Annotated in this window: 50 protein-coding genes and 3 tRNA genes; 29 read left to right on the top strand and 24 right to left on the bottom strand. The window is 43.0% G+C overall.

All coding sequences use genetic code 11. The annotated features are described in order from the left end of the window. The first annotated feature begins 298 nt into the window (after positions 1-298). From PR761_RS10960 to PR761_RS10945, 4 genes are all read left to right on the top strand, one after another. Positions 299-1,213, top strand: coding sequence for a restriction endonuclease (locus PR761_RS10960; RefSeq protein ID WP_154610776.1), 915 nt, complete (start codon positions 299-301; stop codon positions 1,211-1,213). Positions 1,214-1,423: 210 nt separating this feature from the next. Continuing rightward, a complete protein-coding gene (locus PR761_RS10955) occupies positions 1,424-4,015 on the top strand; it encodes a type I restriction-modification system subunit M (RefSeq protein ID WP_154610775.1) in 2,592 nt (863 codons plus the stop codon). A gap of 1 nt (position 4,016) precedes the next feature. Continuing rightward, positions 4,017-5,204 carry a restriction endonuclease subunit S gene (locus PR761_RS10950; RefSeq protein WP_154610774.1) on the top strand — a complete coding sequence of 396 codons (1,188 nt, stop codon included), beginning with the start codon at positions 4,017-4,019 and terminating at the stop codon, positions 5,202-5,204. A gap of 9 nt (positions 5,205-5,213) precedes the next feature. After that, positions 5,214-8,411 carry a type I restriction endonuclease subunit R, EcoR124 family gene (locus PR761_RS10945; protein ID WP_115164745.1) on the top strand — a complete coding sequence of 1,066 codons (3,198 nt, stop codon included), beginning with the start codon at positions 5,214-5,216 and terminating at the stop codon, positions 8,409-8,411. A 271-nt stretch (positions 8,412-8,682) separates the two neighbouring features. On the opposite strand, the gene PR761_RS10940 is transcribed toward PR761_RS10945, so the two are convergent. Both PR761_RS10940 and PR761_RS10935 read right to left on the bottom strand, forming a co-directional pair. Further along, positions 8,683-8,767 (bottom strand) — tRNA-Leu (locus PR761_RS10940). Positions 8,768-8,971: 204 nt separating this feature from the next. Next, positions 8,972-9,121, bottom strand: a complete 150-nt coding sequence (locus tag PR761_RS10935) for a hypothetical protein (RefSeq protein ID WP_154600595.1) — start codon at positions 9,119-9,121, stop codon at positions 8,972-8,974. A gap of 78 nt (positions 9,122-9,199) precedes the next feature. Between PR761_RS10935 and ampH the strand changes: the two genes are divergently transcribed. Then, positions 9,200-10,426 carry a D-alanyl-D-alanine-carboxypeptidase/endopeptidase AmpH gene (ampH, locus tag PR761_RS10930; protein ID WP_039854982.1) on the top strand — a complete coding sequence of 409 codons (1,227 nt, stop codon included), beginning with the start codon at positions 9,200-9,202 and terminating at the stop codon, positions 10,424-10,426. A gap of 174 nt (positions 10,427-10,600) precedes the next feature. Here ampH and lptG read toward each other — a convergent pair whose 3' ends face one another. Continuing rightward, complete coding sequence (gene lptG, locus PR761_RS10925) at positions 10,601-11,677, bottom strand: LPS export ABC transporter permease LptG (protein WP_006814459.1); 1,077 nt, start codon at positions 11,675-11,677, stop codon at positions 10,601-10,603. Beyond that, the gene (gene lptF / locus PR761_RS10920; protein WP_006814461.1) at positions 11,677-12,774 is read right to left on the bottom strand and encodes an LPS export ABC transporter permease LptF; all 1,098 of its coding nucleotides are present in this window, start codon (positions 12,772-12,774) and stop codon (positions 11,677-11,679) included. Before lptF ends, lptG begins: the two co-directional genes overlap by 1 nt. 275 nt (positions 12,775-13,049) lie before the next feature. On the opposite strand from lptF, the gene pepA reads away from it, so the two are divergent. From pepA to PR761_RS10900, 4 genes are all read left to right on the top strand, one after another. Further along, complete coding sequence (gene pepA, locus PR761_RS10915; protein ID WP_006814462.1) at positions 13,050-14,561, top strand: leucyl aminopeptidase; 1,512 nt, start codon at positions 13,050-13,052, stop codon at positions 14,559-14,561. Positions 14,562-14,922: 361 nt separating this feature from the next. Beyond that, positions 14,923-15,372, top strand: a complete 450-nt coding sequence (locus PR761_RS10910) for a DNA polymerase III subunit chi (protein WP_154610773.1) — start codon at positions 14,923-14,925, stop codon at positions 15,370-15,372. A gap of 37 nt (positions 15,373-15,409) precedes the next feature. Next, positions 15,410-18,280 (top strand): valine--tRNA ligase, encoded by a 2,871-nt coding sequence (locus tag PR761_RS10905; RefSeq protein ID WP_172597558.1) that lies wholly within the window; start codon positions 15,410-15,412, stop codon positions 18,278-18,280. Between the two features lie 164 nt (positions 18,281-18,444). Next, positions 18,445-18,948 carry a GNAT family N-acetyltransferase gene (locus PR761_RS10900; protein WP_006814467.1) on the top strand — a complete coding sequence of 168 codons (504 nt, stop codon included), beginning with the start codon at positions 18,445-18,447 and terminating at the stop codon, positions 18,946-18,948. Between the two features lie 62 nt (positions 18,949-19,010). Here PR761_RS10900 and rraB read toward each other — a convergent pair whose 3' ends face one another. Further along, complete coding sequence (gene rraB, locus PR761_RS10895) at positions 19,011-19,445, bottom strand: ribonuclease E inhibitor RraB (protein ID WP_039854835.1); 435 nt, start codon at positions 19,443-19,445, stop codon at positions 19,011-19,013. Positions 19,446-19,608: 163 nt separating this feature from the next. On the opposite strand from rraB, the gene argF reads away from it, so the two are divergent. From argF to nrdG, 8 genes are all read left to right on the top strand, one after another. Further along, positions 19,609-20,634 carry an ornithine carbamoyltransferase gene (gene argF / locus PR761_RS10890; protein WP_154610772.1) on the top strand — a complete coding sequence of 342 codons (1,026 nt, stop codon included), beginning with the start codon at positions 19,609-19,611 and terminating at the stop codon, positions 20,632-20,634. A gap of 295 nt (positions 20,635-20,929) precedes the next feature. Further along, the gene (locus tag PR761_RS10885) at positions 20,930-23,554 is read left to right on the top strand and encodes a T6SS effector BTH_I2691 family protein (protein ID WP_154610771.1); all 2,625 of its coding nucleotides are present in this window, start codon (positions 20,930-20,932) and stop codon (positions 23,552-23,554) included. Then, positions 23,554-24,582 carry a DUF6708 domain-containing protein gene (locus tag PR761_RS10880; protein WP_154610770.1) on the top strand — a complete coding sequence of 343 codons (1,029 nt, stop codon included), beginning with the start codon at positions 23,554-23,556 and terminating at the stop codon, positions 24,580-24,582. Before PR761_RS10885 ends, PR761_RS10880 begins: the two co-directional genes overlap by 1 nt. A 251-nt stretch (positions 24,583-24,833) precedes the next feature. After that, the gene (gene pyrB, locus PR761_RS10875) at positions 24,834-25,769 is read left to right on the top strand and encodes an aspartate carbamoyltransferase (protein ID WP_006814474.1); all 936 of its coding nucleotides are present in this window, start codon (positions 24,834-24,836) and stop codon (positions 25,767-25,769) included. 10 nt (positions 25,770-25,779) lie between these two features. Then, positions 25,780-26,244, top strand: a complete 465-nt coding sequence (pyrI, locus tag PR761_RS10870) for an aspartate carbamoyltransferase regulatory subunit (protein ID WP_006814475.1) — start codon at positions 25,780-25,782, stop codon at positions 26,242-26,244. A gap of 94 nt (positions 26,245-26,338) precedes the next feature. Continuing rightward, positions 26,339-26,725 (top strand): 2-iminobutanoate/2-iminopropanoate deaminase, encoded by a 387-nt coding sequence (ridA, locus tag PR761_RS10865; protein WP_006814476.1) that lies wholly within the window; start codon positions 26,339-26,341, stop codon positions 26,723-26,725. 327 nt (positions 26,726-27,052) lie between these two features. Beyond that, positions 27,053-29,191, top strand: a complete 2,139-nt coding sequence (gene nrdD, locus PR761_RS10860) for an anaerobic ribonucleoside-triphosphate reductase (RefSeq protein ID WP_272519356.1) — start codon at positions 27,053-27,055, stop codon at positions 29,189-29,191. A 4-nt stretch (positions 29,192-29,195) separates the two neighbouring features. Next, positions 29,196-29,660, top strand: coding sequence for an anaerobic ribonucleoside-triphosphate reductase-activating protein (nrdG, locus tag PR761_RS10855; RefSeq protein ID WP_006814478.1), 465 nt, complete (start codon positions 29,196-29,198; stop codon positions 29,658-29,660). Here nrdG and PR761_RS10850 read toward each other — a convergent pair. Continuing rightward, a complete protein-coding gene (locus PR761_RS10850; RefSeq protein ID WP_154610768.1) occupies positions 29,657-30,094 on the bottom strand; it encodes a YhbP family protein in 438 nt (145 codons plus the stop codon). The genes nrdG and PR761_RS10850 overlap by 4 nt on opposite strands. Before the next feature lie 311 nt (positions 30,095-30,405). After that, the gene (locus PR761_RS10845) at positions 30,406-30,657 is read right to left on the bottom strand and encodes a DUF1471 domain-containing protein (protein WP_039854843.1); all 252 of its coding nucleotides are present in this window, start codon (positions 30,655-30,657) and stop codon (positions 30,406-30,408) included. Between the two features lie 297 nt (positions 30,658-30,954). On the opposite strand from PR761_RS10845, the gene PR761_RS10840 reads away from it, so the two are divergent. Beyond that, positions 30,955-31,263: a GIY-YIG nuclease family protein gene (locus PR761_RS10840; protein ID WP_006814482.1), complete on the top strand. Its 309-nt coding sequence runs from the start codon at positions 30,955-30,957 to the stop codon at positions 31,261-31,263. Here the strand turns inward: PR761_RS10840 and PR761_RS10835 are convergent. Further along, positions 31,236-31,739 (bottom strand): GNAT family N-acetyltransferase, encoded by a 504-nt coding sequence (locus PR761_RS10835; protein ID WP_006814483.1) that lies wholly within the window; start codon positions 31,737-31,739, stop codon positions 31,236-31,238. The two genes, PR761_RS10840 and PR761_RS10835, sit on opposite strands and share 28 nt — an antisense overlap. Continuing rightward, on the bottom strand, positions 31,733-32,257 hold the full coding sequence (ubiT, locus tag PR761_RS10830; protein WP_006814484.1) for a ubiquinone anaerobic biosynthesis accessory factor UbiT: 525 nt from the start codon (positions 32,255-32,257) through the stop codon (positions 31,733-31,735). Before ubiT ends, PR761_RS10835 begins: the two co-directional genes overlap by 7 nt. A gap of 379 nt (positions 32,258-32,636) precedes the next feature. Between ubiT and ubiU the strand changes: the two genes are divergently transcribed. The 9 genes from ubiU to PR761_RS10785 all read left to right on the top strand — a co-directional run bounded on the left by ubiU (position 32,637) and on the right by PR761_RS10785 (position 38,235). Continuing rightward, a complete protein-coding gene (gene ubiU / locus PR761_RS10825; protein WP_006814485.1) occupies positions 32,637-33,632 on the top strand; it encodes a ubiquinone anaerobic biosynthesis protein UbiU in 996 nt (331 codons plus the stop codon). Between the two features lie 16 nt (positions 33,633-33,648). Further along, the gene (locus PR761_RS10820) at positions 33,649-34,524 is read left to right on the top strand and encodes a U32 family peptidase (RefSeq protein WP_006814486.1); all 876 of its coding nucleotides are present in this window, start codon (positions 33,649-33,651) and stop codon (positions 34,522-34,524) included. Between the two features lie 261 nt (positions 34,525-34,785). After that, positions 34,786-35,184, top strand: coding sequence for a PAAR domain-containing protein (locus PR761_RS10815; protein ID WP_039854846.1), 399 nt, complete (start codon positions 34,786-34,788; stop codon positions 35,182-35,184). A gap of 6 nt (positions 35,185-35,190) precedes the next feature. Next, entirely contained in the window at positions 35,191-35,691 is a 501-nt protein-coding gene (locus tag PR761_RS10810) for a DUF4123 domain-containing protein (protein ID WP_006814488.1), read from the top strand. Then, positions 35,681-36,019 (top strand): hypothetical protein, encoded by a 339-nt coding sequence (locus PR761_RS10805; RefSeq protein ID WP_006814489.1) that lies wholly within the window; start codon positions 35,681-35,683, stop codon positions 36,017-36,019. The genes PR761_RS10810 and PR761_RS10805 overlap by 11 nt, the downstream gene beginning before the upstream one ends. Position 36,020: 1 nt before the next feature. Next, positions 36,021-36,509 carry a hypothetical protein gene (locus PR761_RS10800; RefSeq protein ID WP_230083554.1) on the top strand — a complete coding sequence of 163 codons (489 nt, stop codon included), beginning with the start codon at positions 36,021-36,023 and terminating at the stop codon, positions 36,507-36,509. Beyond that, positions 36,401-36,781: a Tox-REase-5 domain-containing protein gene (locus PR761_RS10795; protein ID WP_412033760.1), complete on the top strand. Its 381-nt coding sequence runs from the start codon at positions 36,401-36,403 to the stop codon at positions 36,779-36,781. The genes PR761_RS10800 and PR761_RS10795 overlap by 109 nt, the downstream gene beginning before the upstream one ends. Positions 36,782-36,797: 16 nt before the next feature. Beyond that, the gene (locus PR761_RS10790; protein ID WP_115164758.1) at positions 36,798-37,472 is read left to right on the top strand and encodes an Imm52 family immunity protein; all 675 of its coding nucleotides are present in this window, start codon (positions 36,798-36,800) and stop codon (positions 37,470-37,472) included. Positions 37,473-37,755: 283 nt separating this feature from the next. Beyond that, positions 37,756-38,235 carry a hypothetical protein gene (locus PR761_RS10785; RefSeq protein WP_223844732.1) on the top strand — a complete coding sequence of 160 codons (480 nt, stop codon included), beginning with the start codon at positions 37,756-37,758 and terminating at the stop codon, positions 38,233-38,235. 66 nt (positions 38,236-38,301) lie between these two features. Here PR761_RS10785 and PR761_RS10780 read toward each other — a convergent pair whose 3' ends face one another. From PR761_RS10780 to PR761_RS10770, 3 genes are read right to left on the bottom strand one after another with little or no spacing between them, the layout of a single operon-like run. Next, positions 38,302-39,462, bottom strand: coding sequence for an ABC transporter permease (locus tag PR761_RS10780; protein ID WP_039854988.1), 1,161 nt, complete (start codon positions 39,460-39,462; stop codon positions 38,302-38,304). Next, positions 39,462-40,607, bottom strand: a complete 1,146-nt coding sequence (locus PR761_RS10775) for an ABC transporter permease (RefSeq protein ID WP_006814494.1) — start codon at positions 40,605-40,607, stop codon at positions 39,462-39,464. Before PR761_RS10775 ends, PR761_RS10780 begins: the two co-directional genes overlap by 1 nt. An 11-nt stretch (positions 40,608-40,618) precedes the next feature. Next, the gene (locus tag PR761_RS10770; protein WP_154610767.1) at positions 40,619-41,590 is read right to left on the bottom strand and encodes an HlyD family secretion protein; all 972 of its coding nucleotides are present in this window, start codon (positions 41,588-41,590) and stop codon (positions 40,619-40,621) included. Between the two features lie 420 nt (positions 41,591-42,010). On the opposite strand from PR761_RS10770, the gene PR761_RS10765 reads away from it, so the two are divergent. Continuing rightward, on the top strand, positions 42,011-43,696 hold the full coding sequence (locus PR761_RS10765; protein ID WP_039854850.1) for a sensor histidine kinase: 1,686 nt from the start codon (positions 42,011-42,013) through the stop codon (positions 43,694-43,696). Positions 43,697-43,710: 14 nt separating this feature from the next. Then, a complete protein-coding gene (btsR, locus tag PR761_RS10760) occupies positions 43,711-44,427 on the top strand; it encodes a two-component system response regulator BtsR (RefSeq protein ID WP_006814497.1) in 717 nt (238 codons plus the stop codon). 73 nt (positions 44,428-44,500) lie between these two features. Here btsR and PR761_RS10755 read toward each other — a convergent pair whose 3' ends face one another. The 12 genes from PR761_RS10755 to secG form a co-directional block, all read right to left on the bottom strand. Next, positions 44,501-46,483, bottom strand: coding sequence for a DEAD/DEAH family ATP-dependent RNA helicase (locus tag PR761_RS10755; RefSeq protein ID WP_006814498.1), 1,983 nt, complete (start codon positions 46,481-46,483; stop codon positions 44,501-44,503). Between the two features lie 168 nt (positions 46,484-46,651). After that, positions 46,652-47,569 carry a lipoprotein NlpI gene (nlpI, locus tag PR761_RS10750; RefSeq protein WP_006814500.1) on the bottom strand — a complete coding sequence of 306 codons (918 nt, stop codon included), beginning with the start codon at positions 47,567-47,569 and terminating at the stop codon, positions 46,652-46,654. 81 nt (positions 47,570-47,650) lie between these two features. Beyond that, complete coding sequence (gene pnp, locus PR761_RS10745; protein ID WP_039854852.1) at positions 47,651-49,771, bottom strand: polyribonucleotide nucleotidyltransferase; 2,121 nt, start codon at positions 49,769-49,771, stop codon at positions 47,651-47,653. A gap of 278 nt (positions 49,772-50,049) precedes the next feature. Next, on the bottom strand, positions 50,050-50,319 hold the full coding sequence (gene rpsO, locus PR761_RS10740; protein WP_006814502.1) for a 30S ribosomal protein S15: 270 nt from the start codon (positions 50,317-50,319) through the stop codon (positions 50,050-50,052). Positions 50,320-50,431: 112 nt separating this feature from the next. Continuing rightward, complete coding sequence (gene truB / locus PR761_RS10735) at positions 50,432-51,385, bottom strand: tRNA pseudouridine(55) synthase TruB (RefSeq protein WP_126462320.1); 954 nt, start codon at positions 51,383-51,385, stop codon at positions 50,432-50,434. Continuing rightward, complete coding sequence (gene rbfA, locus PR761_RS10730) at positions 51,385-51,798, bottom strand: 30S ribosome-binding factor RbfA (RefSeq protein WP_006814504.1); 414 nt, start codon at positions 51,796-51,798, stop codon at positions 51,385-51,387. The genes truB and rbfA overlap by 1 nt, the downstream gene beginning before the upstream one ends. An 86-nt stretch (positions 51,799-51,884) precedes the next feature. Then, positions 51,885-54,605 (bottom strand): translation initiation factor IF-2, encoded by a 2,721-nt coding sequence (gene infB, locus PR761_RS10725; protein ID WP_006814505.1) that lies wholly within the window; start codon positions 54,603-54,605, stop codon positions 51,885-51,887. A gap of 23 nt (positions 54,606-54,628) precedes the next feature. Beyond that, positions 54,629-56,137 carry a transcription termination factor NusA gene (gene nusA, locus PR761_RS10720; RefSeq protein WP_006814506.1) on the bottom strand — a complete coding sequence of 503 codons (1,509 nt, stop codon included), beginning with the start codon at positions 56,135-56,137 and terminating at the stop codon, positions 54,629-54,631. A 23-nt stretch (positions 56,138-56,160) separates the two neighbouring features. Beyond that, on the bottom strand, positions 56,161-56,613 hold the full coding sequence (rimP, locus tag PR761_RS10715; RefSeq protein WP_039854991.1) for a ribosome maturation factor RimP: 453 nt from the start codon (positions 56,611-56,613) through the stop codon (positions 56,161-56,163). A gap of 208 nt (positions 56,614-56,821) precedes the next feature. Continuing rightward, a tRNA-Met gene (locus tag PR761_RS10710) sits at positions 56,822-56,898 on the bottom strand. Between the two features lie 57 nt (positions 56,899-56,955). Further along, a tRNA-Leu gene (locus PR761_RS10705) sits at positions 56,956-57,045 on the bottom strand. A gap of 105 nt (positions 57,046-57,150) precedes the next feature. Continuing rightward, positions 57,151-57,495 carry a preprotein translocase subunit SecG gene (gene secG, locus PR761_RS10700; RefSeq protein WP_006814508.1) on the bottom strand — a complete coding sequence of 115 codons (345 nt, stop codon included), beginning with the start codon at positions 57,493-57,495 and terminating at the stop codon, positions 57,151-57,153. Positions 57,496-57,671: the final 176 nt, after the last annotated feature.

Below are 57,671 nucleotides of genomic sequence, written 5' to 3'. Positions count from 1 at the left end.
AGCATTTTTTGTGCCAGAAATAATATTGTTGATTATCAGTTGGTTGGGGTTTTATGGGGTGGGGGTTCGACAGTAATGACGAAGGGGGGTGGGATTGTTATTGGTTCGCTGTGATGTTTTTTTGAGCGACATTTAAATACCCCGAAAATACTCGCAACATGCACAAATGGAATACGCGTACAGCTAAATAACGCTAAAAAGCCATAGTAATTCAATGCCAAAAATCAAACTTAACATTAGAGAGGTTAGGTGACATAGTATAGAAATTCATGTTAAGCATCTCTCATAGAGGATCTCCATGGCAGTTCCAACCTACGATAAATTTATTGAGCCTGTATTACGTTTTTTAAAACATTACCCTGAAGGTATTGCTGCCAAAGATGTTCATGAAGGCGCTGCAGACATTCTAGAGTTAGATGACAACCAACGCTCCGAACTGATTTCAAGTGGCCAATTAGTCTATAAAAATCGTGCTGGTTGGGCTCATGATAGGTTAAAACGAGCTGGGTTTTCACAAAGCCTATCTCGAGGAAAGTGGTGCCTAACGGAGAGTGGTTTCGAGTGGATTAAAAATAACCCATTTCCACTGACCCAAGAACAAGTTGCTCACTTAGCTTTTGACTTTATGAACATAAAACTTAAAACGAATCCTGATATAGTTCCACTAGATGAAGATACACAGATAGATTCTGATAATCATCAACAAGTTCGTAGCCCAGATGACCGCCTAAACGATGCACTGAAAGAAATCCGTGAGTCTGTCGCCATTGATTTATTAGCAAACTTACTTCAAGTATCCCCTACCCGCTTCGAATTCATTGTATTAGATGTACTACATAAACTGGGATATGGTAGCCATCGTGATGATTTACAACGTGTTGGCGGTACAGGCGACGGAGGGATTGATGGGATCATTTCGTTAGATAAGCTAGGATTAGAGCGAATTTATGTACAAGCAAAACGCTGGCAAGGTACAGTCGGACGCCCTGATTTGCAAGCATTCTATGGCGCTCTTGCGGGGCAAAAAGCCAAACGTGGCATTTTTATTACTACCTCTGGCTATACCGCTCATGCAATTGATTTTGCTAAGTCAGTTGAAGGGCTAGTACTTATTGATGGTAACCGCTTAGTTAACCTAATGATGGATAATGAGATTGGTGTTAGCTCCCAAACTATTAAGTTACCGAAGTTGGATATGGATTATTTTGAGTAGAGATATTAAGCATGTAAAATTTACTGCTAACCTTATTCAAGAATAACAACTAAATTACAATGGATAGCGTCTAACCTTATGTTTCATTACAGGTTTGCAGACTTTGCTATTCCAATGGTGTTTAATATATAAATACCCCAATTTCGATATCTGCTTTGCCTCATTTAAGCGCATAGCATAATCACAGATGAATAATAATCAGAGTAGAATATGAATAAACAACAATTGGCTGCGAAAATTTGGGAATCGGCCAACCAGATGCGTTCTAAAATTGAAGCTAACGAATACAAAGATTACATACTCGGCTTTATCTTTTACAAGTATCTAAGCGATCAGCTAGTACAGTTTGTCACCAAAGAGGGAATGAGCGCTAAAGATATCGAAGCACTCGATGAAAAAGATGCAGAAACAGTTGAATATATACAAAGCAATCTAGGCTACTTTATCGCCTACAATAACCTGTTTTCCACATGGATTGACCCAGCATCCGAATTTAATGAATCTAACGTGCGCGATGCACTCTCTGCCTTTAGCCGTCTGATTTCACCAACCTACAAAAAGCTGTTTGAGGGTATTTTTACTACCTTAGAAACCGGTTTAAGTAAGCTAGGAGAAAGTGCGGGCAAACGTACCAAAGCCATCAGTGATTTACTGCACTTGATCAAAAGTATCCCCATGAATAGTAATCAGGGATATGACGTACTGGGGTATATTTACGAATACCTAATTGAAAAATTTGCCGCCAATGCAGGTAAAAAAGCGGGGGAGTTTTATACGCCCCACGAAGTCTCTGTGCTGATGTCGAATATTATCGCTCACGAGTTAAAACACAAAGATACCATTGAGATTTATGACCCGACTTCCGGCTCGGGTTCATTGCTAATCAATATCGGTGAAGCGGTCGAAAAATATGCTAAAAGCAAAGACAGCATCACCTATTACGCCCAAGAGTTAAAAGCTAATACCTACAACTTAACCCGTATGAACCTTATCATGCGCGGTATTAAAGCCAGCAACATTAAAACCCGGAATGGCGATACCTTAGAAGATGATTGGCCGTATTTTGATGAAAACGACCCGCAAGGTTCATACCAAATGTTGCATGTCGATGCGGTAGTTTCCAACCCGCCTTACTCACAAGTCTGGGACCCAAGCTTTAAAGACAACGACCCACGCTATTCTCGTTTCGGTCTAGCCCCGAAAACCAAAGCTGATTTTGCATTTCTACTTCATGATCTATACCACCTAAAACCCGACGGTATAATGGCTATTGTACTGCCCCATGGAGTATTATTCCGTGGTGGTGAAGAAGGTGAAATTCGTAAACAACTGATTGAGCAAAATCACATTGACACCATTATTGGCTTACCGGCCAATATCTTTTTTGGCACGGGTATTCCTACGGTGATTTTAGTACTCAAGCAAAAACGCCAAAACACCGATGTATTGGTAGTCGATGCTTCTAAGCATTTTCTAAAAGAAGGCAAAAACAATAAACTGCAAGCCAGTGACATCAAGCGCATTACTGATGCAGTGATTAACCGCGAAAATATCGATAAATTTTCGAAACTGGTGAGCAAGCAAACCTTGTGCGACAACGGGTATAACCTCAATATACCGCGCTATGTGGATTCATCTGACGCGCCACAAAACTGGGATTTACACGCCACCATGCTTGGTGGCATCCCTAACAGCGAAATTGCAGAGCTACACCATTATTGGCAAGCTTTCCCGCAACTGCATGATACGCTGTTTACCCCAAAATCTGCCGCTTACAGTAAGCTTGCTATTGCCAAGCAAGATGTCAACGCCAGCATTAGTGGGCACCCTCAAGTGTTAGCATTTATCAATACCTATCACCAAGCCTTTAATGGCTTCGATGACCATCTCAGCACCCAGTTAATCCAAAACTGGGAAACCTTACAGCGCAACCAGCAAGAGGCTGCATTAACTGTCGAGTTATTTACCCGCTTAGCCCCTATTGCCTTAATTGACAAATACCAAGCCTACCAACTTCTAAACAACCAGTGGCAAATTATCAGCACCGATTTAGAAATGATGCAAACCGAGGGCTTCGCTGCTACCAAACAAGTGGATCCTAACTTGGTTATTAAGAAGAAAAACGGCCAAGATACCGAGGTGCAAGAGGGTTGGAAAGGCCATATACTGCCGTTTGATTTAGTGCAAAAAACGTATTTAAGTGATGACTTGGCCGCATTAGAAAAACAAGAAAAGCGACTAGCTGAAATCGCCAGCACGCTGGAAGAAATTTTCGAGTCCCTCAGCGAAGAAGATAAAGAGCAAGAGACAGTAAAAGAAAACAAAGACGGTTTTGCTAATGCCGAAGTCGGTAAAGCCGCCAAAGTTTTCTTAAAAGAGCAAAAAGATTCCAAAACTAAATTTGCCGAAGACAGCTATGAGGCAAAAATTATTTGCGCGAATAAACTTATCGACGAAGAAAAAGCCCTGAAAAAAACCGTCAAAGACGCCACTACCGCGCTGCACTCTGAAACCAAAAAAACCATAGAATCCTTAACTGATGAGCAAGTGAACAACCTACTGCGCCTAAAATGGATTACACCATTAAGCACAGAACTTGCCACCATGCCAAATACAGTGATTACCCAGCTGACGGCTCAAGTACAAGCCCTTGCCGATAAATACGCTGTGACCTATTCGCAAGTCGCCAATGACATCAAAACTACCGAGCAGGAACTAGCAGAGATGATGGACGAGCTCACTGGTAATGAGTTTGATATGCAGGGCTTGGCTGAACTCACCCGTTTGTTGAAAGGTGAATAAGATGAGTGTGAATAACAAAGTGCCGGAGATTCGGTTTAAGGGTTTTAGTGAAGAGTGGATTGAAAATAACGTGGGGCAGTTGTGTGATTTTATAGTCCCAGGAAGAACCAAACCTCAAATATTTGATGGTGATATTCCATGGGTTACAACACCAGATATAACATCCAACAGTGTCTCAAAGTCGAAAATTGGTTTGGCAATATCTATGGATGAAGCTAAGCGTATAGGCTCTAAAATAGTCCCAAAAAATTCAATAATAATTTCTTGTGTCGGAGATTTAGGTCTTGTCGCGAAAGTTGATAATGAGCTAATAATTAATCAGCAACTACATGCATTTACACCAAAAGAAAATATCAGTGAATGGTTCTTATTGTATGAACTACTTACAAGAAAAAAACACATGGAAAATGTTGCGACAAAAACATCTGTTCCGTATATGAATAAGGATAATTGCAATTCTATTCCTATCATTTTTCCCTATTTTGAAGAACAAATCCAAGTCGGTAACTTTTTCCAAAAGCTTGACAACCTAATCAACCAGCACCAACAAAAGTATGACAAGCTCAGCAATATTAAAAAAGCCATGCTGGAAAAGATGTTCCCTAAACAAGGCGAAACCGTGCCAGAAATTCGTTTTAAAGGGTTTAATGGTGAGTGGAAAGAAATTGAGTTAGGTGATGAAGTCACTTTTATTAATGGGCGAGCTTACAGCCAAGAAGAACTCAAAGATAAAGGTAAATACACAGTTTTAAGAGTTGGTAATTTTTATACCAACTTATCGTGGTACTACTCAGATATGGAACTTGGTGATAAATATTATGCTGATTATGGAGACTTACTTTATACGTGGTCTGCAAGTTTTGGCCCTCATATCTGGAACGGAGGTAAAGTCATTTATCATTACCATATTTGGAAGTTGGAGCTTTCTGAAAATATCGAGAAGTTGTTTCTATTACACCTTCTTGATTATGACAGGGCAAAAATATTATCAGGCTCTAATGGTTCTACAATGATCCACATAACTAAGTCAGCTATGGAAGCTAAAAAAGTATTTATTCCAAAAAAAGACGAACAAGCCGCAATTGGTAACTATTTCCAAAAACTCGACACGCTGATAAACCAGCACCAGCAGCAAATCACCAAACTCAATAACATCAAGCAGGCCTGCTTGAGCAAAATGTTTGTCTAGGGAGTAAGCATGACCACCTTTAAAACTGAAGCACAATTTGAGCAGGCATTTATTGAGGTACTCATCCAAAAGGGTTGGGAGCCGCAGATCCTCAAAAACAAAACGGAAGCGGAATTACTGCAAAATTGGGCGAACATTTTATTTGAAAACAACCGCCAGCAAGACCGTTTAAATGATGTGCCGTTAACCGATACCGAAATGCAGCAAATTATTGAGCAAATTAAAGAACTGAAAACACCACTCAAACTCAACGGATTAATTAACGGTAAAACTGTCTCCATTAAACGAGATAACCCAGCTGATACCTTACATCTAGGCAAAGAAATCAGCTTAAAAATATACGACCGCCAAGAAATAGCCGCTGGCCAAAGCCGCTACCAAATTGCTCAACAACCTAAATTTGAACGCAGCAGCCCCTTACGTAATGACCGACGTGGGGATGTGCTATTACTGATTAACGGTATGCCGGTGATCCATGTCGAACTAAAACGCAGCGGTATCCCCGTTAGCCAAGCCGTCAACCAAATTGAAAAGTACAGCGCAGAAGGCATCTTTAGCGGGTTATTTTCACTGATCCAAGTTTTTGTGGCGATGGAGCCAAACGAAACCAAATACTTTGCTAACCCAGGGTTAGACGGCAAGTTTAACCCTGACTATCAATTTAATTGGGCTGATTTTAATAACGAGCCTATGAATAATTGGAAAGATATTGCTTCTACCTTGCTTTCTATCCCGATGGCGCACCAGTTAATTGGTTTTTATACCGTTGCTGACGATACCGACGGCATACTCAAAGTGATGCGCAGCTACCAGTATTACGCTGCCAATGCGATATCCGACAAAGTGGCTAAAACTAATTGGCAGCAATTAGGTAGTGCCACCAACAACCCCGATCGCCTCGGCGGCTATGTTTGGCATACCACGGGTTCAGGGAAAACCATGACTAGCTTTAAATCGGCTCAGTTGATTGCCCAATCCAAAGATGCCGATAAAGTCATTTTTTTAATGGACAGAATTGAGCTGGGTACCCAATCACTTTCAGAATATCGTAACTTTGCTGGTGATGGGGAAGACGTACAAGCCACTGAAAATACTCACGTACTGATCACCAAATTAAAAAGTACCGCCCCAGCCGACACCTTAATTGTTAGCTCTATTCAAAAAATGAGTAATATTTTTGAGGAAGTTAACGATGAAGGCACCGCCACAAACTCAGCAGATATTGAAAAAATACGCTCCAAACGCTTGGTGTTTATTATCGATGAAGCGCACCGTTCGACGATGAGTGGCGGTAAAGAAAACAAAGAAGGCATGTTGGTCAGAATTAAAAAAACATTCCCCAAGGCACTCTTTTTTGGTTTTACTGGCACGCCGATTCATGATGAAAATCAAGTCAATAGCAATACTACCGCCGATGTGTTTGGCAACGAACTACACCGCTATAGCATTGCTGATGGCATACGCGATGGCAACGTACTGGGCTTTGACCCTTATAAAGTTCCGACTTTTAAAGACAGTGACTTAAAAAAATCGGTCGCCTTAGAACAAGCCAAGGCTGACTCCGTGCAAGATGCCATGGATGACCCCGCAAAAAAGAAAAAATTTAACAACTTTATGAATGAAGTCCCGATGGTGGGTTATAAAGACGCCACGGGAAAATACCATAAAGGCATCGAAGACTATGTGCCTAAAAGTCAATATTTAACGGACTCCCACCAAGAACAAGTTGTGAATGACATCTTAGATAAATGGGATGTACTCAGCCAAGGCAATAAGTTCCACGCTATTTTAGCTACCAACAGCATTGCTGAAGCTATTGATTATTACCGCCGTTTAAAGGCAGCTAAGCCCGAACTTAAAATATCTGCTTTATTTGATCCGCATATTGATAACGACGGCTGTGGTGACCGAGGCCCCACTTTTAAAGGCGATGGTCTAGAAGAAATTATGGCCGATTACAATGCGCGATATGGTCACGATTTTGATTTTGCCCGTCACGCCGCCTTTAAAAAAGATTTAGCGGCACGCCTTGCTCATAAAAAACCCTATGAACGCATTCACACCGAGCCTTCAAAACAATTGGATTTACTGATTGTGGTCGATCAAATGCTTACTGGCTTTGACTCGAAATGGCTCAATACCTTGTATTTAGATAAAGTCATTAAATACCAAAATATTATTCAAGCTTTCTCGCGTACCAACCGCTTGTTTGGACCTGATAAACCTCATGGCATCATCCGTTATTACCGCTACCCACACACCATGGAACAGCATATTAACGATGCAGTAGAACTCTATTCTGGCAACAAACCTATTGGCCTATTCGTTGATAAATTAGAAAGCAACCTTGAAGCCATGAATGCACTTATGACTGATATTAGCGAGTTGTTCGTGAATGCTGGCGTCGCCGACTTTGAAAAGCTACCCGATGACATCGAAGCCTGTGGCAAATTTGCAAAATTGTTTAATGCATTTAATCAGCATTTCGAAGCTGCCAAAGTACAAGGTATGAGTTGGGAGCAGTCCGTCTACTCTTCTACAGAAGATAATACCGGATATGAGGTGACGCTAGATATTAACGAGCAAACCTATTTGAGCCTAGCTCTGCGTTATAAAGAATTAGTAGGCAAAGGTGAAAGCGTTGGTGCAAGTGGCGGCGATGTCCCTTTTGATATCAGTGGTTATTTAACAGAAATAGATACGGGTAAAATAGATGCCGACTATATGAACAGCCGCTTTGATAAATATTTAAAAGAACTCAAAGTACACCAAGACTCAGCCAATCTTGAGGTCACTTTAAATGAACTTCATAAGTCGTTTGCATCACTCACACAAAGTGAACAAAAATACGCCAAACTATTCTTACATGATTTACAACGGGGCGATGCAAAATTGATAGAAGGCCATACATTTAGAGACTACATCAATACTTACAAAGATAACGCTGAAAATGCATTACTAAACACGGTTGTCGATGCACTTGGTTTAGATAAAGGACTACTTATTGCATTAATGTCTGATAACGTAAGCGAGAAAAATCTCAACAATTTTGGGCGTTTCGATGCATTAAAGGACACTATAAATAAAGAAAAAGCCAAGACTTATTTTGAAAAACTAGACGGTGTAACTATCGCTCCATTTAAGCTGAATATGCGTATTGACCAATATTTGAAACAATTTATTTTTGCACCAGCAGATGAGTTTTAAATATATTGAGATGTTCTAATTAGCTTACGGTTCAGTCGACAATCATGCAAAAGCCATTCATCATAAGAACAGTGGCTTTTAATTATCGTGATCATGGCAATTCTACTCCCCTTTAATTGAGACACACCAACTACAGCTTAGCTACTCTCAAAATATCCGTGCATCTATCATCATTAATAATTACTGAGGTTTTCACAAATCAAAAATAATGAAAAAAACCAACAACTCACAAATTCCAGGCATAAAAAAAGACGCCCTAAGCGTCTAATTTTGGTGCCGAAGGCCGGACTCGAACCGGCACACCCGAAGGCGGTTGATTTTGAATCAACTGCGTCTACCAATTCCGCCACTCCGGCACGAAGTGATGTGTTTTTTGGAAAACGCTGTCATTATACTTGCCTGATGACGACTAGCAACAGTTATCTTGAAGAATCAGAGCGTTCGATTAAAAAAAAAGCATATCCACAATCATCGCTGCCACTATTTTCTCAATAAAATACAAAATCCCCTGTTATGTTCAGCAGCCTTTGCATATCTATGCTAATTTTCCTATAACTATTTTAATCGCCTTCCCCCTTGGGTGACTGGCGGCTCGCGGTTATTTTTGTTAGTTTATCCGCTTTCTTATCTGAAATTAAAAAGGCACTAAATATGGGTTTTGTCGGATGGATCGCCACAGGTGTGGTTATTGGCATCTTAATTGGTGTCATTATGAAAATATTCTCAAAGAAAAAATAATTTTTGGCTGGAAAGCCCTTTATAAACAACCATATCGGCTGGCTTCTAATATGAAGAAATCGTTTTTAAAAATTTTGTCGGTAACCGCACTTTCCGCGGCTTTAATGGCATGTTCGTCAACGACAGATAGACAACCTCAAAACTCACAAAGTGGAATGCTAGCTAGCAACTCCGAGTGGCAAATCTTTGAAGGTGATAAAAGGACTTATGAACGCGTCGCAAAAATTGTCGATATGTATGCCAATCGAATTTATAAAGAAAGTGATGCACGGGGAATGGCCATTATTGTTATCGATAATAACCAAACCTTATCCCGTTACTATGGGGAAACCGCGCCGGGTAATGGCCAAAAACCGGGGCCGAACTCGTTAATTCGTATCGCATCGGTGAGCAAATTAATGACGAGCGAAATCTTGATTAAGTTGGAACAAGATAAGAAATTAGCCATCACCGATACACTTCAGCAATATAGCTATAATGGCGTTAAAGTCCCCGATAATAATAGTGGTCAAGCTATCCGCCTATATCATTTAGCGAGTCATACCAGTGGGTTACCTCGCGAACAACCGGGAGGAAAATGGGGGCGCCCCGTCTTTATTTGGCCAACCCAAGACAACCGCTGGGCATGGCTGAAAACCGGCAAGCTGGATGCGACTCCAGGTACTGAAGCCGCTTACTCTAACTTAGCTTACGACCTACTGGCTGATGCGATGGTGAAAGCCACGGGGCAGTCATATCCCCAGTTGTTCAGCAAGTATGTCACGTCTCCGGCTAAAATGACCGAGACCACCTACACACCGAGTAAAGCCCAATGTGCTCGCTTGATGGAAGGCACTAAACCAAGCCCATGCCATAATACTCTTGCAGCTGCAGGAAGTGGCGGCGTCTATTCCACACCAGCGGATATGCAAAAATGGATGCAACAATTTTTATCTACGGATAATAATCTGCGCAAAGCTACCGCTGCCCGTGAGCAAGGGATCTTTTTCCCACGTGAAAAATTGTTAGACGTCAAAGGGATGGATGTGGCTGGCTATGCCGATGGAATCGGACTTGGCTGGGTGTATATGAAACCGAAAAATGGCATTCCGGGGATCTACCAAAAAACCGGTGGCGGCGGCGGATTTAATACCTATATGGCGATGATCCCACAACAAAATATCGCGGTGTTTGTGGTGATGACTCGTAAAGAAAGCAGTAAATTTAGTAAGTTAACTGCCGGTGTTAATGATATGGTCGCTTCGTTATCCTCTAATCATGCGTATGGAAAAAATTGAAAGGGTACCGCCGACGCGATTAACGCACTGGCGAACTATACTCCGACAATAAAAACAGGATTCATACACTTAGTAACGCTGTTTGTGACCGTTTCAGCTTAAGCTGAACGTATACAAACAAAAAAGCCATTGTGCTTTCACACAATGGCTTTCTTTATTCCTGAGATTAAACTTTTATTTGCGCTTAACCAGCAAGAAGATACTCACACCAAGGAATAATACGCTCGGCAATGCGGCTGCAATGACTGGCGGGATGGAATACACTAAACTCCAATTACCAAACCCTTGGTTTAGGATATAGAACAAGAATCCGCCTACAATCCCAGAAACCACACGAACCCCCATAGGTACTGTGCGCAATGGGCCAAAGATAAAGGAAACCGCCATCAGCATCATGACTGCCGCAGACAGTGGTGCCAAGATTTTTTGCCACATACTCAGTTGGTATACGGAGGCCAGCTGTCCGCTCTCTTTCAAATACGTAATGTATTGATAAAGCCCACGAATAGACAGTGAATCTGCATGCAATGAAACAATACCGAGTTTCTCTGGCGTCAGATTAGTTTGCCACTCATAAGTTAAACGCTGAGAACCGGTAATTTTTTGCTGACTACTTAAAATCGATTCGTCAACTTGGGATAACACCCACAGCTTTTTGTTCGCATCATAGGTACCCCGAGCAGCAAACATAACTGATTTTAATTTACGTTGATCATCAAAGCGGTAGATTGAAACATCTTGAATATTGTTCGCGTCTTTAATGCTCTGAATGTAGATAAAATCATGTGCATCTTTCGCCCACATACCGGAATCAGTCGCAACTAACGAGTTACCAACAATTTTTTCAGCGCGGTAATTTCGCGCCCATTGGTCGCCGGCTGGTGCAACCCATTCACCGATAAGCATCGCAACAATCACTAACGGAATTGCCGTTTTCATCACGGACATGGCAATTTGCAAACGGGTAAATCCTGAAGCTTGCATTACCACCAGTTCACTACGGGATGCGAGCGCTCCTAGCCCCAACAAAGAGCCAAGTAATGCCGCCATTGGGAAAAAGATATCAATATCCTTTGGCACTGTTAGTAAGGTGAAAACTCCCGCACTCATTGCGGTGTAGTCACCATCCCCGACCTTGCGAAGCTGCTCAACAAACTTGATGATCCCTGACAAAGAAACCAGCAAAAATAGCGCCATTAAAATCGAATTGAGGATAGTTCGACCAATATACCTATCTAAAACACCAAACATTAGGCAATCCCTCTCGTCAATTTAGCTCGCACTCGACGCATGGGTACTGTGTCCCAGATATTCAGCACAATGGCTAGCGCCAAATAGCCGAGGTTGACCGCCCACATAGCATATTTAGGGTCGATATCGCCCTTATCGGCACTATTTCGTAACGTACTTTGTAATAAGAAGAAAATGAGATATAGCAACATGGCTGGGATCATGCTCAATACACGCCCTTGACGCGGGTTCACTTCACTGAGAGGAACCACCATCAACGCCATCACCACAACTGAGAACACAATCGTTAAACGCCAATGGAATTCCGCGTTTATCTCTGGATCATTACCATTCCAGAGCTGCATCATGGTTTTTTGTTCCACTTTATCTGTGCGCACTTCCGTGGTTCGATGATCGACGACGGCTTGGTAATTCATGAAATCAGTAATACGGAAGTCCCGCAGCAGCGCAGTACCTTCATAACGTGTTCCCTGATCTAGAACGACAACTTGGCGACCATTGGCATCTTCTTTCATGTAGCCACTATCGGCGACCACTACCGATGGACGCTGCTCATTCGCTGTGCGTAATTGAGCCAAAAATACATTTTTAAAATCGTTGCCTTTCACTTCGCCGATATACAACACAAAGTTGTTATCTTTAGTGGTTTTAAATTGCCCTTCCACCATCGCAGCCAATCCTGGATTGGCTTTCGCATCACCTAATACTTGCTCTTTGTATTGGGACGACCACGGTAACATCCACGTAATGTTGGCGATAGCAACCAATGCGGTTAATACAGCGAGTACCAATGCCGCTTTGACGAGGACATTTTTGCCGAGACCACAAGCATGCATCACGGTAATTTCACTTTCAGTGTACAGCTTGCTGTAAGTCATCAGTAGCCCAAGAAATAGGCTCAACGGCAGGATGAGCTGCGCCATTTCAGGCACACCCAATCCCAACAAAGGGAGGACTAAATTTGAAGGAATATTTCCCTGAACAGCAGCACCTAAAATGTCGATGGACATCTGACTAAAAAAGATCAGCAATAGGACAAAAAGTATCGCTAACTGACTTTTCAGGGTTTCCCGTACCAAATATCGAATAATGATCACGCTTATTACGCCTGTGAAAACTTGTCTTTTGGGAAGAAAATGGCTAAGTTCGTTCTATGACAGCCATTTACTAACATATACTCTGGTTTATTGTTTGGCTAGAATGATATAAAAGCATTATCTATACTGATTACAATATCAGAACATGCTTAATATAAGCGAACTAGATATTCGCTCAGTTTAACACAAAGAGTTCATTCTCTATGAGCCAGATCATGCGAAAAGCTAATTTTAGCCGGAGCATCGACCTTTGTCTTTAAGATTCAGGAGAACGCATGGAGTTTAGTGTAAAAAGTGGTAGCCCGGAAAAACAACGCAGTGCATGCATTGTTGTCGGAGTCTTTGAACCACGCCGTCTGTCCCCAATTGCTGAACAGTTGGACAAAATCAGTGACGGATATATCAGCGCCCTGCTGCGCCGCGGAGAACTTGAAGGTAAAGTAGGACAGTCCCTGCTACTCCATCATGTACCGAATGTTCTTTCTGAACGCATCTTACTCATCGGCTGCGGTAAAGAACGTGAGCTGGATGAGCGTCAATTTAAACAAATCATTCAGAAAACCATCAGTACTCTGAATGAAACTGGCTCAATGGAAGCCGTTTGTTTCTTGACTGAGCTGCATGTTAAAGGTCGCAATAACTACTGGAAAGTTCGTCAAGCTGTTGAGACAGCAAAAGAATCTTTATATGTCTTTGACCAACTGAAAAGTAACAAAACCGAACACCGTCGCCCACTGCGTAAATTGGTCTTTAATGTACCAACACGCCGTGAACTGACTAGCGGTGAGCGTGCGATTGCCCACGGTCTCGCTATTGCTTCTGGCGTAAAAGCGGCTAAAGATTTGGGTAATATGCCACCTAATATCTGTAATGCAGGCTATTTAGCGTCCCAAGCTCGCCAATTAGCCGATTTCCCAGATAGCCGACTCACCACCCGTGTCATTGGTGAAGAGCAAATGAAAGAGCTGGGAATGAACGCTTACTTAGCGGTTGGTCAAGGTTCTCAAAACGAATCTCTGATGTCTATCATGGAATACAAAGGCAACCCAGATCCAGAATCCAAGCCAATTGTGCTGGTCGGGAAAGGGTTAACTTTCGATTCCGGTGGTATTTCAATCAAACCTGCTGATGGCATGGATGAGATGAAATATGACATGTGTGGCGCGGCAACCGTGTATGGTGTGATGCGTTTTATCACTGAATTACAGCTGCCAATTAATGTGGTGGGTGTATTAGCTGGCTGTGAAAACATGCCGGGTGGGCACGCTTATCGCCCTGGTGATATCCTCACTACCATGTCAGGACAAACCGTTGAAGTACTTAATACTGATGCGGAAGGTCGTTTAGTTCTGTGTGATGCGCTAACTTATGTGGAGCGTTTTGAACCAGAGCTGGTCATTGACATTGCCACCTTAACAGGCGCATGTGTGATTGCATTAGGTAGTCATTACACTGGGTTGATGTCAAACCATAACCCATTGGCCCATGAGTTATTAAATGCTTCTGAGCAAGCGGGTGACCGCGCATGGCGTTTACCACTGGCTGATGAGTATTTTGACCAAATCACGCCTAATTTTGCTGATTTAGCCAATACGGGTGGCCGCCCAGCGGGTGCAATTACCGCAGGCTGCTTCCTTTCTCGCTTTGCGACGAAATATAACTGGGCACACCTTGATATCGCAGGAACAGCTTGGCGTTCTGGTGCAGCAAAAGGTGCAACAGGCCGTCCAGTTTCTATGCTAGCGCAGTTCTTATTGAACCGTGCTGGTTTAAATGGCGACGAGTAATTTCGATTACGATTGAATAATCGCTATTGCGTAAGTTGTTATTATAATATCCCGATGAGCACACTCTGCGATTCGGGATATTGTTTTTAAGCAACAAGCAGTTAGGTATCACTCACCACTCCATTTTGAGGCTGTAGTAAAAACGAGTATAATTCAGCGCAGATTTAATGTTGCTTTAGGCCAGCGAAAGAACACAACCAACACCCCTGCAAATTGAAGTATGACAATTTACGGTTATACCCTAAATAATTCAGTTTGTAGGTAGGCGGCAAGTAATTGAGACCTTGGGAGCATACATAAGTATGTGACCGAGGCGAAAGAGCGTAGCCAACACCCCTGCAAATTGAAGTATGACGGGTATATGAAAAAAGGTACATTTTACCAACTACAACAGCCCTCCCCACACGCTGAATATGAAGCCCACGAATGGCTGGCTTGTGAGCTTGCGGCACAAATGTGGCGTAATGGGAAGCGAGTTTTAATTGCGTGCGAAACTCAGCAACAAGCTGAAAAAATTGATGAGGCGCTTTGGCAGCGGGATCCTCATCAATTTGTACCCCACAATTTGGCGGGGGAAGGTCCCCGTTATGGGGCGCCGATTGAAATTTGTTGGCCGAATAAAAGAGGCAATACGCCTCGAGATATCCTAATTAATTTACAAAGCCAGTTCGCAGATTTTGCAACAGCTTTCCATGAAGTGGTAGACTTCGTGCCTATCGATGAAACTTTAAAACAGTTGGCGCGTGAGCGGTATAAAATTTACCGTAGCGTCGGCTTCAATTTGACTATGGCGACGCCGCCAGCTTACTGAATACAAAGATAAAATGGAAAAGAAACCAGAGAACGCAATGATCGAGCCATCCCTCGACAAAACTTATAACCCAGCGGAAATCGAACAGTCCCTGTATACCCATTGGGAAAAAAGTGGCTATTTCCGCCCAAACGGTGATACCTCACAAGAGAGTTTCTGCGTCGTGATCCCACCACCGAACGTCACCGGTAGCCTGCACATGGGTCACGCATTCCAACAAACCATTATGGATACCATGATCCGTTACCAGCGTATGCAAGGGAAAAATACCCTGTGGCAAACCGGTACCGACCATGCGGGTATCGCAACACAAATGGTAGTTGAGCGTAAAATTGCTGCGGAAGAAGGCAAAAATCGCCATGACTATGGCCGTGATGCGTTCATCGACAAAATCTGGGAATGGAAAGCCGAATCTGGCGGTACTATCTCTCAACAAATGCGCCGTTTAGGCGATTCCGTTGATTGGGAGCGCGAGCGTTTTACGATGGACGAAGGTCTGTCTAAAGCGGTAAAAGAAGCGTTCGTTCGCATGTACAAAGAAAACTTAATTTATCGTGGTAAGCGTCTAGTTAACTGGGATCCTAAACTTCACACCGCAATTTCCGATCTGGAAGTTGAAAACCGAGAAGTTAAAGGTTCCATGTGGCACCTGCGCTACCCACTGGCTGATGGCGCAAAAACCGCTGAAGGCAAAGATTATTTAGTGGTCGCGACGACTCGTCCAGAAACCATGTTGGGCGATACCGGTGTTGCTGTTAACCCTGAAGATCCACGCTATAAAGATTTAATTGGTAAAGAAATTATTCTGCCAATCGTCAACCGCCGCATCCCAATTGTGGGCGACGAGCACGCTGACATGGAAAAAGGCACCGGTTGTGTAAAAATCACACCTGCGCACGATTTCAACGACTATGAAGTGGGTAAACGTCACCAACTGACCATGATCAACATGATGGATCTGGACGGTAATGTACGTAATGAAGCGGAAGTTTTCGACACTAACGGCAATCCGTGCACCGCATACAGCTGTGAAATCCCTGAAGCCTATCGTGGTATGGAGCGCTTTGCTGCACGTAAAGCCATCGTTGCTGAATTTGAGCAATTAGGCTTACTGGTCGAAGTCAAACCTCATGATTTAACCGTGCCTTACGGTGATCGTGGTGGCGTGGTTATCGAGCCAATGCTGACTGACCAGTGGTACGTGCGTACCGCACCTTTAGCGAAAGACGCTATCAAAGCCGTTGAAGATGGCCGTATCCAATTCGTTCCACGCCAATACGAAAACATGTATTTCTCTTGGATGCGTGATATCCAAGACTGGTGTATTTCTCGTCAATTATGGTGGGGTCACCGCATCCCAGCTTGGTATGACGAAAAAGGCAATGTTTACGTTGGTCGTGATGAAGACGAAGTTCGCCGCGAAAATAACCTGAGCGCGGATGTTGCTCTGCGCCAAGATGACGACGTTCTCGATACATGGTTCTCTTCCGGTCTATGGACATTTTCAACCTTAGGCTGGCCAGACAATACCGAAGCCCTGAAAACTTTCCATCCAACGGATGTATTAGTCAGCGGGTTCGATATCATTTTCTTCTGGATTGCCCGTATGATCATGATGACCATGCATTTCATCAAAGATGAAAACGGCGAGCCACAAGTTCCGTTTAAAACCGTGTATATGACCGGCCTTATCCGCGATGAAGAAGGCCAGAAAATGTCTAAATCCAAAGGGAACGTTATCGACCCATTGGATATGATTGACGGTATCTCTTTAGAAGCCTTACTGGAAAAACGTACTGGTAACATGATGCAGCCACAACTGGCTGAGAAAATTGCTAAACGTACTCGTAAAGAGTATCCAGACGGTATCGAAGCACACGGTACTGACGCCCTGCGCTTTACTTTAGCCGCGCTGGCATCAACCGGTCGTGACATTAACTGGGATATGAAACGTCTGTCCGGCTACCGCAATTTCTGTAATAAATTATGGAATGCGAGCCGCTTTGTTCTGATGAACACCGAAGGTCAAGATTGCGGTCAAAATGGCGGCGAAATGAGCTTCTCTCTGGCTGATCGCTGGATCATGGCACAATTCAACCATACCGTAAAAGTGTACCGTGAAGCATTGGACTCCCATCGTTACGATATCGCTGCTGGTATTCTGTATGATTTCACTTGGAATGAATTCTGTGACTGGTATTTAGAGCTGTCAAAACCTGCAGTTCATAAAGGTAACGAAGCCCAAGTTCGTGCGGCACGTTTCACCCTGATTGAAGTGCTGGAAGGCTTACTGCGTTTGGCTCATCCAATCATTCCATTTATCACCGAGACCATCTGGCAGCGTGTGAAAGTGGTGAAAGGGATTGATGCGGACACTATTATGCTGCAACCATTCCCAGAGTTTGATGCAGCGAAAGTCGATGAGCTGGCACTGAGCGATTTAGAGTGGATCAAAGAAACCATCATCGCAGTACGTAATATTCGTGCAGAAATGAATATCGCACCGGGTAAACCGCTGGATGTGATGCTGCGTGGCGCGTCTGCCGATGCGGCTCGTCGCGTGGCAGAAAACGAAAACTTTATCCGTTCTATGGCACGTTTAGCGAGTATCCGCGTTCTGGCTGAAGGTGAAGAAGCGCCTGTCTCTGTGACCAAATTGGTTGCTGGTGCTGAAGTGCTGATCCCAATGGCGGGTCTGGTTGATAAAGATGCTGAGCTAGCTCGTTTAGATAAAGAGCTGGAAAAAGTGATAAAAGAGATTGATACCATCGAAAGCAAATTAGCAAACGAAGGCTTTGTCAGCCGTGCTCCTGCTGCCGTGGTTGAGAAAGAACGTGAGCGTTTAGCGGAAAATATTGAAGCGAAAGCCAAAATTGAAGCGCAAAAAGTCACCATTGCTTCTCTGTAATTAGTCAGTTTTATCTCTCGAGCCCTAGCGCATTATTGATGCGTTAGGGCTTTTTTGTATTCGGACATTGAAAACTTTCAAACAGTACTCAATATCATAATCATTGCAGCTAACAATATTGCGATACGAAACATAATGAATATAAATAAAAAAGAGATGTCTCTATGACAACAAACACAACACCACCTGTTCAAGTTCGCCCTATTGAAGCCAAAGATAATTCAGGAATTGCCGCGGTGATCCGCGAAGTTTCCGCCGAACACGGTCTGACCGCAGATAAAGGCTACGCAGTTGCCGACCCGATTTTAGATACGTTGTTTGAGGTTTATAACCAACCCCGCAGCGCGTATTGGGTCGTGGAAATGGAAGGTAAAATCGTTGGCGGCGGCGGTATCTCACAACTTGCAGGTGGCGATAACCAAACGGCTGAGCTCCAGAAAATGTATCTTTCGTCCGTATTACGCGGCAAAGGGCTGGCAAAAAAAATCGTATTGATGTCGCTGGAATTTGCTAAACAGCAAGGCTATACCCGCTGCTATCTAGAAACCACCAAAGAGCTACAAGCGGCAATTAAGCTATATGAAAAATTAGGCTTTGAATTTATCGATGAGCCATTGGGTAATACGGGCCATAGCGATTGCGAAATACGCATGCTGAAAATACTTTAATTCCCAAAAAGCAAAAAGGATAGCCTTGGCTATCCTTTTTTCGTTTGATGCATACACATCAATTAGTGAACGCGTTTCTCAGACTCATCATCTCCGTCTTCGTCATCGCCTTCATCATCACCATACTCATCGTCTTGCGCATCTGGATCTTCAAAATAGGTGCCCCAACCATCGTAGTTCACACCCATTTTTTCAGCCAGCTTCATCAGCTGTTCAACTTGTGCATCAATCAGCTCAGCATTTAATGCGCTTTCACTGATAACGTCACAACACAGCAGAGTTTCACCAGTTTCAATTTCCAGCTCTTCTGCATCAGTGACTTCATAGCCCAGCTTAAATGCTTCAACCGCTGCTTTTTCTAACAGCTCAAATTTTTCTGCAGAGAAGTGATGTTCAATCGCATACAGTGCATCAGGATCACTACCATCTTCCAGTAATTCTTCAATAATCAGGCGAGTCTCTTCATACTGCGCATCAACTTCAGCTTTATCTACCATCTCCACACCCCTTATTCCACGGTCTCTAATCTGTGTGCCATTCTCCCATAGGGTTGCAAGTGAAACCATACCTAACGAAATAATTTCTTTTACCAAAGGGGTTGATTTTGAATTTTTATGAATATAAATTGAATATTAATTCAATCATAAAAGGCTATTATTCATGAACCCCCTACATGGTAAGCATTTTTTAAGACTACTCGATTTCAGCTCTAACGAAATTCATTCATTATTAAAACTCTCCGCTTGGTTGAAAACCGCCAAAAAATCCGGCATTGAGCCACCTTTGCTCGCTGGAAAGAATTTTGCACTGATTTTTGAGAAAGATTCCACACGGACACGCTGTGCTTTTGAAGTTGGCGCATTCGACCAAGGTGCGAAAGTTACTTATCTCGGTCCTTCTGGTAGCCAGATTGGGCACAAAGAAACCATGAAAGACACCGCCAGAGTGCTAGGACGGATGTACGATGGCGTGCAGTATCGGGGATATGCGCAAAGTACCGTAGAAACTTTAGCCAAGCATGCGGGAGTGCCTGTCTGGAATGGATTAACCAACGAATTCCATCCCACACAGTTATTAGCCGACTTGCTCACCATTAAAGAACACAAGCCGAATACTCCGCTATCCCAAATCAAATTCGCCTATTTAGGGGATGCTCGCAATAACATGGGCAATTCTATGTTAGAAGCTGCCGCATTAACGGGAATGGATTTACGCTTAGTGGCACCTAAAAGCTGTTGGCCTGAAGCGGAGTTAGTCGAAGAGTGCCAAAAGTTAGCACAAAGTATCGGTGGAAAAATTACGCTAACGGAAGATGTGGCTGAGGGTGTTAAAGATGCTGACTTTATCTATACCGATGTGTGGGTGTCGATGGGGGAGCCAAAAGAAGTTTGGGCGCAACGGATTGAATTACTGAAACCTTATCAAGTGAATATGGATGTCATCAAATTGACGGGTAATCCCGATGTAAAATTCTTACATTGCTTACCGGCATTTCATAATGAAGACACCACATTAGGCGCTCAGTTAGCGAAAGAGTTTAATTTATATGGCGGTTTGGAAGTGACGGAAGAGGTTTTTGAATCCTCTTATAGCATTGTTTTTGACCAAGCCGAAAACCGCCTGCATACGATAAAAGCCGTAATGGTGGCGACATTAGCCCCTGAATTGCCGATGGGTAGCTTTTAAACAGACGATGAAAATATTGCTGATGGCTTCGTCCTGACATGTCCTCGTCGCCATCATGCTATTTTTCTTAATAAACAGTGCCCCGAGGCACCAAGAACCAATCAAGATTTACAGTCGGATGATAAAAAATAAAATAGGAGTAATTTTCTCTTAGTGGATATGAGAATCAAATCGTTAATTTCATATAATTCAGCATAACGCTGACAAAAAGCATGCGGCAACACTCAATAAATGTTAGCTTAACTAAAATTTATGAATTTAGTATTAGTTAATTATTTCATGGAGTAGAAATCGCATGGATCAGCCCTCTAAATCCGAAGGATGCAGTTTTTGTCAGCGTCGAGGATTACCAATCTTACCTGTCCGACCTGCCATTATGTCGCAACAAGATGTTCTCCCTGTTATGCCCAAGCATATTCAGACACCCGCTCTTGCTCAAGGTGAAACCGCTTACACATTAAGGTTATTACGCTCAGGGTATCTCAATATTTGGGATGAAAGGGGAAATTCATGGATTAACTATTTTGTCACCGAGAATGGATTTTATTATCCCTTACCAGAAAATGGCGAAGTACCGGAAATGATACAAAATGGGACAATCAAGCCTTGTATCACTGAGCCACTAGAATTAGCTCGAGCTTCATTAGTGACATTACCCGTATTTCCCCCACCAATGAAAAATGGATTGTTTTGGTTCTCTTGGTCTGAAGTTGAATGGACTGAAGCAGTGCGCAAGAAACATGAAGATAAAGCCTATCGTGAACGGTATATGCAGTGTTTCGATTTAGATAAATGGCTAATGAACGGACAGGAAAAACAATCGTTATCCATTGATTTACTTCAGGACACCGTAGCGGAATACAGCTATCAAGCACACAGTAATGCGATTAAAGACTGGTCGCCTGCACTATGGGAAAGCATGCACGCGATAAAGGGATTATCCTTAAAGCAAGCCGCAAACCATTTAATGGCAGGAAAAGGAGCTATTGTCGCATTGTATGATACCCCCGCAGTGGTACAAGATTTAGCGGCGCTAATGAATTACCGCCTTGAGCACAATTTCGAAAGACATCCAAAATATGAACGTGGATTAGCACTTTCAGCCTCTTTATCGATGATGAAAGATGCAATGTGTAGCCAATATGAGCGGGATAGAGTCAGTGAAGGCATTCGATTTGAAAAAGAAGCTAGAGAAGGACTTGCCGTTAAGAATGGCGTAATGTTGCCATCATTGGCAGCGACTCAAGCAGATACGATACATAATGTTGTCAACCAATCACTAAAAACCCAAGTTGAACAGTATTGGGCTAAGTATGAAAAATATATTGATAGAGAAAAACAAGCTGCCTTTTTAGAAGATTACAATAAAGCGCTATCAACATACGACCAAGCTGTCCTTACCCCTATGGTAACCCTATATTTGACTTACTTTACGGGTCAAAGCTTACTTGATTATTTCGACCATAATTTTGATCAGCAAAATATCCAGAGTGGAATGTTATTTACACAATCTATTTTAGATTGCATTGAAGGAATGCAAGATAAAATAGCAGTTAAACGTACTTTTCAAGAGCAATTCATCGATTCAAAAATATCCGAACAAAATTTGCTCTTACGAGCGGCACTTTTCAACCAACAGAGTTGGATTAAGTGCGTTTATGATGCTGCATCTTCTGGGCGTGCTTATGATGACCTCCCATGGGATAAAGTTTGGGATGGATTTAAAGATATCAGTAACCATTATCTATTCCAGATCCAACTAGTTTCAGAAAAATTCTTCAATGCATTAAGCAGCCAATTACTTTCTGTTTTGAATAAAGCAGTAAATAAGGCTCCCCTGCCAATATTAATTGCAATATCGGCAATGAATGGCAAAAAACTCGTTCCTATCAATTATATTGGTGAGCGCAAGCATTTCCTCACAAATGCAGTAGAACAAATGGCATCCATGACTGACTTAGATAATAAAGCCTCTCATTCACGCCTCCGGCATTATTTAGAAATTGAAGAGCGCCGCGAACGAATCACCGGATTACAATTTGAAGGAAAACAAGAAGGTCGTTTTTTCGCAGCCATTGATATTAAAGAAGCCGAGCTATCAAAAAGTACACCGTCTCTTGAGCGCCCTCAGGTTGCGGTCAAGGCATTTCGCTCCGCAGAAAACGTCAAAAATATTGCATTTCCCAAAGAATGGCGAACAAAGTTAGCGCTAGCAAAAGGAAAAACAATCAATAAATTAGCTAATGATACGGCTCAATCACTTCCTTTTGCGGGATGCATGTTTTCTGTGACGCTACAAGTTCACGTGTTATGGACAACCACGCAAGATGCGATGAAAGGGCAAGTGAACAATACTGAGGCGGTGACTAAATTTATTGCGAATATTATTTCAGCTGGAGGCGCGCTGTTAGATGCGGCTGAACGAGTTATTTTTAAATTTCGAACATTACGAATCAGTGCTCGGATACGGTTTAATTATGGTCGTGTTCGCTTAGTTCAAGTAACCAATTTTATAGAGCGTGGGATACGCTTTGGCGCTTGGTTTGGTGCTGTGCAAGTGGGATGGGATGCGTATCATGCTTATGATGAGTTTGAAAAAGAAAATTCTACGCTGGGATGGGCTTATACATTATCAGCAGCTGGTGGTGCGGCTTTATTTGGGGCATCCTTATCTCCTGTAATATTAGCATTTTTAGGTCCAATTGGCTTACTGATTGCGATTACTTTGGTATTTGGTTCTGCGATTTTTCTGAATGCTTATAAGAAAGATGAAATCCAAGAGTGGTTATCAGCCAGTTTGTGGCGAATAATTCCCGAGAATGAACAAATTCAGGGGAAAATACCTGTTATCTGGATGGACCGTCAGATGGAAATGAGCGAACTGAGTAAGATTATTGGCTATACCGAGGATGATGCGTAATGGCAAAGAAACACCGTGTGGGCTTATTAAGCCCCTTTACCGTTAACCGCCCGTTAAATCGACGGGAGAAACAACATCATTATCGCCAAGGGCGAGTTAAAAAACACGGCGGCGAAGCTGCTGTACTGAATTTCGACACTGTCATCATCATGAATTCAACCTATTTGGAAGTAGTGGATAATGATTACGAAAAAATAGGGCAATTATCATCCTTGTTGATGGCCTTTTTCATAATATTTATGACTTTTTTGATTGCAATGATTATAGGGACAATTAGCCGAGATGGTTCACTAATATCATTGTTTTTTCTCAGTATTCTGTGTATTTCATTTCTCTTTATATTAGGCAAATTTATTTTATTTGAATGGTTTCGTAAAACCCATTATCCCGTGCGCTTTAACCGTCAGAAACAGTTGGTTCATGTCTATCAAACCAACAATCAAATTCTCACCCTTCCATGGAAAGATATCTATTTCACCACCTATGAGTGGCGAAATAATGTCAATTTAGTGGGGCATATACTCGATAAGGATGGTGAAACCATACTGAATACGTTTGGCTTTGGATATTCAGGCCCTAAATTAGTCTTAGACCACTATTGGGAGTTTATTCGCTGTTATATGGAAGAGAATTGTCTTGAAGAGCTCGCGGATACGGTGACCCTATGCCCGCCTATTGCGGATAAAAAAGAGAGCTATATTTTTGGCTTACAGTACATCATAAAAATGGAATCCCGCTTATCGTGGATATTTTTCCTTTTTATGTTGCCTATCTATTTTATGGAAAGCCTTGCTCGATTTATTGCCATGCAAACCAGTAAAATTCCTCAATGGTCACAAGAGGTGCTAGATGATTGCATTGTTAGCCCAAATGACCCCATACAGGTGGATGCTAGAATTAATCCGCCACATTTATGGCGCTATATCTTCGCCAATGACCCTTTAGAGGTTTATCAAGCCCGCTATGATAAACAACAATCGGCGAACCAGCGTATTAAGCTTAAATTAGAAAAGCATAAAATAGACTAAATCAAAAATTTTCATTTTCCTTATAGCAAACGCTTGCGTCATAGCGTAACACGCGTATAATGCGCCACAATTTGCCGGGAGAAACCATGAACACTGCTGCTCTATTTTTGACAGAGAATACCTCCACTGCACTGCCTTCTGGTGGTCTGGACAGCCTGTTTTTTCCCTCCCTATTCCTAAGAAAGCCCCTCATTGAGGGGCTTTTTTTTGGCCTACCAACTAGCAAGTCTTGCTGACACAGGAGAACCACGATGCCGAATCCTTTATATCACCGCGACATAATCTCAATTAACGATTTAGACCGCACCGATCTTGAGTTAGTCCTTAACGTCGCTGCTTCATTAAAAAAGCAGCCACAGCCTGAGTTTCTCAAACATAAAGTTATCGCCAGCTGTTTCTTTGAGGCATCAACCCGTACGCGCCTCTCTTTCGAAACCGCCATTCATCGTTTAGGCGCTTCGGTGGTGGGTTTTTCGGATAGTGCCAATACCTCGCTGGGCAAAAAAGGGGAAACCCTCGCAGATACCATTTCGGTTATCAGCCAATATGTGGATGCGATTGTGATGCGCCACCCACAAGAAGGCGCCGCTCGTTTAGCCAGCCAGTTCTCAGGTTCAGTACCGATTATCAATGCTGGCGATGGCTCGAATCAGCATCCAACGCAAACTCTACTCGATCTTTTCACCATCCAAGAAACCCAAGGCCGCTTAGAAAATCTGAAAATTGCCATGGTCGGAGACCTGAAATATGGCAGAACTGTTCACTCGCTGACTCAAGCATTGTCCAAGTTTGAAGGAAATCACTTCTACTTTATCTCGCCTGAAGTTCTGTCGATGCCGGCGCATATCCTGAATATCCTGGAAGAAAAAGGCGTGACATACAGTACCCATAGCAATGTTGATGACGTCATTCCTGAAGTTGACATCCTATATATGACTCGCGTCCAAAAAGAGCGCCTTGACCCATCCGAGTACGCCAACGTCAAAGCCCAATTTATTTTACGCGCCCAAGATTTACACAGTGCGAAAGATAACTTAAAGGTTCTGCACCCGCTGCCACGCATCGATGAAATCACTGTTGATGTGGATAGCACGCCATACGCTTACTATTTCCAGCAAGCAGGTAACGGGATTTACGCGCGCCAAGCGCTGCTGTCTCTGGTCTTAAATAAAGAATTAGCAATCTGAGGAGAACACCATGACACACGATCATAAACTACAAGTTGAAGCCATTCGTTGCGGCACTGTCATCGACCATATCCCTGCTCAGGTTGGATTCAAACTGCTGAAACTCTTTAAACTAACAAAAACCGATGAGCGCATTACTATTGGGTTAAACCTGCCATCTAGCAACATGGGCAAGAAAGACATTATCAAAATTGAAAATACCTTTTTAACCCCTGAACAAGCTAACCAGCTAGCGATGTATGCCCCAGAAGCAACCGTTAATCGTATTGAAAATTATCAAGTGGTGGAAAAATTAGACCTCAAACTGCCTGAACAAATTGATAATGTGCTGGTGTGCCCAAACAGCAACTGCATCAGTCATAATGAGCCCGTTGCCAGCAGCTTTCGTATAAAAAAACGTGAAAATAATGTGGCATTAGCCTGTAAATTCTGTGAGAAAGAGTTCGATAGAGACGCCGTGATCAATAATCAGTAGACTATTTAAGCGTAGACTGCGTCTTTATATGGATGTCGTTCCGAGTCTATAATAGCGTCTAATCCACCTTTTTTACGTGATAAACGGAGAAATTATGTCATACGAAATCAACACCGAAAATGCACCAGCAGCTATTGGTCCTTATGTTCAAGGCGTCGATTTAGGCAGCATGGTGATGACCTCTGGTCAAATTCCTGTTGATCCAAAAACTGGGAATGTGCCAGAAGATATCGCGGCACAGACTCGTCAGTCACTGGCAAACGTAAAAGCGATTTTAGAAAAAGCAGGTCTGGGCGTTGCTAATATCGTAAAAACGACCGTTTTTGTGAAAGATTTAAATGACTTCGCTACCGTCAACGCAACTTATGAAGAGTTCTTCAAGCAACACAATGCACCATTCCCAGCGCGTTCTTGTGTTGAAGTCGCTCGCCTACCAAAAGATGTAAAAATTGAAATCGAAGCTATTGCGGTACGTAAATAGTTATCGCCTTTTTATCATCTCTTAAATAACTCCCCTCTGATGCCTATCAGATCAAAGGGGAGTTTTTTTATTTTCTCTCATTTTCTCCGCCTATTTTTTCTTTCTTCTCTGCCCATTTGAAATTCATACAAATTATTTTTTTCCTTGTTTTAAATCAAACTATCGTCAGCTAAAAAAAGGCAATATCCTACATATTGTGCTTTAATTACATCGTTAGGCACTATATATAGTAAAAATTCACATTTCCTTCACAGGTTTGCCCCATACTGAATAACGATAATGGATATTATCCTCGGTCCTGTGAGGGATTTAACAAGGAGTAAGACAGTGAAAACGGTGGTTATAAAAAGAGATGGTTGCCAGGTCAACTTTGATCTCCCGCGCATTCAAGAAGCTGTACGACGCGCTGCGGCAGCTGTAGATGTTAAAGATGATGATTATTGTCATCACGTTGCCACGACCGTCGCCGAGCAACTTTGTTGTCGTGAAACCGTCGATATCGCCGAAATTCAAGATGCTGTCGAAGATCAGCTAATGTCAGGTCCGTATAAAGATCTCGCTCGGGCTTACATTGAATACCGCCATGATAGAGACAGTGAGCGTGAAAAACGCAGTAAGCTCACCCATGATATCCGTGGTCTCATTGAGCAAAGTAATCTATCCCTACTCAATGAAAATGCCAATAAAGACAGCAAAGTGATCCCAACTCAGCGTGACTTACTCGCAGGGATCGTTGCCAAGCATTATGCTAAACAGCATATTTTGCCGCGTGATGTGGTACTTGCCCATGAACGTGGTGAAATTCACTATCATGATCTCGACTATGCGCCATTTTTCCCAATGTTTAACTGTATGCTGATTGATCTTGATGGCATGTTAACCAATGGCTTTAAAATGGGAAATGCAGAAATTGAACGTCCAAAATCAATTTCTACCGCAACGGCTGTCACCGCACAAATTATCGCACAAGTGGCGAGCCATATTTATGGCGGTACCACCATCAACCGTATTGATGAAATTTTAGCACCTTATGTTGCTATCAGCTATGAAAAACACCTAAAAGTCGCTAAAGAGTGGGGAATTTCTGATGCTGAAGCTTATGCGAAAAATCGCACGGAAAAAGAGTGCTACGATGCATTCCAATCCCTAGAGTATGAGGTCAATACGCTGCATACCGCCAATGGGCAAACCCCATTTGTCACCTTTGGATTCGGTCTAGGTACCTCGAAAGAAGCGCGTATGATCCAAGAATCCATTTTAAAAAATCGTATTGCAGGCTTGGGTAAAAATCGCAAAACTGCCGTTTTCCCTAAACTGGTTTTCGCTATCAAAGATGGATTAAATCATAAGCCTACAAATCCTAATTACGATATCAAACAGTTAGCTTTAGAGTGCGCCAGCAAACGCATGTATCCTGATATCCTTAACTATGATCGTGTGGTTGATGTCACCGGTTCATTTAAAACTCCAATGGGCTGCCGCAGTTTCTTGGGCGTTTATGAAGAAGATGGCAAACAGATCCATGATGGTCGTAACAACCTTGGGGTTATCAGCCTGAACTTGCCGCGTATTGCCATTGAAGCTCAAGGTAATGAAGACGCATTCTGGGCACTACTCGATGAACGTTTAGCTATCGCGAAAAAAGCCTTAATGACGCGAATTGCCCGCTTAGAAAACGTTAAAGCACGCGTTGCCCCAATTCTGTATATGGAAGGCGCCTGTGGCGTTCGCTTAAAAGCAGATGACAGTGTGGCGGAGATTTTCAAAAATGGCCGAGCTTCAATCTCTTTAGGTTACATTGGGTTACATGAAACCATTAATGCTCTGTTTGGCACAGAAACTCATGTTTATGATAATGAACAGCTACGCGAAAAAGCCGTCGCCATTGTGAATCGTCTGCGCCAAGCCACCGATGACTGGAAAGCACAAACCGGTTACGGTTTCAGCCTCTACAGTACGCCAAGTGAAAATCTCTGTGACCGTTTTTGTCGTTTAGATACTGCGGAATTCGGTGTTATCGACGGGGTAACCGATAAAGGTTATTACACCAATAGCTTCCATTTAGATGTGGAAAAACAGGTCAATCCTTACGATAAAATTGATTTTGAGCAGCCATACCCCGCTATCGCTAGCGGTGGCTTTATCTGCTATGGAGAGTATCCAAACTTACAGCATAATATCAAAGCGCTCGAAGATGTTTGGGATTATAGCTATCAACATGTGCCCTATTATGGCACAAATACTCCGATTGATGAGTGTTATGACTGTGGATTTTCAGGGGAATTTTCCTGTACCAGTAAAGGCTTTACTTGCCCAGCTTGTGGTAATCACGATACCAACCGCGTTTCAGTGATCCGCCGGGTTTGTGGCTATTTAGGTAGCCCAGATGCTCGACCGTTTAATGCCGGAAAGCAAGAGGAAGTGAAGCGACGAGTCAAACACTTGGGTAATGGTCAACTAGGCTAATACTATGAATTATCATCAATATTATCCTGTAGATGTGGTGAATGGACCCGGTACTCGCTGCACACTGTTTGTTGCGGGCTGTGTCCACCAATGCCGCGGATGCTATAACCAAAGTACGTGGCGAGTGGATTCAGGGGTTCCGTTTACCCAAGAGATGGAAGATAAAATTATCCAAGATTTGCAGGATACGCGTATTCGTCGCCAAGGGCTTTCGCTCTCTGGCGGTGACCCACTCCATCCCGCGAATCTGCCAGCGATATTAAAGTTAGTGAAGCGAGTGAAAGCGGTCTGCCCAGATAAGGATATCTGGCTGTGGACTGGCTATACCTTCAATGAACTTTCTCTGGAACAACAAAAAGTGGTCAGTTTGATTAATACCCTGATTGATGGAAAATTTGAGCAAGACCTGTATGACCCTGCGCTGTTATGGCGTGGGAGTTCGAATCAGGTGATCCACAAACTGCGCTAGGCTTCCCGAGACCAATGTAATTTGGTACCAAAACCTAATGTGTTATCCACCATTTTGATTGTCTGTAACTGGAGCTGCCACATTGGCAGCTTCGCTTCTAATGCCACAGGAAAACGTTGGCAATAAAACGCCCTCATCGCAGAATCTTCGCTCCCTTCAAGCTGACTAATTTCACCGATAAATTGAATACCTTGAATCTTACTGACTTGCTTAGTTTGCGCAGTGATAGTCCCTGCAACGTGAGGATTTGCCAGCATTAGCTGACCATGTTGAGAGTCTGGGGAGGTCATCAAGATCAAACGCATATTTGGGCGATCAAAAGCATAGTAACAGCTGGCAGACCACATATCGTTTTGATGGGAGGTAAAAAGGGAAAAAACGTGTTGGCGAGCAATATAGCGCCGGATATGTTGTAGCGTATTTTCTGGTGTCATCGCGAATGTCCTGTTAGACCGTTCAGAACACGCTCATTAAGATGGCTGAGCGTGCTTAAGCGGTTCTGAACGTTATCTGTACTTAGTTCGCACTACTATACGCTAAATCTTTCTAGCATTTCCCTGAATAATTAGATTTTTAATCTCATAAATTCAAGGCTTTTACTCTAATCATTGTGAATTTTTACTCTAAATAATTCGAGTTGCAGCTAGGCGGCAAGCGAACGAGTCACTAGGAGCATACACTAGTATGTGACTAGTGGGAGTGAACGCAGCCAACAACGCTGCGGCTCGAAGTATGACGAGTAAAATTATTTATAGATGGCTGCTGTACCTTGCATCTCATTCTCACCACTCGCGGCGATTACGCGGAAAGATTTCGCGCCAGCTTCATCAGCTTTTTTGGCTAATTGTGCAGTCAAGTCACTCACACCAGCAGCACCATTTACAGTCACATAACCCGCAGCTTGACCATCAGCTTGTTTAACTTCTTCAGCAGCCATTGTTCCAAATGAAACGGCACTTAAAGCTAAAACAGCAGCAAATAATGTTGATTTATTCATGGTTAACTTCCTCATTGTATGTTTAAACATTAACAGGGGTTTTTCATGTTTCCCTGTGATGTGGGTCATACTATGCGCTTTAATCTCAGATGAAAATTAGCTAATTTTGCTATAGTCATTCAATTTATTTGAACAATAAGATAGGTTGAGGTTACAAATTTGTGACTGTTTTATATCAATTTTTATTTATAATTTAATGTGTTATAAACTTTCTTATCCACGAGAATATTCGTTGCTATAAAATATTTTTCCTTACAAATCAGCACAGAAAGACAAATTTATCCCTAAGAAAAAACGATGGAACAGCACAATTGGTATCTTTATTTGATTCGACAAAGCAATAATGCATTGTATTGCGGAATTTCTACGGATGTTCAACGCCGATTTTTAGAGCATGAACAGGGGAAAGGTGCAAAATCATTGAAAGGAAAAGGACCTTTGGAGTTAGTTTTTCACTGTTTGATAGGAACTCGCTCAGAAGCATCCAAGCTAGAGTATCGAGTTAAACAGCTGAATAAAAAGGCAAAAGAAAGGCTGGTCATTGACCAGCCTAGTGAACTATTTAAGTACTTAGAAACTTATACGTTATCAAAATGCGATGAATAAGCCACTTCACCTTTATGCTCGTTGATCGCGCCATTTTCTAATCCACAGACTAAAAAATGCTTTTGTAACGTCGGCCACTGGCAACTTAAACCATGATTTGTAGCAGGTTCAAAACCAAAACGGCTGTAATAGCCTTCATCACCTAATACAACAACAGCGCCATAACCAAATTCATTCAGGCTATCTAAACCTTCATAAACTAATTTTTCGGCAATACCTTGGCTTTGGTACTCTTTTTTAACTGCTAATGGCGCTAGACCCACCCATTGGACATCTTCACCGTTAACATCCACCGGCGTAAACCCAACATAGCCGATCACTTCGCCGTCATCGTTAGTGGCGACAACACCCAGCGTTAATAAACCATCTTCACGTAGATGCTGCACTAAATCCGCTTCCCCTTCAGTCGGGAAAGTTTCACGTAATAGTCGGTCGATCCCCATGGCATCGACTGGAATTTCAACGCGTATTAGCATGATGTTAACGCAGACGTTTTGTGTTCTGCGTCCTCATTGTCTTGGACGTTTTTAATTACCTCAGCCAATTGCATCAAGGCAAAACGAAGAGGCGCTGGCATATTTTCTAATTCAAACGCATCCATTAGGTTTTTCACATAGAGACCTAATTCAGTGTCCCCTTCGATCACTAACCGACGTTGGAAGAACAACGTATCTGGGTCTTCTTTGCGGGCCGCAATCAAAATTAAATCATTCGCATTAGCGCTGACGCTCACATCCGGCTCAGCATGTTTTTGTACCACCAGCTGACCTTCTTGTAAGCTGATAAACCAAACGAGCTCAAGATCGTTGATTTCAACTTTTAACCATTTTGATTCTAGAAAGTCGAGTTCACCCTCTTTGACTGATTCACGAAACTGCCAGCTTAATAGCTGTTCGAGTACTTGACGCTGTACGACAAATGGGGTCACTTTCAAAGGAAACTTCAGTAATGAAGGGCCTTGAGTGATAAGCTGAGAACGAATTTTACCAAACACAGTACTGACTCCCGTATCAATTATCTGTCCGTTTCGCGTAGCTACCCGTTAAGTAGCGGCTCGGGGCAAGTTTCATACCCATTATTTGAATTACGATGGGTAGTATTGATGTATCGATCCAAAGATATACAGAGATATATCTCGATTATTGAATATATGGACGTATATTGCCAAAAAATAGTTCGATTGGACTGATCCTATATCAATTTTTATCCAACACGCTAATCTTTATTTCCAATAATTGTCACACTTTAATAATAGTCACGAAATAGTCATCTCGCGTCCCCCAAAACCTGCTTACTCTGCGCTAAATCAAAACACCCCCTAACGACGTTGTCTAGAATGACCAACTGTTAAATTTTATACAGAGATAACGTTAATGGAATTACTCTGCCCTGCGGGGAATTTACCTGCGTTAAAGGCTGCGGTGGATAACGGCGCCGATGCGGTGTATATCGGTCTCAAAAATGACACTAACGCACGTCATTTTGCAGGATTGAATTTCACGGAAAAAAATCTGCATGAAGCTGAGCGGTATATCCATCAGCGTAAACGCAAATTGCATATTGCAATTAATACATTTGCGCATCCAAATGGTTTTCAACGTTGGCAAAATTCCGTCGATCTAGCGGCAGATTTAGGGGCTGATGCACTGATCCTTGCCGATATTGCGATGTTAGAGTATGCCGCCAATAAATACCCTCACATTGAAAGGCATGTTTCTGTGCAAGCTTCTGCCACCAATACCGAAGCTATTCGTTTTTATGAACGTAACTTTCAAGTACATCGCGTGGTTTTGCCCCGTGTATTGTCAATTCATCAAGTTAAACAGCTCGCGAAAACCAGCCCTGTTCCATTGGAGGTCTTCGCTTTTGGTAGCTTATGCATTATGGCTGAAGGACGATGTTATCTGTCATCGTACTTAACGGGAGAGTCACCAAATACCGTAGGCGCTTGTTCTCCAGCTCGTTTTGTACGTTGGCAACACACTGAAAATGGTATGGAATCCCGCCTGAATGATGTCCTAATTGATACCTATAAAAAGAATGAAAATGCAGGATATCCGACATTATGTAAAGGGCGCTATTTGGTGGATGAACAGAAATACCATGTCCTTGAAGAGCCCACCAGCCTCAATACAATTGAATTACTGCCGGAGTTAATGAGTGCGAATATTGCCTCAGTAAAAATTGAAGGTCGCCAACGTAGCCCTGCCTATGTCACTCAAGTGACCAAAATTTGGCGACAAGCTATTAACCGTTATAAGGCAAATCCAGAAGGCTTTGTGACCGACCCTCGATGGCTAAAAGCACTTGGCGATTTATCCGAAGGCAGCCAGACCACCCTCGGCGCATATCATCGCAAGTGGCAGTAATTTAAGGTTAACTATTATGAAATATGCATTAGGCTCCGTGCTCTATTACTGGGACACGGAGAGCTTACAAGATTTTTATCAACGTGCCGCTAGCAGCCAAGCCGATATAATCTATCTCGGAGAAACCGTGTGCAGTAAGCGCCGAGAAATGAAGCCCAACGATTGGATTGATGCAGCTCGCCAATTAGCCGGAAGTGGAAAACAGATCGTTCTCAGCACGCTGGCACTTTTACAAGCGCCCTCTGAACTGAAAGAGATCAGTAAATTAGTCGACAACGGGGATTTTTTAATTGAAGCCCACGATTTTGGGGTAATCAATATGTTAGTTGAGCGTAAGCTCCCCTTTGTGGCAGGACACGGGCTAAACTGCTATAACGCACCATCCCTGAATATTTTGTTGCGCCAAGGTATGATCCGCTGGTGTATGCCCGTTGAGTTATCCCGTGATTGGCTGGCCAATCTGTTGAATCAGTGTGATGAACTCGGTATCCGTGAGAAATTTGAAGTGGAAGTGTTCAGTTACGGTCATCTGCCACTTGCTTATTCCGCGCGCTGTTTTACCGCCCGTTCTGAAAACCGCCAAAAAGATGAGTGTGAAACCTGCTGCATTAATTATCCTCAAGGGCGCAAAGTGCTTTCTCAAGAACATCAGCAAGTCTTCACGCTGAATGGTATTCAAACGCTGAGTGGCTACTGCTATAACCTAGGGAATGATTTGTCTTCAATGCAAGACTTAGTGGATATCGTGCGTATTTCCCCAGAAAGCCTCGACTCCCTCGATGTGATTTCCCAATTTAAAGCCAATGAGCTAGGACAAGCTCCCCTGCATATCCCCGACCAAAGCTGTAATGGCTACTGGCGTAATATTGCGGGATTGACGCTGGAAAATTAAGGATTATCAATAAAGGTTCTGAATAGAGCCTTTATCGTTAAATTTTCAATATAGCTCCCTATATTGGTCACTACATCACCTTATCTAAAAACCACGATTTTATTCACCTCGCAACGCTCTCCCAATATTTAACTAACCTAGTTTTACGTAATTATTTGTGATTAGTCCTATTAATTAAGTTAAATATAAATTTTTAATTGTAAATTTAACTTAAGTGTAAAAGAATGGTGACGAAGTTTACTCATGGATGGGAGAAAAATAATGGCTGTTGGATATTTTTTACGAGTGGGTGATAAAACAACCTGCGGAGGACAAATATTAACGGGAGACAATACCATGCAATGGTATGGTGTTGCTGGTGCTCGTGAAGGCGATATGGTCAGTTGCGGCGAGCACTCTGGACGATTTTATATTATTGGGGGCTGTAACAGCGTTTGGGATGACGGACGAAAAGTAGCGGGCACACTCGAAAGTATAAGTTCATGCCCTTGTCATGCCAGGTTTATTCATTCAATTCAAGATTGCTATAGCGATGAAAGCCGCTCAGCTAGCATGGAATCTACATCAATTTCCCCTCCGGCTATCACCAATAAAATTTGTATTAGTTGCTTAATGAAAGCGGCTGAGTCTGGGCAAATGTTAGTCGTGAGAGAAGGATAATGCTCAATGAATAATCAGCATCCTATTTTTAACTATTTTGAGCGTTACCCTGATGCCAAACATTATTGTCTGATTTGCGGACTACAGTATGAACGCTACTTTGATGAAGCGCTTCAAAATAATTATGGAACAGCAAGCCCACTGTTTAAGCAACCTTCAAATACAGAAATAGCATGGGCTGGGCCGTGGTTGATTGATGTGACCCAACGACATCATTTACTGGCAGATTTAATACAGTTGGAAGCCAAATCACCCTCCTTGTCATGGCTAGTCAGTGATTCTCCGATTGATAAACTAGCTATCCATTTCTCTGAGCGGCTTAATGTCAGTTTGCCTGATGGCAAAACCGCCTTATTTCGGTTTTATGATCCCCGCGTAACCCACAATATGCCCCAAGTTCTCACTCTTGAACAATTTAATGAGATAACGATGCCTCTTATTGCATGGTATTACCGCTTTGAAGGGCAATTTTATGCATTACAAGGAGGGCGATTAAATGCAGTTTAGCGAAGAACAATTAACCAAAATTCAAAATATTGAACAGAGTGATTACGTGACTCAAGTGAGTGCTGATTTTTATCAACATTATCCCGACAAATTACAATCCGTTGATACATTAAACAGTCGATTAAAATCGGCTTTTCAGTATGTGTTATCTCTTAGTTTTACCAGTGAACCTTTGATTCGTTCTTTTCTGCTTTATGAAGCTTGCGAACCGTATTTTTATTTAAAACCAGAAATAAGAGCCATGCTCGAGGAAAAAGATCGAAATCCTGAGCAGCAGTATCAAGACTTTTTACGGATAGCCATGAAATTGATTGAATGGAGAACTTAATATGCCAATTCCATTAATAGTTGCAGGGGCGGGATTAATGACACTGGGTGGATTAGCCGCAGTGACCCATGAAGCCTCAAAAATCGGCTTTCCCTCTTCGTCAGGTAGTGGAGATGATGAGTGGGGAGATAATACAAGTTACGGTGATAAAATTCGTGAATATGAAAGTATAGCGATAGGTGGCGAGCTTGGTGATGAAGAAAAGAAACGAGGCAATAATCAAGGTGCCTCGGTAGGCGCTACAGCCGGGGCATCCGTTGGTGTTGCTGCAATTGAAGCAAATAAAGGGTGTGAAGATTGCCCTGCTATGCCTTACATTGTTCCTCATCAAAATGATATACCAATACACGCACTCCCAATGCTTATGCTTATCAAGCAAGAATTTGTAATACACAAATCAGAACAGTCGATACCCCCACAGGGCAACTTAAATATATTGATGAGTGGAAATGCACAATTCCTGTGCCAACCCGAACAAAAAATCCTTTAGTGGAGTTTGATGGCTGGAAACCTGATGAATGCAACTTTATTGAAACTAAAGATAATTATGATAATTTTTTCGACAAAGATGGTGAAGTTAAAGCTTTTTGGGAAAAAGGAGGTAATATTCCTAAACAAGCATTTGATCAGGATTGGCTATGCCAACATCAATTCAAGGGACGCTCATATATTGACTGGCATTTTTCGCAAGAAAATATGTACAGATTTTGTTCAATTATATTGGACTCCTATCCTCAAATTCGAACACATTTAACTCCATAAAACAGGGTATTTATAAATGAAACTCAAATTAGAAATTGATATTAAACTGAATGACCAGCTTACGAATGAAAAATTTATAAATATTTTAGTCACTATGATGAGTTTTGTAAAAAGTATTACGTCCACTGATAGTGAAAAATGGTTTTTTTCTGGAGATAGCTTAGAAGATTCCATGAACAAACCAGCCTTCGAAAATGGTAAGCCATCTTCCATTTTAGAAGACAAAAAAAGTATAGATATCATTGAATCAATATGGGCAGGGGATAATTCTTTAACAATACAACATGCTGCAAATATTAATCAATATATACTAAGATTTAATCTCCGAAAGATTGATCATTTAGACCTTAAAAACACACTAAAATCAATAAATGAAATTTTATCCATTTTTAATATTTTAGCCTTGAGGATGGATATAAATAATTACTCATATCATAAGAAACAAGTCTTCCCTGACAGACTCCCTGTCGGTTGGATGCTTTATTTAAATAAAAAAATAACGCAACAACAAGTCCCCATGGCAGCTCAGCTTATTCATATTGATAATGACAAAAATAAAGGTACGTTGATTATCAGTACCGACCATGTGTTTGATGGTTCAAATAAAGACGACATCAAAAAAGCCAATGAAATCGAAATCCAATTAACCGCATTGGGGTTATTACCGTTGATACGGGAAATATACAGTTAGAATGTGGACAAGCTCCCCGACCAAAGCTGTAATGGCTACTGGCGTAATATTGCGGGATTGACGCTGGAAAGTTGACGGTGTTCAGTATTTGAAAAATGCTGCTGCTCAATGAGCGGCAGCTTAATTAATTCAATATCTTTATCTCATCCTTCTTGTTATCACCCGCTCAAATTTCACCCTATAACCTGAATACCCTATAAACGGAGGCTGAGTTAGCCAATTTGAGAGTGAATTATTTCCTGTAGATTAGAGGCATCCTCTTAAAATCAATAAGGAAATATCCGTGATAAAACGCTCTCTGACCCTTATGACGTTATTGTTAGCCGGATGTTCAACATCTCTTGAGTACACCAAAGCCGATCTCGAAAATAATCCCGATGTAGGCTACTCCGATTCGGGCTACTATCGACTGGTATTTAAAGATAAAAAAGTGATTTCTGTACCCGAAAATGCGCATCTTGTTCCGGGCACTGACAATAATGTTGTTGGGAAATTAAATGCCGATAATAAAACTGGCGAGATTGTCGTGGCGGGGCTGGCAACAAAATTGAATGGCAATATTAATTCTCAAGTCGGCGGCCACGATTACAACCTCAGCTTTCTGGTCACTGATGAAAATAACTTACCCATTTCTTCCATTAACTATCTGATATTTAATGATTGTAATGACGAGGTGTACCCTGGGATAACCAATGCTAATGGCCGAACTTTTTCTGTTTCAACGCAAGCTGAATGTACATTAAGCCTCGGTATTCCAGAGTAATGCAGAGTGAACTGCAACAGCAATATTAGCGTTCAAAGAGGCTGGCAATGCCAACCTCTTTATCATTTATGATTGATGAAAATGCTTCCGCCAGCGATGGAGTGCATGGCTGATTTTACGCAACTCTCCATCCCGTAACATGCCGATAAATACCCCAATAAATGAATAAATCACCCCAAGGATCAGCATCATCACAATATCCATCAGGATATCATTAAAAGGCAGGCCCATCTGGTTGATCCCTGCCATCGCATTAGTCGCCCATGTTGATGGTAACGACGAAGCAATCATTCGAACCCAATCAGGCATCGCTTGTAACGGCCAAATCGTACCGGACATATAGAACACCGGAGTCGTAATGAACGCTAACGTTAAGTAGATCATTTCGACACTACGCAAACATTCTGTCACTAATTTTCCTAGCCCAATCACCGCCAGCAGGAAAGGAAATGTCAGCATCCAAATTTGGTACAAAGGCGCTTCTTGGCGATAGCCCAGTATCCATGGCCATAGCGCAAAAAATACCGTGGATAAAAATAACCAAATAGGGATCAGCGCCGATAATGCGCCTAAATATACCGCTAACGGGGGCTTACCTTTCGGTGTTGAACGGATAGCAATACTGACTCGCACGCAGGCAATCAATAAGGAGTGCTGTAAAAGCATCACTAATAAACCAGGAAAAATAATCGCAGCGAAGCTAATTCCGGGGTTATAAAGTGGCTCAGTTTCACTGCGGACAGGTGCAATAATGACTTTGGCCTGTTCCGCACTAAAACCTGATTTTTCCAATAGCTGTGTATTATAGGCATTCAATAAAGTTTGATAAGCTTTGGAAAGCTCTTGCTGAATTTGTCCACTGGCAAGTCGGTTTGTCGCATCCCCATAGACGGGTACGGTAATATTTTTCCCACTAAGTAAATGCTTCTGAAAATCCATTGGAATGATCACAATTGCAAATAGCTGCCTCGCGATCATATCCTGACGCGCTTGAGCTAAATTGTCGTAGCTATGAAGCTGGACTTTTGGTGTCGCATCCAAATCACGAATTAACTCACGGCTTGCCGCTGAATGATCCATATCGATAACTGCAACGGGTAGATCCCACAGAACTGGGCGGGCATACACCAAACTCATAATACACAGGGAAACGAGCAGCAATAGCCACATCGGTTTCTCCAGCATGCCCAGTAGTACCTTTTTGAAGGTCGCAAAATAGACAGCCATCATACGATACTCCCTTGGATCTCAATGCGTTTAACTAACCGCTTACGGATCAGAACTGCCGTGATGATTGGGTAAATCAATAAGAACAGACAGACTTCTACGATCCGCTCAAATGAGATTTCACGTAGGAAGATGTCAAACATCGCGTTTAAGGTATGAGTGAGTGGCTCAATGTTCGAAATAATCCGTGCGGGTAAAATCATCGATAATTCAGGTACTGCCATCCCAGAAAATGCTAAGGCGATACTGACCAGCATACCTATCAAGCTGTATGCCATGATGGCGCTCGAGGTAAAACTAAACAGCAATAAGCCAATACTCTGAGCCGCTATGACATAGAAAAAGCCCACCAGCACCATGTATATAGGATTCCCCACCACTTTCGCGTCAAAAAGCGTCACCAATGCGGCCAACTCAACAATTAATAGTGTGGTAAAGAATAAGGTATAAGGCGCCATTTTCCCGAGCAATGCCATAGAAAACGGTTTCACGCTCTGTAAGATTGTCCCACGAGACATGGTATAAATCGTGGCTGTCACCACAAACAATTGCAACATATGGATCGTCGCAGCGAATTGTTGGTAATAAATATAGCTACCACTTGGGTTAAATAAGCTGTCGTAGGATAACGTGACTTGCGCTAGAGGCGGTAAAGTATGCCCCATGGATTTTGCCATGTCTTGACGATATTTGGCATTCAGTTCAGCCACCATCCCGCTAAAGTCTTGGATCGCATAGCTGCCTGATGCATAAAACAGCGCATTATAGTACATCCGTAATTCTGGCTGACGCCCACGTAATATATCCTCTTCAAAATTATGAGGGATATACAGCAATGCATAATCCTTAGCACTACCCAGCTGCTTAATTGATGTTGCCAAGTTCCCATCTATGGCTTTAACTTCCGCATGAGGACCCGCATCAAGATCACGAATAATTTGCCGAGAGATGGGGCTATGGTTGTTATCTACCACGGAAACTGGCACATCCATCAACGTTCCCTCTGAAAAGTTAGCACTGACTAACGTGAATAGCATCAAAGGGAATAACCAACTCAGCCAGTGAAATACTGGGCTACGAATTGCCATTTGGGTTTCGCGGCTAAAGGCATGTTCAAAGCCGTGCCAAGCGAATTTAAGTTTCATGGCAGCCCCTGTTATTTATCCCAACGCCATAAAACACTCATTCCCGGTCGTAATCCATCGATAGGTTCAAGTGGGTACAAACGTACTTCAAAGGTTTTTAAGTCAAAATCTCCAGTCGCTCGCGTGGCACGTTTAGTTGCATAATCCCCTTTAGGGGCAATATAGCGCACCTCTGCTTCAACCGTTTTATACCCTAATGCAGGGATAACTAGCTGGACTTTATTCCCTTTTTTCACACCAACAAGAATGTCTTCACGCAAGTTATAAACAAAGTAAGATTGAGGAAGGCTAATCAATGAAAGTAATGGACTACCAGCATTAAATAGTTCACCAATTTCGGCGGGGATTGGGCCGACTTCACCATCCACAGGAGCTTTAACCTGTAGGTCATCAATCTGTACTTGAATCTCAGCTAATTTTTGTTGAGCTTGATTCACCGCCGCTTCATATTGTTGGCGCAGCTCGATACGATCCCCATTTTTTCCCTCTTCCAAACGCGCTTTTGCACTTTGTACTTGCTGGAATGCGACCTCTTTGGCTTTACGGGCATTATCGAGTTCATTTATTGAAACATAGCCTTTGCCCAATAAATTGTTTAGACGGGTAAACTCCCGGGAGGCATTTTGATATTGTGAATTGGCTTGAGCGAGGGAAGCTTGTAAGTCACGCAGGGTTTCTTCACGCGTTCCATGTAAGGATTGGTCCAGTTGCGCTTGCGCTTGGTCTTTGGCGGCTTTTAATGCCGCATATTGCGCTTGTAATTCAGGGCTTTCCAACGTTAACAGCAACTGCCCTTTTTTAACGTCATCGCCCCGTTCAATATGACGTTCAATCACGCGCCCTTTCGCTTTTGATGTCACAATCACTTCTGGTGCATCCACTTCCCCTTGCAATAATAAAAATTGGTTATGGGAATGAAAAAGTGCCGCAGCAGCGATTAAGATCAGCATCAGCAAGATCAATATTATGGTTCTTTTTTTCATTATATATGTGAGCCTTGAGTAATAACGGGGGAAACTACTTTTTTATTATGACAATAAATAGAAACGAGCGTTAAGAAATTCGTGCGTAAGATCACGGATCTGGGATCATTTTTTTATACTGCGGCTATTTGTGTTTTATGTCAAATAATGATGTTTTGCTAATTATTAAATGACGATTACTTAACCAGCCTAATAAGATACAATATCCCCCAAAGTATATGGCTAAATCCACTGAGCGCAGCCAACACCCTTACAACTCGAAACTTGCAACATTGTGCATTCATCGCACCAATGTCCTAAATAATTCGAATTGTAGGTAGGCGACAAGAGAAGATATCTCTAGGAGCATACAAAAGTATGTGACTAGAGCAGTTGAGCGCAGCCAACACCCCTACAACTCGAAGTATGACGGACATTAAGATGTACGAATTTGATTTAATCTTATTACTCCTACAACAAATGTGCGTATACCTCGTGATCGCATGGGCACTGAGTAAAACCCCGCTGGTCATCCCCTTACTAAAAGTGACGATCCGCCTTCCCCATAAAGTCATGTGTTATCTGATTTTCTCCGTATTCTGCATTATGGGGACGTACTTTGGTCTGCATATCAATGATTCTATTGCCAATACTCGTGCCATTGGCTCTGTACTTGGAGGCTTATTAGGTGGACCTGCTGTCGGGGTTGCTGTTGGATTTACTGGGGGATTGCATCGTTATTCATTGGGCGGAATGACTGCCACCAGTTGCATGGTTTCAACGATTGCCGAGGGACTCATTGGTGGATTAGTTCATCGTTACTATATGAAACGTGGGGAAATTAATAAAATTTTTAACCCCGTGACCGCTAGCTGCGTCACCTTTGTCGCTGAAATTATTCAGATGCTGATTATTCTATTAATCGCCCGCCCTTTCGACGAAGCTTATGAATTAGTCAAAAATATTGCTGCTCCAATGATTATCGCCAATACCATTGGGGCCGCGATGTTTATTCGAATATTGCTGGATAGACGCGCCATCGTTGAGAAATACACTACGGCTTTCTCTGCTCAAGCCTTAAAGATTGCCCTTTGTACTGACGGAATTTTACGTAAAGGTTTCAATGTAGATAACAGTATGAAAGTGGCAAAAATTATCTATCAAGAGTTGGAAATTGGAGCTGTAGCAATCACTGATAGAGAGAAAATACTCGCCTTTATTGGCTTAGGTGCGGATCACCATATACCGGGCACACCTATATCCTCCGAACAATCACGGCGGGCGATTGATAATAATGAAGTCGTGTATGCTGATGGTAATGAAACCCCGTACAAATGTACCCTCAGTGCGTCTTGTAAACTCGGTTCTGCTCTGGTGATCCCGCTCCAAGGCGAAAACCAACAAGTGATCGGTACCATCAAACTTTATCAAGCCAAAAACAGCTTATTTAGCTCGATAAACCGCACTCTTGGAGAAGGAATTGCTAGCTTATTTTCAGCGCAGATCCTTGCTGGGCAATATGAACGTAATAAGCAATCCTTACTACAATCGGAAGTAAAATTACTTCATGCACAAGTGAATCCTCACTTTCTGTTTAATGTGCTCAATACTCTCCAAGCCGTAATCCGCAAAGATAGCCAACAGGCGGGACAATTGGTGCAATATATTTCAACTTTCTTCCGCAATAACCTAAAACGGCCAGAGCAAAATGCCACACTGGGAGAAGAAATTGAGCACATCAATGCCTATTTGCAAATTGAGAAAGCCCGTTTCCAAGAGAATTTACAAATTCATTTGGATATTCCAGATGAAGTCAGGCATGTGGAATTACCCGCATTCAGTCTACAACCGATAGTCGAAAACGCAATAAAACACGGTACCTCACAGTTATTAAGTACCGGATATATTACAATCCGTAGCTATATACGCTGCGAGCATGTCTACATTGAAATCGAAGATAATGCCGGTCTCTATCAGCCCAGAGCACAATCTGATGGCTTAGGCATGGGGCTAGTTGATAGACGTTTACGTCTTAAATATGGCGAAAAATATGGTATCAGTGTGGAGTGTGAACCAGAGAAGTTCACCCGAGTGAAATTACGTTTACCTTACACCACGGCAGAATAAATGGCTTTAATTCTATGAATGTATTAATCGTTGATGATGAACCCCTAGCGCGTGAAAATGTGCGCTGCTTACTTGAGGAACATGACGATATCGAAATTATTGGCGAATGCGCCAATGCTATCGAGGCGATCGGGCTTATCCACAAAAAAAAGCCTGATGTGGTATTTCTGGATATTCAAATGCCACGACTTACTGGGCTAGAAATGGTGCGTATGTTAGATCCTGAAATACGCCCGCATATTGTTTTTCTGACCGCATTTAATGAATTTGCAGTTCAAGCTTTCGAAGAACACGCTTTTGACTATTTACTCAAACCATTAGAATCAGAACGTTTCAATAAAACGTTAAACCGTCTACGCCAAGGCGCACAGAAACAAAATCTTGAGCTGCTCGATAATCACGAGCCATTGAAATTTATTCCTTGCACCGGACACAGCCGCATTTATCTCATGAAATTGGATGAGGTTCAGTATGTGACTTCGCGAATGAGCGGCGTCTATGTAAAGAGCATCCAAGGGCAAGAGAGCTTCACGGAATTAACATTACGCACATTAGAAATGCGCACGCCGTTAGTTCGCTGCCACCGACAATACCTAGTGAATATGACCCAGCTCAGTGAGATTTTATTTGGTGATAGTGGGCAAGCAGAGCTTGTGCTGGGTTCAGGGGACCATATTCCAGTCAGCCGTCGCTATTTGAAGCCATTGAAAGAAGAGCTAGGCTTGATTTAATGTTCAATCCATAGATATAAAAAAACCACCTAAGCGGTGGTTTTTATTAGATTTAATACTTAATTAAAAGTAATTATGCGTTGTGGCTGCTGCTACGACGACGAGGTGCTGCGTTGTTGCCATCTTGACGAGGTGCTGAACCAGTACGGTCACGATTTGCACCATCACGGTTAGCGCCACCATCACGGTTTGAAGAACCACGACGGTCTCCACCGCCACGACGACCATCACGCTCACCGCCACGATCATTACGACGACCTGCACCGAAACCACCTTCGCTACCGCCTTCACGACGTGGGCCACCACGACGTTCGCCACCGCCACGACGCTCAAATGGTTGAGCATCACCGATCAGTTGCATTTGCATTGGTTTGTTCAGTACACGCGCACGGCTTAAGTGAGTTAACACTTCGCTTGGCATGCCTTTTGGTAATTCAATCGTTGAGTGAGAACCAAACAACTTGATATTACCAATATAACGGCTGCTGATATCCGCTTCGTTAGCAATCGCACCAACGATGTGACGAACTTCAACACCATCATCGCGACCCACTTCGATACGGTATGTTTCCATATCACCAACATCACGACGTTCACGGCGAGCAGAGCTTTCACCACGCTCAGCGCGGTCAAAACCATTGCTGCTATTACGGTCACGGCGACGGTCATCACCACGACGATCGTCACGACGGTCATCACGGTCGTTGAATTCACGACGAGGACGGCGAGGTGCATCTGGTGGCAGGATCAGAGCGCGTTCACCCTGTGCCATTTTCAACAGTGCCGCTGCTAAAGTTTCCATATCAACATCTTCAGATGGAGATACTTTCGCCAACAGTGAACGGTATAGATCTAAATCGCTACTTTCTAATTGTTGCTGAACTTTCGCAGCAAATTGAGCCTGACGACGCTGGCTTAACAGCTCCGCATTTGGCAGGTCAACTTCAGGGATAGTCAGTTTCATCGTACGTTCAACGTTGCGCAGTAAACGACGCTCACGGTTCTCAACGAACAGTAAAGCACGACCCGCACGACCCGCACGACCAGTACGACCGATACGGTGAACATAAGATTCTGCATCCATTGGGATATCGTAGTTAACAACTAAGCTAATACGCTCAACGTCCAAACCACGAGCAGCAACGTCAGTAGCGATTAAAATGTCTAAACGACCATTTTTTAAGCGCTCTAATGTTTGCTCACGCAGTGCTTGGTTCATATCACCGTTTAATGCAGCACTGTTATAGCCACTACGCTCAAGTGCTTCAGCAACTTCTAAAGTTGCGTTTTTAGTACGTACGAAAATAATCGCCGCATCAAAATCTTCTGACTCTAAGAAACGAACTAACGCTTCATTTTTGCGCATTCCGCTAACAGTCCAGTAGCTTTGAGCGATATCTGGACGTGTAGTAATGCTCGACTGAATGCGGATCTCTTTAGGATCTTTCATAAAGCGACGAGTAATACGGCGGATTGGTTCTGGCATTGTTGCCGAGAACAGAGCAGTTTGGTGTTGTGCTGGAATCTGGCTCATGATGTTTTCAACATCATCAATGAAGCCCATACGCAGCATTTCATCAGCTTCGTCTAATACTAAGCCTTTCAATTTAGAAAGATCTAAAGTACCGCGCTTCAGGTGGTCAAGAAGACGACCCGGTGTACCCACAACAACTTGTGGACCTTGGCGTAATGCACGAAGTTGAACGTCATAACGCTGACCGCCGTATAAGGCAACCACGTTGACACGGTTCATGTGTTTAGAGAAATCGCTCAATGCTTCAGCAACTTGCACCGCTAACTCGCGTGTCGGTGCCAGTACTAAAATTTGTGGCGCTTTTAAATCTGGATCGATGTTATGCAGTAATGGCAAACCAAATGCAGCGGTTTTACCACTACCAGTTTGTGCCATACCTAATACATCATTACCATTCAGTAACAATGGGATACATTGTTGCTGAATTGGTGATGGTTTTTCATATCCCAGGTCGCTTAGTGCGTTCAAAATAGATGCTGATAAACCTAGATCAGCAAAAGACATTTCAGTCTCAGTCGTCATGTAAAGGTGCCTCATACTTAATGGCGGCCAGTTTACATAACGGTGAGAAAATCATTTCCGTCATTTTCATTAAAATGTGAACTGGCTCAAATTGTGTTATTAAACGAACAAATAGGCCGTCATCCATCAGGATGAAGGCTCAAGAATTAATAAAGAAATGTTCGTCAGCTATTGCTGGCCCGATTCTAATAGGTCGTCTTGTTCTTGGCCTAACAGCGCCAATTCCAACAATGCATAGCGGTGTTCAACAAAGCTGTGGGCGTTGTTTGCCACCGTCAGTTTGAATAACGCTGTTGCGCTATCCTTATCCCCCAGACTTAGGTAATGTTTACCTAAATAGAAGTTAGTTTCACTGAGATGCTCAGCGAGCGAAGTGTTATCCGTAGATGTCTCTTTCAAGCGCTCCATCAATGTCGTTTCATTGATGTTGCCAAGATAGAATTCTACGATATTCCAGCCCCATTGCCCTTTCTCCGCTTGGTCGTAACGGGCTGCAAGATTATCTTGCGCCATACGCGGGTCTATGTCTTTCTCGACGAGATAAAGCCACAGAGTTCGAAAGGGATCATTTGGATCTATCTGATAATACGCCAGCAGATCATCCTGCGCTAGTTTGTATCGTCCACCGTAATATAAAGAGATGCCACGATTCATCCGCGCGAAATTGTAAGTTGGATCAAGCTCTAAAACAGAATCAAACGCTTCATAGGCGGCATCATAGTTGCCAGCCTGCGTAAAGTATATCCCTAAAAAGTTAAAAATTTCAGGAATATCAGGACGTATGGACAACGCAGTTGAAAAATCATTCCGCGCCAACGCCCTTAAACCGAGACTATCATACAGTACTCCGCGCTCATATAAAAGCTGCGCGTACTCATCATCGGTTAAAGATCGGCTCGCAAGGATTTGTTCCATACGAGCCAATATCACTTCTTGTTGTAATGAAGGCTGCAAAGGTACTGCAAAAACCTCGTTTTTACGCCAATCTTTATTACTACATCCAATAATAATAAAAAAGATAAGCGCAGATAGCACACGAACTAAGGTGCGACTATCGAAAAAACGAAAACTTATACAGTTCTGCATACAACGCCCTTACATTACCACTGTTCAGCAAATTTAGGCTGATAGCGCCTAATATTATCAGGCGCTACACTTTAGGTCAGCTTATTCCGCTGAGTCTTGCTGAGCTGGAGCTTCTTCGCTCACAACTGCTTCTTTCATGCTTAGGCGAATACGGCCTTGACGGTCGATTTCTAACACCTTAACAGGAACTTCTTGACCCATTTGCAGATAATCTGTCACTTTCTCTACACGCTTATCAGCGATTTGAGAAATATGAACCAGACCTTCTTTACCACCACCGATGGCAACAAATGCGCCGAAGTCAACGATACGAGTGACTTTACCTGGGTAGATACGACCAACTTCGACTTCTGCTGTGATATCTTCAATGCGACGAATCGCTTCTTTCGCTTTCAGACCATCTGTTGCAGCAATCTTCACGGTACCGTCATCTTCGATTTCGATAGTTGTACCCGTTTCTTCCGTTAATGCACGGATAACCGAGCCGCCTTTACCAATGACATCTTTGATTTTGTCTGGGCTAATGCGGATGGTATAGATACGTGGAGCAAATTCAGAGATTTCTTCACGTGGACCATTAATTGCTTGTTCCATTGTGCCTAGGATGTGCAGACGCGCACCTTTAGCTTGGTTCAGAGCAACCTGCATGATTTCACGAGTGATACCTTCGATTTTGATATCCATTTGTAAAGCACTGATACCTTCACGGCTACCAGCAACTTTAAAGTCCATGTCACCTAAGTGATCTTCATCACCTAAGATATCAGACAGAACAACGAAATCGTTACCTTCTTTCACCAGACCCATCGCGATACCAGCAACAGCCGCTTTGATAGGTACACCAGCATCCATTAGAGCTAGTGACGCACCACAGACAGACGCCATTGATGATGAACCATTAGATTCAGTGATCTCAGACACTACACGAATAGTGTATGGGAAATCTGCGTGTGAAGGCATTACTGCTAATACGCCACGCTTAGCTAAGCGACCGTGACCGATTTCACGACGTTTAGGTGAACCCACCATGCCAGTTTCACCAACAGAGTATGGAGGGAAGTTGTAGTGGAATAAGAAGCGGTCAGTATATTCGCCCATTAATTGGTCGATAACTTGTGCATCACGCTCAGTACCTAACGTTGCTGTTACCAGCGCCTGTGTTTCACCACGAGTGAACAACGCAGAACCGTGGGTGCGTGGCAGAACACCAGTACGCACGTCTAACGCACGAACCATGTCTTTCTCACGACCATCGATACGTGGCTCACCACGGATAACACGGCTACGAACAACTTGTTTTTCTAAGTGAGCAAGAATGTCTGAAACTTCTGACAGATCAACGTTTTCATCTTCAGCAAGCAGAGCTGCTGTCACTTCTTCTTTGATCAGGTTAACTTGAGCATAACGCTCTTGTTTTTCAGTGATGCGGTAAGCGTCGCCCATACGGCTTTCAGCCAATGCAGCAATACGATCTTTCAGTGCTTGGTTAACTGGCTCTGGCTGCCAATCCCATTTTTCTTTACCGGCTTCTTTCACTAAATCATTAATGTTTTGAATAACAACTTGCTGTTGGTCGTGACCAAACACTACCGCACCCAGCATTTGCTCTTCACTTAATAATTCAGCTTCAGATTCAACCATTAAGACTGCGCTGTCAGTACCTGCAACAACTAAATCCAGACGGCTTGATTTTAATTCGTCTGCAGTTGGGTTCAGAACATATTGGTCATTGATATAACCAACACGTGCAGCACCAATAGGACCATTGAATGGAACGCCTGACAGAGCCAGTGCAGCAGAAGCACCGATCATCGCAACGATATCAGGGTTAACTTGTGGGTTAACTGAAACAACGGTTGCAATGATTTGGATTTCGTTCAGGAAACCTTCTGGGAACAGCGGACGTAGAGGACGGTCAATTAAGCGTGCAACTAAAGTTTCGCCTTCACCAGGACGGCCTTCACGACGGAAGAAACTGCCTGGGATGCGACCCGCTGCATAAGTACGCTCTTGATAGTTAACAGTTAAAGGAAAGAAATCTTGACCTTCTTTCACTTTTTTCTGTGCTACAGCAGTAACGAATACTGCAGTGTCATCCATATTAACCATCACAGCCGCAGTTGCTTGACGTGCGATCATGCCGGTTTCTAATGTAACGGTATGCTGGCCATACTGGAATTTACGAACAATAGGATTCAACAAAATATTACCCTTTTTGTAAGGCTACCAGAGATTCTCGAGTAGCATGGTTATTTTCTACTACAGCCTCGCGACTAATGAGAAAATTGATATTCTTGTCATCAATGTTCTCATTAGTCGCGCGAATCGGATGTAGTTTTAAGAGGTTTTAGCTAAAACAATCAATTATCGATAATAGCTTAACATTTAAGTTAAGTATAATTCGAGTATTACTTCAACTTTCGAAATAACTTTTAGCAGAAAAGGGGCCATTAGGCCCCTTTCCACTGAAACTGACAAGATTAACGACGCAGACCCAGACGCTCGATCAGCGCTGTGTAACGTGCGATATCTTTACCTTTCAAGTAAGCCTGTAAACGACGACGCTGAGCAACCATACGCAGCAGACCACGACGGCTGTGGTGATCTTTTTTGTGCTCTGAGAAGTGACCTTGCAGGTGGTTGATTTGAGCTGTCAGCAGAGCGATTTGAACTTCGCTTGAACCCGTGTCATTTTCACCGCGGCCGAATTCAGCAACGATCTTCGCTTTCGCTTCAGTACTTAGAGACATAGTAAACTCCAAATGAATTAATATAAGTGATGAGAGCCAATCTCTAATTTAGCATCTCAAGATTAAGCGCCGCTATTCTACGCTGCTTAAAGCAGCAAAGCAATAAGCGCCATTATGCGGGCTGCTCATTTTCTACAACCAAACGCTTTGGTGCGATACGTCCATCTTCACTCACCAGAGCAATACCAATAAACCGCTGCTCTGTACCACTAGTGACTCGGATCATTTCGCCTTGCGCAAGGCCTTGTACATTACCACATACAGGTTGACCCTGTTTAAAATATGCGGCGGTGTCTTCTGTGATATTCACAGCAGGAAAATGAACAACTGCGGTATCCATTGGCAATAACAGTGAATCCAAGAGTGCTTCAAAAGACCCTTCACCGGCATCCACTTTTGCCCGTAAAGCCGCTAATTGTTCCAAAGAGACCATTCGGTCATAAGGATAATTAGCCACTTGTACACGACGCAGATAAGTGACGTGAGCACCACATCCTAACATTTCACCTAAATCATCAATGATGGTTCGAATATACGTACCTTTCGAACAATGAATTTCCAGCTCTAATTCGTTGTTATCCCAACGAATAAACTGAAGCTCATACACAGTGATAGGACGGGCTTCTCGCTCTATTGTGATCCCTTTTCTTGCGTATTCATAAAGTGGCCGCCCTTGGTGTTTGAGTGCCGAATACATGGAAGGAATTTGTAGAGTATCACCACGAAAATGCTCTAAAGCATCATCAAGTTGCTTTGCTGTAAACTTAACTTCACGCTCACAGATAATTTCACCATGGGAGTCGGAAGTATCCGTACGCTGCCCAAGGCGTGCAATCACTCGATAACGTTTATCTGAGTCGAGTAAAAACTGTGAAAACTTTGTTGCTTCACCAAGACAGATTGGCAGCATCCCCGTCGCTAACGGGTCTAATGCACCAGTATGCCCTGCTTTGTTCGCGTTAAAGAAGCGCCGCACTTTTTGCAGCGCATCATTTGAAGAAATATCAGTAGGTTTATCCAGCAGCAATACGCCATCTATATCACGCCCGCTACGACGACGACCCATTATTTTTCCTCTTTATCATCTGTACCAGAACGACGTTCTTCGTCATTACGAATCACATTCGATACTAGGTTAGACATACGCATACCATCAACTAGCGAGCTATCATATTCAAAAGTCAGCTCAGGAATAATGCGTAAACGCATTGCTTTTCCGAGTAATGAACGAATAAAACCAGATGCTTCGTTTAATGCTTTAATACCTTCAGCTACCATTTCAGCTTCGCTCTTATCATCATTGGCGATGTTGAAAAAGGTGACGAAAACTTTACCGTATGCCAGATCCCGTGAAAGCTCGACACCAGACACGGTTGCCATGCCAATACGAGGATCTTTAATCTCACGCTGCAAAATAATCGCAATTTCTTTTTGCATTTCTTGAGCTACGCGTTGAGAACGACTGAATTCTTTTGCCATCGTTATATCTCCTGACAATAAAGGGGGCTATTGCCCCCTCACAAATACTTTTTTATAACCACGATGTCTCGTGGGTACTCACAAAATTAACCGTCGATTGAACGCTTAACTTCGATGATTTCAAAGACTTCGATCATATCGCCGACACGGACATCGTTGTAGTTCTTAACACCGATACCACATTCCATACCGTTACGAACTTCGCTCACGTCATCTTTGAAGCGACGCAGTGACTCCAACTCACCTTCGTAAATAACCACGTTATCACGTAAGACGCGGATTGGGTTATTACGTTTAATGGTACCTTCAGTAACCATACAACCAGCAACAGCACCAAATTTCGGTGATTTAAATACATCACGAACTTCTGCAAGACCAATGATTTGCTGTTTGTATTCAGGTGCCAACATACCACTCATTGCTTGTTTGATTTCATCAATCAGGCTATAGATTACTGAGTAGTAACGTAAATCGACGCTTTCACTTTCAATAACGCGACGTGCAGATGCATCAGCACGAACGTTAAAGCCAAGAATGATAGCATTCGATGCCGCAGCCAGAGTTGCATCAGTTTCAGTGATACCACCCACGCCTGAACCGATGATTTTAACTTTAACTTCATCAGTTGACAGTTTCATCAGAGACTCAGTGATAGCTTCACAAGTACCCTGAACGTCAGTTTTCAGAACGATATTCAGTTCAGAAACTTTACCTTCTTCCATGTTAGCAAACATGTTTTCCAGTTTAGATTTCTGCTGACGAGCTAATTTCACATCACGGAATTTGCCTTGACGATAGAGAGCAACTTCACGTGCTTTTTTCTCGTCACGAACAACTGTCGCTTCATCACCGGCAGAAGGAACGCTTGAAAGCCCTAAAATTTCAACTGGAATTGAAGGACCTGCAGATTGAACTTCTTTACCTAATTCGTTACGCATTGCACGAATACGGCCATATTCAAATCCACACAGAACGATGTCGCCTTTATTCAAGGTACCTTCTTGAACTAAGATTGTCGCAACTGGGCCACGACCTTTGTCCAGATAAGATTCAACAACAACTCCGCTTGCCATACCTGCATATACCGCTTTCAGTTCTAAAACTTCAGCTTGCAGCAAGATAGCATCTAACAGTTCATCGATACCGGTACCCACTTTTGCAGATACACCGATAAACTGCGTTTCACCGCCCCACTCTTCAGAAATAATACCGTACTGAGACAGCTCATTTCTAACGCGATCTGGGTCAGCTTCTGGTTTATCCATTTTGTTCACAGCAACAACAACTGGTACACCTGCAGCTTTCGCATGTTGGATCGCTTCAATTGTTTGTGGCATTACACCATCATCTGCAGCAACAACCAGAACAACGATATCCGTTGCCTGAGCACCACGTGCACGCATCGAAGTAAACGCGGCGTGACCTGGGGTGTCTAAGAAGGTGATCATACCCTTGTCAGTTTGGACGTGGTATGCACCGATGTGCTGAGTAATACCACCTGCTTCGCCTGATGCTACTTTCGTTGAACGAATGTAGTCCAGTAAAGAGGTTTTACCGTGGTCAACGTGACCCATGATGGTTACAACAGGAGCACGAGGTTCTTTCACCGCTGAGCCAGTGTCACGGTCATTCATCACCGCTTCTTCTAACTCGTTTTCGCGACGCAGAATAACTTTGTGTCCCATTTCTTCTGCTACTAACTGTGCAGTTTCTTGGTCAATCACTTGGTTAATGGTTGCCATCGCACCCATTTTCATCATCGTTTTGATGACTTGTGAGCCTTTAACCGCCATTTTGTTAGCCAGTTCGCCAACGGTAATGGTTTCGCCAATCACTACGTCACGGTTTACCGCAACAGCAGGTTTGGTGAAGCTTTGCTGTAAAGAACTACCTTTACGCTGCTTACCTTTAGAACGACCTGAACGACCCGCAGCACGCTCTTCTTCACGATCAGCTTTCTCAGACAGTTTATTGCCTTTTTTCTGACGTGGAGCTTTCGCTGTACGGTTACGTGAACGACGGCCTTCTTCTTTCTCATCACTTTCGTCTTCTGCTGCACGAGCATGAGTAGACGTTGTAGTGTGATAGTCGCTGTCTTCTTCAGTTTTAGTTTCAGCCGTCCATTTCTCACCGTTCTCTTCAGCCATTTTACGGGCTTCTTCAGCAACACGGCGAGCTTCCGCTTCAACTTTACGTTGAGTTTCTTCTTCGGCTTTACGTTTCAGCTCAGCTGCTTCAGCTTCACGACGCTGTTTTTCGGCATTACTTTCGTTAGTCTTGCCTGGTTTTTGATGATTTTCGCTTTGTTTCACTTTTTCTCTTTCCGCTGCTTCGCGCGTAGCTTTATCAGCTGCTTCACGTTTTGCTTTCTCTTCGGCTTCACGTTTAGCGTTTGCTTCCGCTTCACGTTTGGCAGCGTCTTCTGCTGCACGTTTTGCCAGTTCCTCAGCTTCGCGCTGTGCCTGCTCTTCCGCTTCACGCTGCGCCTGCTCTTCCGATTTCGCTTCTTCAGCGTCACGGTTCACATAAGTGCGTTTTTTGCGGACTTCAACATTTACCGATTTGCTTTTGCCACCGGTGACTGGAACACTCAGCGTACTACGAGTTTTACGCTGCAATGTTAATTTACTTGGCTGACCCGCTACTCCGCCTTGTTCACGGTTTAAGTGGTTCAGTAAAGCTTCTTTTTCAGACTGGTTAACAGAGTCATTCTCACCTTTAGTGATCCCTGCTTCAGCAAATTGCTGTACCAGGCGATCAACTGTGGTTTGAATTTCCGTTGCCAATGATTTTACAGTTTCTGTCATGCCGTTCCTTCCTGCTACAGTGTTTACGCATCGTTACCGAACCAGCAAATATTACGTGCGGCCATAATGAGTTCGCCTGCTTTCTCATTATTCAGACCTTCAATATCAATGAGGTCGTCGATGCCCTGCTCAGCAAGATCTTCCAGTGTACAGATTCCACGAGTAGCCAAATTATAGGCAAGAGTACGATCCATACCGTCAAGATTCAACAAATCTTCTGCTGGCTGATTATCACCTAGGCTCTCTTTTTGAGCCAATTCGATTGTGGTGAGGGCCGCTTTTGCTCTTTCACGTAGAACTTCAACGGTTTCTTCATCAAGACCGTCAATTTCCAGAAGCTCTTTAATTGGCACGTAAGCCAGTTCTTCTAACGTAGAGAAGCCTTCTTCAACCAATGTTGTGGCAAACTCTTCGTCAATATCAAGATGCTTGGTGAATGTTTCAATAGAAGCATGTGCTTCTGCCTGATGTTTTGCATTCAGCTCTTCCGCAGTCATGACATTCAGTTCCCACTTGTCATCACCACGATGTATTTTCAGTAACTGAGCTGCTAAGCGAACGTTTTGACCATTACGACCAATCGCTTGGGCTAAGTTGCTGCTTTCAACGGCAACATCCATTGTACAGTTGTCTTCATCAACAACGATAGATGCCACATCAGCCGGAGCCATAGCATTAATAACGAATTGAGCAGGGTTATCATCCCATAACACGATGTCAATTCTTTCACCGCCTAGTTCACTAGAAACGGCTTGAACCCTTGCACCACGCATACCAACGCAAGCACCAACTGGGTCGATACGTTTGTCGTTAGTTTTTACTGCGATTTTAGCGCGCGAGCCTGGATCACGAGCTGCAGCTTTGATCTCAATGATTTCTTCACCAATTTCTGGCACTTCAATGCGGAATAATTCAATCAGCATCTCTGGGCGAGAACGAGTGACAAAAAGCTGTGCACCGCGAGCTTCAGGTCGAACATCATACAGTACTCCGCGAATTCGGTCACCTGGACGGAAATTTTCGCGAGGTAACATATCTTCACGCAAGATAACCGCTTCTGCATTATTACCTAAATCTAAGGTGATATTTTCACGGTTAACTTTCTTCACTTGAGCAGTGATGATTTCACCTTGTTGCTCACGGAATTGATCAACTACCATCGCACGTTCGGCTTCACGAACTTTCTGTACGATAACTTGTTTAGCAGTTTGCGTTGTAATACGGTCAAAAACAACAGACTCAATCTGGTCTTCAACATATCCACCCAATTGCAGTTCAGGATCTTCGAACTGAGCTGCATCAAGAGTGATTTCACGTGTTGGCATTGTCACTTCATCAACAATTAACCAACGGCGGAAAGTGTCAAAATCACCTGATTTACGGTCGATCTCAACACGTACCTCAATTTCTTGCTCGTATTTCTTTTTGGTTGCTGTCGCTAGTGCAGTTTCCAGAGCCTCGAAGATTTTTTCACGAGGGAGGGATTTTTCGTTAGAAACCGCTTCAACAACAGCCAGAATTTCTTTGTTCATCCTAGTTGCCTCATTGAACTTTATTAAAAGTGGGGTACCAAGTTAGCTTTTTGGATGTTGCCGAGGGCGAACACCTCATCCTTACCATCTACAGTAACCGTAATCATTTCACCATCAACGGCTTTAATAATACCTTGCCATCTACGGCGGTTCTGCATAGCTATACGTAATGTCAGAGCCACCTCTTCACCCATAAAACGCTCGTAATGAGCGATCGTGAATAATGGACGCTCCATTCCCGGTGACGAAACTTCAAGGTTATAGATTACAGAAATCGGATCTTCGACATCCAATACTGCACTTACCTGATGGCTGACATCAGCACAATCATCAACAGTGATGCCTTCTTCACTATCAATGAAAATACGTAGTGTCGACGTGCGCCCACGAACGAATTCTAAGCCAACAAACTCAAAGCCTAGCGCTTCTACTGGTGCCGAAACCATCTCTGTTAATTTTTGCTCTAATGTGGACAAGCCCACCCCCAGACATAAAAAAAGGGCATATAGCCCAGTTAATTCGATTATCAAATAACAAAAAACCCCGATATCGGGGCTTTTGTAACTGGACCCATAACGCATGGGTTTACCATAATCCTAGTATACCTTGAAAATCTAGATAAATCGATGAGAAATTACGTTAACGATATCTAATAATGGACTGCAAGATATGTGAATAAGGAAATGGTTGCGGGAGCTGGATTTGAACCAACGACCTTCGGGTTATGAGCCCGACGAGCTACCAAGCTGCTCCATCCCGCGTTCGAAACGTGACTATTTTACACTGACTATTTGTTGTATACAAGTCGTCTAAAATAATGGTGCCGAGGACGGGACTTGAACCCGTACGCCCGTTTTGTAGGCACTACCACCTCAAGGTAGCGTGTATACCAATTTCACCACCTCGGCACTGAGGTGAGGTTACTAATTTACTCATCAATAACCTCAAATTTTTAACTTCTACTGCTTTACTACTGATGAGGACTAAATGCCTTAATCCGGAATCTTAAACACTTAACGAGGGATATCGCTCGTTGGTGTTGCTGGTGCTGCCGGAACGTCTGTTGGTTGCTCGACTTTTGCCGGTTCACTAATGTTTTCCCACTTACTACCTGTACCAGTGCCATATTTGTTGGCAGTCATATTGCCAAGCACTAAACTGATAATGAAAAACACAGCAGCCAAGATTCCAGTCATACGGGTCATGAAGTTACCTGAGCCCGATGAACCAAACAGTGTTGCAGAAGCGCCCGCACCGAATGATGCACCCATGTCAGCACCTTTACCTTGCTGTAACATCACCAGACCAATCAGGCTGATAGCCACTAGCAAAAAGATAATTAAGAGAGCTATATACATTTGAGTTACCTATTCAGTTACGGCGCATAGCCTATGCTATGACCCTTATACTGCACACCTACCCAATACTGAAAAATATAATTGCAGGATTGAGCAGGTGCGAATACTAACCAAAGCTGAGCTGACAAGCAAGTCTATTTTGCTTTCACGCGACCATTTGAAGAAAAAATCAACAA

This window comes from Providencia sp. PROV210, from assembly GCF_028479445.1.
GTDB lineage: Bacteria > Pseudomonadota > Gammaproteobacteria > Enterobacterales > Enterobacteriaceae > Providencia > Providencia rustigianii.
This window is presented reverse-complemented; position numbering and strand designations above follow the sequence as displayed.

Bases quoted from the DNA above. Each gene is read 5' to 3' on its own strand.
- PR761_RS10960 (WP_154610776.1), top strand. From the start codon at position 299: ATGGCAGTTCCAACCTACGATAAATTTATTGAGCCTGTATTACGTTTT.
- PR761_RS10955 (WP_154610775.1), top strand. From the start codon at position 1,424: ATGAATAAACAACAATTGGCTGCGAAAATTTGGGAATCGGCCAACCAG.
- PR761_RS10950 (WP_154610774.1), top strand. From the start codon at position 4,017: ATGAGTGTGAATAACAAAGTGCCGGAGATTCGGTTTAAGGGTTTTAGT.
- PR761_RS10945 (WP_115164745.1), top strand. From the start codon at position 5,214: ATGACCACCTTTAAAACTGAAGCACAATTTGAGCAGGCATTTATTGAG.
- PR761_RS10935 (WP_154600595.1), bottom strand. From the start codon at position 9,121: ATGACACCAATTAAGATGCCAATAACCACACCTGTGGCGATCCATCCG.
- ampH (WP_039854982.1), top strand. From the start codon at position 9,200: ATGAAGAAATCGTTTTTAAAAATTTTGTCGGTAACCGCACTTTCCGCG.
- lptG (WP_006814459.1), bottom strand. From the start codon at position 11,677: ATGTTTGGTGTTTTAGATAGGTATATTGGTCGAACTATCCTCAATTCG.
- pepA (WP_006814462.1), top strand. From the start codon at position 13,050: ATGGAGTTTAGTGTAAAAAGTGGTAGCCCGGAAAAACAACGCAGTGCA.
- PR761_RS10910 (WP_154610773.1), top strand. From the start codon at position 14,923: ATGAAAAAAGGTACATTTTACCAACTACAACAGCCCTCCCCACACGCT.
- PR761_RS10905 (WP_172597558.1), top strand. From the start codon at position 15,410: ATGATCGAGCCATCCCTCGACAAAACTTATAACCCAGCGGAAATCGAA.
- PR761_RS10900 (WP_006814467.1), top strand. From the start codon at position 18,445: ATGACAACAAACACAACACCACCTGTTCAAGTTCGCCCTATTGAAGCC.
- rraB (WP_039854835.1), bottom strand. From the start codon at position 19,445: ATGGTAGATAAAGCTGAAGTTGATGCGCAGTATGAAGAGACTCGCCTG.
- argF (WP_154610772.1), top strand. From the start codon at position 19,609: ATGAACCCCCTACATGGTAAGCATTTTTTAAGACTACTCGATTTCAGC.
- PR761_RS10885 (WP_154610771.1), top strand. From the start codon at position 20,930: ATGGATCAGCCCTCTAAATCCGAAGGATGCAGTTTTTGTCAGCGTCGA.
- PR761_RS10880 (WP_154610770.1), top strand. From the start codon at position 23,554: ATGGCAAAGAAACACCGTGTGGGCTTATTAAGCCCCTTTACCGTTAAC.
- pyrB (WP_006814474.1), top strand. From the start codon at position 24,834: ATGCCGAATCCTTTATATCACCGCGACATAATCTCAATTAACGATTTA.
- pyrI (WP_006814475.1), top strand. From the start codon at position 25,780: ATGACACACGATCATAAACTACAAGTTGAAGCCATTCGTTGCGGCACT.
- ridA (WP_006814476.1), top strand. From the start codon at position 26,339: ATGTCATACGAAATCAACACCGAAAATGCACCAGCAGCTATTGGTCCT.
- nrdG (WP_006814478.1), top strand. From the start codon at position 29,196: ATGAATTATCATCAATATTATCCTGTAGATGTGGTGAATGGACCCGGT.
- PR761_RS10850 (WP_154610768.1), bottom strand. From the start codon at position 30,094: ATGACACCAGAAAATACGCTACAACATATCCGGCGCTATATTGCTCGC.
- PR761_RS10845 (WP_039854843.1), bottom strand. From the start codon at position 30,657: ATGAATAAATCAACATTATTTGCTGCTGTTTTAGCTTTAAGTGCCGTT.
- PR761_RS10840 (WP_006814482.1), top strand. From the start codon at position 30,955: ATGGAACAGCACAATTGGTATCTTTATTTGATTCGACAAAGCAATAAT.
- PR761_RS10835 (WP_006814483.1), bottom strand. From the start codon at position 31,739: ATGCTAATACGCGTTGAAATTCCAGTCGATGCCATGGGGATCGACCGA.
- ubiU (WP_006814485.1), top strand. From the start codon at position 32,637: ATGGAATTACTCTGCCCTGCGGGGAATTTACCTGCGTTAAAGGCTGCG.
- PR761_RS10820 (WP_006814486.1), top strand. From the start codon at position 33,649: ATGAAATATGCATTAGGCTCCGTGCTCTATTACTGGGACACGGAGAGC.
- PR761_RS10815 (WP_039854846.1), top strand. From the start codon at position 34,786: ATGGCTGTTGGATATTTTTTACGAGTGGGTGATAAAACAACCTGCGGA.
- PR761_RS10810 (WP_006814488.1), top strand. From the start codon at position 35,191: ATGAATAATCAGCATCCTATTTTTAACTATTTTGAGCGTTACCCTGAT.
- PR761_RS10805 (WP_006814489.1), top strand. From the start codon at position 35,681: ATGCAGTTTAGCGAAGAACAATTAACCAAAATTCAAAATATTGAACAG.
- PR761_RS10800 (WP_230083554.1), top strand. From the start codon at position 36,021: ATGCCAATTCCATTAATAGTTGCAGGGGCGGGATTAATGACACTGGGT.
- PR761_RS10790 (WP_115164758.1), top strand. From the start codon at position 36,798: ATGAAACTCAAATTAGAAATTGATATTAAACTGAATGACCAGCTTACG.
- PR761_RS10780 (WP_039854988.1), bottom strand. From the start codon at position 39,462: ATGGCTGTCTATTTTGCGACCTTCAAAAAGGTACTACTGGGCATGCTG.
- PR761_RS10775 (WP_006814494.1), bottom strand. From the start codon at position 40,607: ATGAAACTTAAATTCGCTTGGCACGGCTTTGAACATGCCTTTAGCCGC.
- PR761_RS10770 (WP_154610767.1), bottom strand. From the start codon at position 41,590: ATGAAAAAAAGAACCATAATATTGATCTTGCTGATGCTGATCTTAATC.
- PR761_RS10765 (WP_039854850.1), top strand. From the start codon at position 42,011: ATGTACGAATTTGATTTAATCTTATTACTCCTACAACAAATGTGCGTA.
- btsR (WP_006814497.1), top strand. From the start codon at position 43,711: ATGAATGTATTAATCGTTGATGATGAACCCCTAGCGCGTGAAAATGTG.
- PR761_RS10755 (WP_006814498.1), bottom strand. From the start codon at position 46,483: ATGACGACTGAGACTGAAATGTCTTTTGCTGATCTAGGTTTATCAGCA.
- nlpI (WP_006814500.1), bottom strand. From the start codon at position 47,569: ATGCAGAACTGTATAAGTTTTCGTTTTTTCGATAGTCGCACCTTAGTT.
- rpsO (WP_006814502.1), bottom strand. From the start codon at position 50,319: ATGTCTCTAAGTACTGAAGCGAAAGCGAAGATCGTTGCTGAATTCGGC.
- truB (WP_126462320.1), bottom strand. From the start codon at position 51,385: ATGGGTCGTCGTCGTAGCGGGCGTGATATAGATGGCGTATTGCTGCTG.
- rbfA (WP_006814504.1), bottom strand. From the start codon at position 51,798: ATGGCAAAAGAATTCAGTCGTTCTCAACGCGTAGCTCAAGAAATGCAA.
- infB (WP_006814505.1), bottom strand. From the start codon at position 54,605: ATGACAGAAACTGTAAAATCATTGGCAACGGAAATTCAAACCACAGTT.
- nusA (WP_006814506.1), bottom strand. From the start codon at position 56,137: ATGAACAAAGAAATTCTGGCTGTTGTTGAAGCGGTTTCTAACGAAAAA.
- secG (WP_006814508.1), bottom strand. From the start codon at position 57,495: ATGTATATAGCTCTCTTAATTATCTTTTTGCTAGTGGCTATCAGCCTG.